Raw genomic sequence first — 46,393 nt, 5'->3', positions numbered from 1 at the left:
TATTTCAAGATCCTTTTCGCCTAATAGCTTCTTTAGTTGCTCATTCTCCTTATCTAAGGAGGAATTAGTGCTATAATCTATATTAAGAGGATTATTCGTTTTGTTAGCTTCCTTTGATTCTCTAACCCATCTTGTAACCGTGCCTGGGACAATATCATGCTTTCTTGCTACTAAAGTTGCATTACCAACTTCCTCTACTTCTTTAACAATTTGACGTTTAAATTCTTCTGGATATCTTGTATTTTTGCTTCTCATTCTGGCAACCTCCTGTTGATTATATTTTACTATAATCGTGTGTGATTGTCCAAAACGGTTAGGGGGCTAAATAGGAGATATTATACATTTTACTCCTTCCTTTCATAGTTGTATAGTATTATATTATGTTTATGTTAAGAAGATGTGATTTAATTAATTAGGGAAAAGCATGGGGATGGGGTTGTTGCTTTTATATTGATGCTTCTAGTGAAGATATGCTACAATTTAATCAATCTACAAATTAAAGCTAGTATTACTATCACGGTGGCCTGATTATTTGTGTCTGCTTAACACTTTGGAGGGATATAAATGGGAATTTCTAAAAACACATTATCCTTAGCAGGGGAATATGCAGTTGCAAGTGAGTTATGCAAAAGAGGATTGTATGCACAATGTATATCAAACACTTTTTACCCTTTGCATCTATTATTCTTAATGAATGAGAGGAGAAACTATATAAAATAGCTTCTTTTACTCAAAATCAGCAAATGATAGATAATAAAGCAACTGTATATGTATGTGAAAATTTTTCTTGCAACGAGCCTACAACAGATGTTGAAAAATTCATTAGCTTACTAAGTAAAGCCTAAACAGAGACTAGAAAATCTCTGTTTAGGCTTTTAGACTTAAGAATATTCCTTATAGTCACAGTCATTATCATCCTTTTTACAATGTGGTGGCGGTGATGGTGGCATATGCTCAGGATGATAGAAGAATACTTTTATAACATAATCTTTACAAGAATCTACTCCAAATAAAAATTGTCCACACTCATCAGTAAATGCAAAGGTTATAGGTTTTAGCTTACATTTACTTTCTTTTTCAAATAGCTTAACTACTGCATCCTTTACAGGACAGCCATCAGGAAATTTTACAACTCCGTGTATTGCTGCTCTATTTTCTTCTTCTAAGCAGATCACCATATCTCTTTCTTCATTTGGCTTTAGCTTCTATTTTCCAGACAGCTCAATTCTTTTAAGTTTCCAACCCATTAAAACACCTCCCTTCAATATACTATGTATCAATGTAGTCAACAGTTACATCTAATTCATAAATGTTATCCGTTAACGGCTTAATTGCCTCGTTTGGCTTTACATAAGATTTATTACCTTTAAAGTCTTTTAAGATAATATGGGATATATTTGCTTCTATTTCGGACTCTGCTATTGTCTTATTTGATTTTTTTGTAATAGCTTTACTTTCTATGGGATAAGATAATTGAATAGGAACTTTAATTTTATAGCTTAAAATATTTTTTTGTTCTAAATATTCTTCTACAAGGTTTAGATTTTCGTTATCGAGGAAGAAATAGTATTCGATAATGGCTTCTGCTACATTGCGAGGACAGTTTCTAAATACTTTATTAGCTCTTATAACAGGAATACTGTTTTTACTTCCATTTGATAAAACCGTATACTTGTTATCAGTATATATAAGCTCAATGTTTAGATTGTTACATAATGATTTTAGATGGCTATTCAAGGCTTCACCTCCTTACTTCTGATAATATAATATACAAAAATATGTATTTGGTGCTATTAATAGAATAAATAAGGATATATTTTTCAGATAGTAATATATAAGGAAACTTTGTTCATGGTAAATAGACTACAAATAGTGAAAAATTATCAGAAATATTGTAGAATTAGTATAGAATACTAATAAAAGCAATTTTGCATGTATTTTAAAATAAAATTTTAGGGGGATTGAAAATGATTAAAGAAATAGGAAAAGAATTTATGGAAAAAACTAAATACAAGTATTTAGATGAGTCTGATCAAAACAAGGGACTACCCCAACCTCCCTTTGAGCTAGATTATGACAAAGAAGCGGAGCTAATTGATTTGCCATCTGCTGAGAATCTAAATATTAAGAATATGGATTTAAGAACAGCCATAGAAACTCGAAGAACCTTGAGAAAATATGCTGATACTCCACTAACTATTGAAGAGCTTTCTTATTTATTGTGGTGTACTCAGGGTGTAAAGCAAATTGTATCTAGACCAGCTACCCTTAGAAATGTTCCTTCCGCAGGTGCTAGACATGTATTTGAAACTTTTCTTCTAATAAATAGAGTAGAGGGAATAAAACCAGGTCTATACAGATACATAGCACTTTCCCATAAACTTATTGCAGTCAACTTAGAGCCAGAAATAGCAGATAAAGTAACCTTTGCTTGTCGTGATCAGGTGTTTGTTAAGAATAGTGCTGTAACCTTTATATGGGCTGCAGATATTTACAGAGTAACATGGAGATATGGTGAGAGAGGATATAGATATATTCATCTAGATGCAGGACATGTATGTCAAAATCTTTATTTGACAGCAGTATCTATAGATGGTGGAGCTTGTGCCATTGGTGCATTTGATGATGACAAAATAAATGAATTGCTTGGCTTAGATGGAGAAAACCAATTTGTAGTATATGCTGCTACATTAGGAAAGAAAGGGACCCAGCTCTTATAGAGCAGGTCCCTTTCATCATATGAGTATAAAATGATATATAAATAACAACAAACCAAATATAAAAGCAACAGATAAAGCAAAAGGAATAATCTTTTTTAAAACCTTTCCTTCAGAGCCTAAGATGCCAGCAGTAGTTGTTCCTAATACTACGTTTCCTGGTGCTATAGAGGTTCCTATTCCACCACCAGCAGATTGGGCACCTAGAATTGCAGAGGTATTTAACCCTATTATCTGAGAAGTTTTCATTTGAAATATACTAAATAAAATATTAGATGACATATTACTTCCAGTTATAAATGAGCCAAGTAGACCTATAAATGGAGAAATAAGGACATAATATCTACCTAGTACGTTTGAAACACCCTGTGCTAAAACCTCAGTTTGTCCTGTTCCTGACATTATCCTAGACATAGTAATTAAAGAAATTATGGCAAATCCCGAAGGAAGTGCTTTTTTTATAGTCCTCTTTAATACATTTTGAAAAGATCCCTTCTTAATAAGACCTTTACTTAAGTAATAAAAATATCCTAATACTGCAGAAACAAAAAGGAACATACTAGCATGAGTAAATGGTTTTATAGGTGAAAACTTGGTAACCGCATTGTTTACAACACCAAAGGCTGTTGCAGTTTGTATAAAGCTTGGACCATAGCTAAATCTGCTAAGGAATTGATTAATTGGTGTAATAAGTAATACAATCAATGTTATAGATGTCATTAAATAATAAGGCATAAAAGCATCATTAACACTCATTCGATCTTCCTTAGAAGACTCTATTGATTTTTCTTTTCTTATCATTATTTTACTATCAAAGATCTGCCAATTGTCCTTGTATAATGGGCTTTTAGAAAGCAACATTATGACAATTAACGAAATAGAGCTAGGAACAAAGACAGCAAGATCAGCATTGATTTGTGAGAAAAGGATTTGGCCAACACCTTGAGTCAATGATATAAGAACAATTGCTAAGAATCCCTTCCTGATAGCCTTAAATCCACCGTAAAAATATGCAATAGTTGTACAAGAAATAATGTTTAAAATAAATAATAAACCACTTGTATATATTGCAATAGTGCTTATAGTACTTACATCAGATATTCCTGTTTGCATAATCATAGAATGCCAAGCCAGAGCTAAGGTTCCAAAAGTTCCAGCCCAACTATGACCTATTAAAGGAATAACAACTGCCCATATCGGAGATACTCCTATGCCGATAAGTAAGGGCGCTGTTACTAAAACTGGCACTCCAAATCCAGTTACACCTTGCAAAAAACTTGCAAACGCTATCCCAATTCCCATGATTCGTAACAATTCATTAGGAGCAAGTTTCTCAAAAGCTTTGTTTAAAACACTAAAAGATTTAGCCTCACTACTAACCTCGTATAGTAATATAGCTGTTAAAATTACTAATATAATACTTAATGAACTCCATAGTGCCTTCAAAATCTCAATTACAATAACTATAGTATTAGCTTTAAAAAACAGCACACTTATTACAGTAGTCAAAACAAGTGTCACAGGTGCAGCTTTTGATGCTCCCCATTGAAATTTCACCATTAATAAATAGAAGAAGTAAAATTGGTATTATAGCTAGAAACCAATAAAATAAGTTTATAGGTAAATTCATAAAAATACCACCTTTCATAGATAAACAATGGATAGTAACATAACAAAAAAATAGGATACACTATAACTAATTGTAAATTCTAAATAGATTTTAAACAACGTAAATCAATGAAAGCAACTGAATTACAACCAATACCAATGGGAATGTTAGTTGCAGCATTGATGGGTATAGCTTTAACACTACCTATTAGTAGTACTGCTATTGCAATAATGATTGGTATATCTGGAGTAGCATCTGGGGCAGCTGTTGTAGGTGGATGTGCTCATACTATAGGTTTTGGTATCCAAAGCTACAGAGAAAATGGATTCTCAGGTTTAATAGCTCAGTCATTAGGCTCCCCAATGGTTCAAATAGGAAATATAGTTAAAAATCCTTTACTAATGGTCCCGCCAACAATTACATCAATGATACTTGGACCATTTGTAACTACAATTTTTAAAATGGAAAGTATATCAGCTGCAGCTGGTACAGGAACATCTGGTTTAGTTGCACCACTTGGAGCTTTAGCAGCTATGACTCAAGCAGGTTATCCAGCAGGAGAGATTTGGTTAAAAATTATAGTATTCTGTTTCATAGCCCCTGCAATATTAACTTGGATTATCTCTGAGATTTTCAGAAAATTAGGTTGGATAAAACCTGGAGATTTAAAATTAGACATTTAATTATATATTACTTTATCTGAATAAACATAGAAATATAGGTACTATTTATTTGTTAGGAGTGATGAGATGATTTATGGATTAATTAAGAAAAATACCTATCAAGACTCAGTAAATTTAATGCTTCTTAGTAGTAAGCTTTCAAAATTAGATGGAATCAACAAAGTTTCTATAATGATGGGAACACCTGCAAACAAAGAAATATTTCAAAATACAGGAATGGATGTAGCAGAATTTGAAGATGCAACCCCTAATGATATCTGTATAGCAGTTGACACTGATAATGAAAGTCTAGTCAGTAATGTATCAAATGAGTTAGATAATTTCATAAAGGATTTATCTTCAAAGTCAAAGGATAAGAAACTAACAACATCTAGAACCTTAGATGGAGCATTGAATAATTTACCTGATGCAAATTTAGCCTTAATATCTTTACCAGGAGAATATGTTTTTAAAGAGGCTGATCGCTTGTTAGATAAAAACATAAACACCTTTATATTTAGTGATAATGTATCTATAGAAGAAGAGAAAAAATTGAAAGAAAAGGCTCATAATAAAGGATTAATAGTAATGGGACCAGATTGTGGTACTGGAATAATATCTAGTATACCTCTAGCTTTTGCCAATATAGTACAAAAAGGAAATATTGGTATAGTAGGTGCATCAGGAACTGGTATTCAAGAGGTAACATCCATAATTGGTAGAAATGGTGGAGGAATTTCACATGCAATAGGAATTGGTGGAAGAGATTTATCAGAAGAAATAGGAGGAATTTCTGCTATTGATGCCCTTAAGATGTTAAATGAAGATGACAATACTGATGTTATAGTATTCATATCTAAGCCACCAGCACCATCAGTAAAAGATAAGGTAATTGAGACTTTCAAAACCTTAGATAAAAAAGTAGTAGCATTATTTTTAGGTGAAAAGCCTGAAAATTCTGAAGATAACATAATATATGTTTGGACATTAGAAGAAGCTGGCTATCAAGCTCTAATGATTTCTAAAACTTCAGGAAACTATAGAAAAAATCTTCAAGGTATCTTAGAAAAATTAGATACTATAAAAAGTAATCAAAATCAAAGAAAAATTCACGGATACTATGGTGGAGGAACTTTAGCAGGAGAGGCATCTATATTGCTTAAGGATTACTTTAACATTAAGGACAGTAAAAATCCTGAAGGTTATATGCTTAATTATGAGGGCCATGAAATTATTGATTTTGGTGATGATAGGTATACAAAAGGAAGACCTCATCCAATGATAGATCCTAGCACAAGAATTGATATATTAAATAAACTAATCGAAAAAGAAGATGTAGCTATTGTACTATTTGATAATGTGTTAGGCTATGGCTCAAATGATGATATGGCAGGAGCGTTGGCGCCTGAAATTAAGAAGGTCATAGAATATAAAAATTCAAAAGGACAAGACATATTATTTATAGCTTCTGTATGTGGTACTGAAGAAGATAAACAAGTATACAGTTCACAAGTTACTGAATTAAAAGAAGCAGGGGTACTTGTTTTAGATACGAATGCTGAAGCTACTTATACAGCAATAGAAGCATTAAAGTACCTTCAAACAGAAGATAAAACTACAGTTTCAGAAATAAATAAAAATGGGTTGTTAAATACTGATCTTAAGGTTATAAACATAGGACTTGAAAACTTTGCAAATACTGTATTAAGTCATGGTGGACAAGTTGTTCAATATAATTGGTCACCTATTGCAGGTGGAGATAAAAAAACACAAGGTCTATTAGATCTACTAAATTCTTTATAGGAGGAATAAACAATGAAATATAATAGTTTAAACGAAGCAAACCAAGCGGTTATTGATAAAATTGTATCTGCACAGCCATATCTAGTTGATGTAGTGCCTGCAAAAAGCGTAATTAAAGAATTAAATGGGAAAGTATTACTTCACGCTGGTCCTCCAATAAAATGGGAGCAAATGACTGAGCCAATGAAAGGTTCTTGCTATGGAGCGGCTATATTTGAAGGATGGGCAACTAATGAAGAAGAAGCACATAAATTACTCTCAAATGGAGAAATTGAGTTTATTCCTTGTCATCATGTAGATGCAGTTGGTCCAATGGGTGGAATAACATCAGGTAACATGGCTGTTTTAGTTGTTGAGAATAAAGATGGTGGAAATAGAGCTTACTGTACAATGAATGAAGGTATAGGTAAAGTATTAAGATTTGGAGCATATAACGAAGAAGTTGTTAATAGACTTCATTGGATGAAAGATGTTTTAGGACCATCTTTGTCTAAAGCACTAAAACTAACTGATGGTGGTATGAACCTAAATGTAATAATAGCAAAAGCAATAACTATGGGTGATGAATTCCACCAAAGAAATATCGCAGCTTCTGCAATATTTATGAAAGATATAACTCCATATCTTGTACAAACAGATATTAGTAAAGAAGACTTGTTAGCAGTAACAAAATTCCTTGCTGATACAGATCAGTTCTTCCTAAATATTGCAATGGCTCTTTCTAAAGCAGTAATGGACTCAGCAAGAACAATACAAGAAGGAACAATTGTAACTGCCATGACTAGAAATGGTAATGAATTTGGTATAAGAGTATCAGGAATGGGAGATCAATGGTTTACTGCACCTGTTAATACTCCAGAAGGTTTATTCTTTACTGGATATTCTCAAGAAGATGCTAACCCTGATATAGGAGACAGTGCTATTACAGAGGCTCTTGGTGTTGGTGGTATGGCAATGATTGCTGCTCCTGGAGTAACTAGATTTGTAGGTGCAGGTGGATTTGATGCAGCTCAAAACATTAGTGATGAAATGAAGGAAATTTGTATGGATCACAATCCAAACTGGTCTATTCCAACATGGGATTTTAAAGGAGCTTGTCTTGGAATTGATGTGAGAAAAGTTGTTGAAACAGGGATAACACCTCTTATAAATACAGGAATTGCACATAAAAAGGCTGGCGTTGGCCAAGTTGGTGCAGGTACAGTTAGAGCTCCACTTGGATGCTTTACAAAAGCATTAGAAGCATTAGTTGAAAAGTATGCAAAATAAACTAACCCTTATTTTATAATAAAGAGATCTTTGGAGTCATTTAATGACTTCAAAGATTTCTTTAGATAGTTAATGTAAGAAAATAAAGAATAACATATTCACCATTGGTTAAATTTTATATAAGATGCCATATTAGAAATGTATAGGAATTTGAAGAGGAGTGATGATTGTGAGTAAAGTAATGATAGCATTAGGAGGAAACGCATTAGGCAACAGCCCAAAAGAACAATTAGAATTAGTAAAAGAAACGGCCAAGCCTATTGTGGATTTAATTGAAGCAGGACACATCGTTGTACTAGCCCATGGAAATGGACCACAGGTTGGAATGATTAATTCTGCTTTAGAAACTGCAGCAAGTGTAGATAATAGAATTCCTGAAATGCCTTTTCCCGAGTGTGGAGCAATGAGTCAAGGCTATATAGGATATCATCTTCAAAATGCCATAGCATTTGAATTAAAGAATAGAAATATTAACAAATCAGTTGTTTCTGTAGTAACACAGGTTATTGTAGATGAAAATGATGAGGCATTTAAGAAGCCTTCTAAGCCAATAGGTGGATTTTTTAGTAAAGAGGAAGCAGATGAGCTAGTAATCAAAAAAGGATATACAATGGTTGAAGACTCTGGAAGAGGATATAGAAGAGTAGTTCCTTCCCCTAAACCAGTAGATATAGTGGAGAAAGATGTTATCAATGACATTGTAAACAGTGGTCATATTGTAATTGCTGTAGGAGGTGGAGGAATCCCTACAGTAAGAAAAGGCAATGCTCTAATAGGTATTCCAGCAGTTATAGATAAAGACTTAGCTAGTCAAAAATTAGCGGAGCTATTAGATTGCGATACCCTATTTATACTAACTGCAGTAGAAAAAATCGCAATTAACTTTGGTAAACCAAATCAAGTAAACTTAGACAGAATTACAGTAGGAGAAGCACTAAAATATATTGACGAAGGACATTTTGCACCAGGAAGTATGCTACCAAAGGTAGAGGCTGCAATTGATTTTGTACAATCAAAAGAAGGTAGAACAGCTGTTATTTCTTCTCTTGAAAATGCAAAAAAAGCCATTTCAGGTGAAACAGGTACAACTATTTATAGATAATTGTTATAGAAATTATTCCATAGTAATATGGGGTAATTTTTTTATATTTTATTATTGACAAAAATGCTTTAATGCTTTATCATAATAAAGTACAAACAAAAATAATAAAAGCAATGAAGAGAAATAGTAAAAATACACTTTTTTTCAGAGAGTCCTCGGGTGGTGAGAGAGGATATTAAAGGTATTTTGAACACATCTCTAAGCTATGCATCGAACCCTTTAAGGCAGTAGAATGTTTTCGGAATCCCTGCACCCGTTATAGTGCTAGAGTATAACAAGGAGTTGTTGTACTCGAAGAGGTTGGTATCGTAAGGTACCAATGAACTGAGGTGGAACCACGTGAGTAAAACTCTCGTCCTCTAGTATTTTCTAGATGACGAGAGTTTTTTATTTATTAATTTGTAGCACTGCAAATTGTATAAATAATAAGTAAATAAAAAACAAAAAATAAGGAGATGAATATTATCATGAAAAAAATTCGTATGAGGCTAGTAGTATTATTTAGTTTATTAATCATTGGATTTCTTGCTATTACCGGCTGTTCCTCTAATACCTCAAATAATGAAGATAGCTTTTCAAAAATTAAAGAAAAAGGCTATATAGTAATGGGATTAGATGATACATTTGCACCTATGGGCTTTAAGGATGAAAAGGGAGAGATAGTAGGCTTTGATGTGGACTTAGCTAAAGAGGTATTTAAGAGAATAGGACTAGAGGTCAGGTTTCAACCTATAGATTGGACTATGAAAGAATCTGAGCTTAAGGCTGGTAATATTGATTTAATATGGAATGGATATTCAATAAATGATGAAAGAAAAGAAAAAGTAGCATTTTCTAAGCCTTATTTAGAAAACAAACAAATAATCGTAACACTATCTAATTCAGATATAATTACTAAAAATGATTTAAAGGATAAAAATGTTGCAGCGCAAAACGGTTCAAGTGCTGTAGATGCTATGAATAAAGAGCCTACTATAGTTAGCTCATTTAAGGGGGGTGAACCAGTAGTATTCGATACTAACAACGAAGCCCTAATGGATTTAGAGGCTGGCAGAGTAGATGCATTTGTTGGAGACGAAGTATTAGCTAGATACTACATTAAACAAAGAGGCTATGATAAATACAAGGTTATTGAGGAAAATTTTGGGAAAGAAGAATATGGAATAGGTATGAGAAAAGGAGATAAAGAATTAGTCAAGCAGGTTGATAAGGCTTTAGATGATATGAAACAAGATGGAACCTATGAAGAAATATTTAATAAATGGTTTAAGTAAATTATAGTTAAAGGAGGAGGCCGAAATGAAATATATCATTACTTTAATGTATACAATGCTTCAAGGAACAGTAGTTACTTTAGAAGTGTTTTCAATAACCTTAATATTCTCTATTGTATTAGGCATTATTGTTGCATTATGTAGGCTATCAAAGATAAAGCCTTTAAGTAGAGCAATGGAGCTATATATTTGGGTTATGAGAGGAACACCCTTGCTGTTACAGTTAATATTTATATTTTTCGGCCTTCCTTTTATAGGTATAATATTAGATAGACTTCCAGCTGCATTGATAGCTTTTATATTAAACTATGGAGCATATTTTGGAGAAATATACAGGGGTGGTATAGAATCTATAGATATAGGGCAGCATGAAGCAGCTCAAGCTCTAGGATTTACACCTATGAAAGCATTCATTTGGATAATATTCCCTCAGGCAATAAAAAGAACCTTAGCACCTGTTGCAAATGAAGTAATTACTTTAGTAAAGGATACATCATTAGTTTATGTAGTTGGATTAGGAGAGCTATTAAGAGCAGGAAAGATTGCTTCAAATAGAGATGCTTCACTAGTCCCCCTTATTGTAGTAGGTTTGTTTTACCTAGTTTTAGTAGGTATATTGACAAAAATATTTAAGACCTTTGAAAAGAGATTTTCATATTATCAATAAGGAGTAAATTAGGGAAGTATATTTCTTTAATGTAAACTGATACAATATAAATTCCGTTTACTTTATAACCAAAACCATCTATGACATTGATTTAACAAACTTTTAGGAGTAAAATTAGTATGGATCTTAAATATAGAACGGAGGAATACAGATGAAAAAATTTAAATGGACAGCTTTATTTATTGTTATCATGTCTTTAATATGGATGGTAGGATGTACTTCCAAGGGAAATCTAAATGAAGAATCACAATTGGAGAAGCCTAATACAGTGGAAAAACTAAGATTAAAGGTTGGAGTTATGCCAGCAGTTGACTCAGCACCTATTTTTGTTGCAGCAAAGAATAGTTATTTTGAGGAATTAGGTTTGGACGTGGATGTTCAAATATATATGAATGCTATGAATAGACAAAGCGCTCTTCAAAGTGGTGAGCTAGATGGAGCTATGACGGATGTTATTGCATTAGTTAATAATGTGCAAAATGGCTTTGATATAAAGGTTACTACCAGTACTGATGGGAGCTTTCCTATATTAGTAAGAAAGGATTTTGAAGAAAAAAAGGATATTAAAGTAGGGCTTATGGAAGTAAGTGTAGTTAATTACCTTGCAGATGAGTTTCTTATTGAAGAATACAGTATGGATAAAATATTTATAAACGAAATTCCTGCAAGATTAGAAATGATAAATCAAGGACAAATAGATATGGCAGTACTTCCAGAACCTGTTGCATCTCAAGGAGAGCTAATGGGTCTGGAAAAGAGAATTTACAATAGCAAAGATGAGTTTTCTCCTGAGATTATGGTATTTACAGGGGATGCTATAAAAAATAAAGAAAAAGAAATTGAATTATTTCATAAAGCTTATAACAAAGCTGTTGAAGAGATTAGGAAGGATGAAAATATAGCCAGAGATATATTAATCCAAGAGTTAAAGCTAAATCCTGAAGTAAAGGACAAGATTGCTTTACCAGAGTATAACAAAGCAAGAGTACCAAGCAAAGAGTATATTGAAAAGATAATTAGCTGGAATGAAAAAGTATTAGGTAAAAAAATAGATTTAAAATATGAAGAGCTTGTTGAAGGGAAGTTTGTAAAATAATGATTAGTATAAAGGATTTACATGTAAGCTATGGAAGCGAAATAGCTCTTCAAAATGTAAACCTTCATGTAGAAAAAAACACAACCTGTGCTATTATAGGGCCTTCTGGCTGTGGCAAGACCACTTTATTATATTCTATAGGAGCCTTGATAAAGCCAAATGAGGGTAAAGTACTAATAGATGGACAAGAACTGACTAATGTCCGTAAGAATACAGGAGTTATATTACAGGATTATGGGCTCCTTCCTTGGAAGACTGTTTGGAATAATGTAGCCTTTGCATTACTATGCAGAGGCTTTAATAAGGATGAAGCTAATGAAAAAGTAGAAGATATCCTTAGAGAGCTAGGCATATATGAATATAGAAGTAAATACCCAGGAGAACTAAGTGGAGGACAAAAGCAAAGAGTTGCTATAGGAAGAACCTTGGCACTAGAGCCAGATCTTCTGCTTATGGATGAGCCCTCATCTGCTCTTGATGCAATGACAAAGGAGCATATACAAAATATTATTCTAAATATTTACAAGAGAAAGCCTATTACACTGATTACAGTAACTCATAATATTGAGGAGGCAGCCTTTTTAGGACAAAAGATTGTTATCATGAAAAAAGCAGGAATAGTGCATATTATGGATAATCCTTACTTTGGGAAGGATAAATTAAGAGAAAACATTGATTTCTACAAGTTTTGCTTAGAGATTAGGAAGTGGATACATGAAGATATATAGAAGTTCATGGAAAAAACATTTTAAAACCATATATGCTAACCTTATTGTATTGACTATGTGGTATGTTCTGCATGCTTCCTTGAAATCAGCAGTTATACCATCACCCTTTGATACTATTGAGAACTTTATTATCATATTTCCTAAGGTTTTGCTTCCACATCTATTAGTTAGCCTGTGGAGAATTACAGTGGCTGTAATATTTTCTTTGATATTAGGCGTTATCATAGGAGTGTGGATAGGGGTAAATAAAAAGGCTGATGATTTTATTAGCCCCATTGTTTATATATTATACCCTTTGCCTAAAATAGCATTTCTTCCAATACTTATGATACTTTGGGGTTTAGGAGATATACCAAAGATTGCTTTAATTATTATTATAGTAATATTTCAAATTATTTTAGGAGCCAGAGATGGAGTAAAGGAAATACCTAAAGAGCTTATGATGTCTGTCAAATCCTTAGGACTAGCTAGAAGTCAGGTATATAGGCATTTAATACTTCCAGCCATATTACCTAAACTTTTTACAGCCCTAAGGCTTAGTATAGGTGTCAGTATAGCAGTGTTGTTTTTTGCTGAGAACTTTGCAACTTCTTATGGGATAGGGTATTTTATCATGAATAGCTGGAGCATGGTAAATTACCTTGAAATGTTTAGTGGTATTGTAGGGTTAGGACTTTTAGGCTTTATACTATTTACAGTTATAGATTTATGTGAAGATAAGCTTTGCAGATGGGTTAAGGTAGGAAAGAATACCTTGATATAAAATAAAAAGGAACTGCTGTTATTTATCACAATACTTAAATAACAACAGTTCTTTTTTTATGACGATTGGAAAAGTTTTACCTCTTTAATCAGGCTTTTTCCAAAAAGAATATCTCATAAGGGAAAGCGCAAGCAATGCAAATAAGATTAAAGAGCCATATTTACCTAATACATTGCCACCAAAGGCTAATAGCTCTCCTACAGTTACTGCTCCAGCTGGAATTATAGCTAATACAGCTAAGGTTATTCCTATAAGGCCTTCTCCTGCTATAAGCCCTGATGAATATAATATACCACCGTCAATCTTATCTTTTAAGAGGGTCTCATCCTTAGTAGTCCTTTCTAGAAGTCCTCTTAAAATTCCACCAATCATAATAGGTGTACTCAAATGAATAGGAAGATATAATCCTACTGCAAAAGGTAATATCTGAATACGCAATAGTTCAACGACTATTCCTATGCCTACTCCAATAAATACTAGCACCCAGGGCAAGTTACCGCTCATTACTCCTTCTATGACCAGCTTCATTAAAGTAGCTTGAGGTGCTGGTAACTCCGATGAACCAAAGCCCCATGCATTATTCAACAGTACCAACACAAATCCGATGACCAAGCCAGAGGATATAACTCCTATTAGCTCACCATATTGCTGTTTTCTAGGTGTAGCACCAACTATAAATCCTGTTTTCAAATCCTGAGACATATCCCCTGCCATTGCACTTATGACACATATAACTGCGCCAACAGATAATGCACCAATCATTCCGTCAGGGCCAATAAACCCAGTAGCCTTAAACACAATACTAGTAATAAGAAGGGTAGCTATAGTCATGCCTGAAACTGGATTGTTAGTACTTCCAACTAAGCCCACTAGTCTAGACGAAACTGTAGCAAAGAAAAATCCAAATACTGCGATTAATATTGCGCCTAAAGGACCCACTGGTATTATTGGAGTAAATCCTATTATGGCAACAAGAATGATGATACCTAAAAAAGCTAATTTAATAGACATATCCTCGTCAGTTCTAAGAACACCTTGATTTTCCATGCCTACCTTAAAACCACCAAGAGCACCCCTAAAGGCACTAAAAATGAGAGGAAGTGATTTGATTAAGCTAAGTATACCACCAAAAGCCACAGCGCCAGCTCCAATATACCTGATATAGCTATCCCAAATCCCCCAATAATCTAACTGACTTAAGGGTACTGTAGACGGATATATAGGTAAAGTTACAAATTGTCCTAAATGAGTCATCAAAGGGATAATAACTAACCATCCTAAAACAGCGCCTGCTAGCATATAAGCAGAGATTTGAGGACCCACTATAAACCCAACTCCTAGTAAAGCTGGAAGAGTGTCCATACCAATAGCTGCTCCCCTATACCCTCTTATTTCCCACTCTATCTCACTTGGAAAAAGCTTTATTCCATCTGCTAAGAATTTAAACAGAGAGCCTATACCAAGTCCTGCAAACACAGTTTTGGCCTTTGCACCCCCAGATTCCCCTGCAATGAGAACCTCTGCACAGGCAGTTCCTTCTGGATAAGGAAGAGTTTTATGCTCTTTAACTATTAAAGCTTTTCTAAGTGGAAGCATTAAAAACACACCTAGGGCTCCTCCAATTAAGGCTATTGCTATAATCTTTAATAAGTTTGGCTGAGCCATTCCTAGCTCTCTAGACCATATGAAAAGCGCAGGTAAAGTAAAGATTGCTCCTGCGGCAAGAGACTCTCCTGCCGAGCCTATAGTTTGAACCATGTTGTTTTCAAGTATGGAATCTCGCTTCATTATTCCTCTAATAATACCCATGGATATTACTGCTGCAGGAATTGAAGCACTTATTGTCATTCCTACTCTTAATCCTATGTAAGCATTAGCAGCACCAAATATTATAGACATTAAAATACCAATGATAGTAGATGTAGTAGTTATCTCGGGTATAGTTTTGTCAGCAGGAACATATGGTTTGAAATCTTCAAATACCCCATTGTTCACATTATTTTTTAATTCCTTACTCAAATTTGCTTACCTCCCTTTAAAAATATTTAAAGATTATTCTTTCGTATAATATGTTTCCCATTTTTAAGTAAAATTACTTCAACATAATAATTAAGTAGATAAGTAACATGGTTTTAGCTATATTTAATTTTATTAATAAATAATGATATACTTATTTTATAAAGAATTTTAAAGGAGAAAAAAGATGGATATTTATCAGATATTAAAAATGTATTTTGGATATGAAGAGTTTAAAAAAGGTCAAGAGAAATTAGTTAGAGGGATTATAGACGGTAGGGATGTTTTAGGAATAATGCCTACTGGTGGTGGCAAGTCTCTTTGTTATCAGCTACCAGCCATAGTTTTAGATGGAATAGCTATAGTGATTTCACCTCTTATATCTCTTATGAAGGATCAAGTGGACTCTTTAAATGAAATGGGGATATCAGGAACCTATATTAATAGTACCCTTGAGCAGAATAAACTTATGGAAAGGCTTAGAGAAATAAGAGAGAATAAATATAAAATAGTTTATGTTGCACCAGAACGATTAAATACAGGCTTTTTTAAAGAACTAATAAAAGGGGTAAAGGTATCCTTAGTTGCAGTTGATGAGGCTCATTGCATAAGCCAATGGGGACATGATTTCAGACCTAGCTATTTAGAAATACCTACATTCATAAATTCATTAGAAGAAAGACCTGTAGTTGCAGCATTTACAGCAACAGCTACTGAAGAAATAATTGAGGAAATCAAATATCTTATTAAATTGAATAATCCAACAGAATCCATAATAGGCTTCGATAGACCAAATCTATTTTATCAGGTTATAAAGGCGAGTAATAAGTTCTCGTATTTACTGAACTATTTAAGAGATAACTTCCAGGGCGAATCAGGAATAATATATTGCTCTACAAGAAAGACCGTAGAGTCTTTAGCAAGAAAGCTTAGGGAGGAAGGCTTTTCTGTTGTAGAATACCATGGTGGAATGGAAGGAGAGGAACGTCAAAATAATCAAGAAGATTTTATATTTAACAGAGCTAAGATAATTGTAGCAACTAATGCTTTTGGAATGGGAATAGACAAGCCAGATGTCAGATTTGTAATTCATTATAATATGCCTAAAAATATGGAGGCCTATTATCAAGAGGCAGGTAGAGCGGGAAGGGATGGAGAAAAAAGTCATTGCATATTACTCTATTCACCATCAGATGTTGTAAAACAAAAGCTCATTATACAAAATGAATATCTATCACAAGAACGTGAGGAAATATTATATAAAAATCTTCAGTATCTGGTGGATTATTGTCATACAAATGATTGCTTGCGAAAAGTTATATTAACTTATTTTGGCGAAATGGTAGAAGAACATAATTGCAACAACTGTGGCAATTGCATAGACCAGTCAGAAATGATGGACGTTACAATAGAAGCACAGAAAATATTATCCTGTATATATAGAACAAACGAAAGGTATGGATTGACTACTATAATACAAGTTTTAAGAGGCTCAAAGAACAAAAGATTGCTAGAATGGGGGCTTGATAAGGTCTCTACCTATGGGATAATGGAAACTTATAGCGATACTGCAATAAGAGAAATAACTATGACCTTAGTATCTATGGGATATATTCATATGACTGCAGATAAATTTCCCATACTAAAGCTCACCTCAAAGGCCCTAGGGGTTTTAAGAGGAGAAACAAAGGTATATCATAAAAAGCATTTAATCGAAAGAAAAGGCTCAGCTAGAGACAAAGAAGAACAAAGAAAAAAGGATGTAGGTTCAAACTATGACAATGAATTATTCCTCAAGCTAAGAGAACTAAGGCATTCTATAGCAAGGGAAAAGCAAATAGCTCCATTTATGGTCTTTCATGACTCAACCTTAAAAGCAATGGCAGAATATTTTCCACAGGATAAAGAAGGAATGCTGACAATAAACGGAGTTGGACTTAAAAAATATGAGAGCTATGGAGAAGCATTCATGAGTTTGATTAAGGATTATTGTACTGAGAAGGATATAGATATTAAAGAACTTAGAAAAGAAGAAAAGACGGAATCAAAAGTAGAGAAAACAGTAGAAGATAATAAAGAAGATAGGTACAGATTAACATATGATTGTTATTTGCAGGGATTATCATTAAAAGAAATAGCAGATAAAAGAGGTTTTACTGTAGCGACAATAATTCAGCACTTAAAAAAATGTGATGATAATGGACAATCTGTTGACTGGTTAAGATTTATAGATGACCCTTTAAAGGAAGAAAAGATATTAGATGTTATAAATAGAATAGGGCTAGAGAAACTAAAGCCTATAAAAGAAGCTCTACCAGAAGACATTAGCTATGAGGATATTAAGCTGATTATTGCTAAAAATGGATTAGAGGGATAAGAACAATAGGTATCAATTGGGGGTATCAAAATGAAAAAAGAAGCATCAGCAATTGGAATTATAGGAATACCTGACGAGCAAACCATTACAATGCTAGAAAAAAAGTTGGGGAAGCCCATAAAGAAGATCGAGAAAAAAGGAAAGATAATTTTGATGGTTGGAAAAGGCTTGTTTAAAAAGAAAATTATAATTCGTATAGAAAAATAGTTATACTAAAAACTGATTTAATTTGAGATTTTCATATTATTCCTAAGGTATAAGTAAAAAAATGAGGTGAAAATTTTATGTATCATCAAGATTGGGTTATGAGGCAAATTGAAATGATGGTAAAAATGATAGCAAAATTAATTTTCAAAAAAGACAATATACAATTTAATGTTTCTGATGAAAGCAATTCACTAGAAATCCATAGATTATATGAAAGATTGGTTGATTTGATAAACCAACTGAGACTCAATGAAGCAGAAAATATTTTGTTTGAAGAAATTAACAATAGTGATTTAATTTATATTGAAGTTGCCATGGATTTCTATGACAGGCTAAACAAACTAAGTGATGAAGAATTAGAAATAGGGAATTTTACACGTGAAGAGGTAAAATTAGGTCTTGAAGATGTATTGAAATTATACAATATAAATTTGACCATTTAAAAATTAGAGATTTAATGTGATGCTACATAGTCGTATAATTAGGCATCCTAGCGTTTTTGTCATTCTGAGTGTAGAGAAGAATCTTTGTCTAAGATCCCCTGATAGTAATGCTTACACTGTCTGTCTAAGATGACAACAGAGTCAATGGGCATTCTTTATATTGTATGAACTAGTTTTGAATGAGCAGTATTGACTTTACAATGAAAGACAATGCAAGTATTGTCCAAGTTATATCCAGCATAGTATAACCCAGGGTTATGATTGTATAGAAGGAATAAATATGGATAATTTTGAATAACATGCTGTATTTCACGATGAATATGCCATCCCTAGAGAGATGTATTATAATAGTAAAAATTTGCCAAATCACTTTAATCTAGGAGGGGTCAAACATGAGTAAGTTTAATGAGCTTGAATTTAAATCATATTTATGGAAAGGACAATTGTATGAGGCGGTGAACTATCTCGGTAAATTTCCTGATAAGAAAGATTGGCTTCAGAAGTACATTAATATTTTTGAAAAGGGACAATATTATAAAAGAACAGACAATGAGATTGTTGGGGGTATAGACAGAATCTATCAAAATTATTATAGGAATGTATTTTGGAGGAATATACCAAATGAAGAAGCAAAAAAACTGCTTTTTCAAGAATTAACAATTTTTAGCGGAACAAAACCAAACTTGCCAAATGATGATAATATTGAAGAAGAAATTGAAAAGATGGTTAAAGCAGAAGGTTATGAATGTTTATGTGGAGATACATCGGGTTTTTTTGGACCATATATTTGGGAAAGCTCTACAAAAGTAACCTATGAAGTAGAATTACCAAGTGGTATTCAGCCCTATACAATCATTATGATGGACGGATTTATCTCGCGAAGTTGGTTGGACTTTATTTCTTTTGGGGAAACAGGGACTGGTGGCTGGGTTGGCAAAGATGGTACCTTATGTTGTGTGAGGAGTTTATACGACACGGAAAGTGAAGAATTTAATATTTCATTTCTTAAGCATGAGGCACAACATGCCCATGATAAGAAAAAGTACTTAGATATAACAACTGTTGACTTGGAATATAGAGCTAAGCTAGTGGAATTAATTTATTGGCATAATGATGAAAAAATAAAGGAGATATATAGTGAGGCAGACAATACTAATCCCAATAATGGTCATTCAGTGGCAGCATATAGAATTATTAGCGAAATGTCACAAAAAATATTTGGATGCGAATATGTGAATGATGAAAATATTTGGGAGAATAAATTAGATAATGTTAAGAAATATGCTATGGAACTCTTAGAAAAAAGTAGTAGGGCCTTTGAAATTAGTAGTTAAATATAGTTAAATCATGAATAATAATCAGATTTAAAGGGGGAATGAGATTGGAAAGCAGAAAGAAAATGATTTATAATTCACTCTTACCTTACACAGCCCAGCTATTATTCATAATATTTATAGTAAGGAAAATATTGAATACAAACAACATTGAAAAGCAAAATATTTTAATCCAATGGCTAGTGGGAGCAATTGTTGTATTTAGTATAATCAACTTTTTTCTAATGTATAGACTAATCCGTTTAACAGACAAAAATAATGAGCTAGCGATTGTAAAGGCTGAATTTAAAAATACAGAGGCATTAATTGATTTGTTTAGAAAACAAGGACATGATCATATAAACCATATTCAAACTGTAAGCTCTATGCTGATGTTAGATGAACAGTCTATAGCAATTGATTATCTTCAAGGAATAGCAGAGACCTATAGATTTTCAGGTCAATTTCTTAGATTAGGCAATCCAACATTAACTGCAGTAGTAAATACTAAGAAGGAGTTAGCTAACAAAGAAGGTATAGAGTTTATTGTGAAGAAATACTGTAGAGTAAAGCTATCAAAAATAAAACCATGGGACATAGCAAGCATTATAGGCAATTTGTTGGATAATTCCATCGAATACCTTTTACTACATGAAGAATTACCACAGCAAATATATTTTCATGTTGAAAACACAGAGGATATGAAGGGATATATTTTTAAGGTTGGCAATCCTTATAAAGAAAACAATATAGATATAACTAGTTTTTTCAAACAAGGTTTTTCTACCAAGGCTAATGCAGGCAGGGGATATGGCCTATATATAGTTAAAGAGCTAGTAGAAAGCTACGGAGGAAAAATTCATATAAATACCTCCGAAAGCAACATAGAATTTATTATAGAAGTAGGTGATAACAGTGCTTAATATTCTTATCTGTGACGATGATAATTACACCGTAAGGGTATTGGAAAAAGTTATTGAAGAAACAGAGGGTGTTAAAGAAATATTCCTAGCCTCAAATGGAGAGGAAGCTGTTGAGATAGTAAAAAATAATGATATAGATATTGCTTTTATGGATATAGATATGCCAATAATGGATGGTCTTGAAGCAGCTAAAGTCATGGTGTCTATAGAGGAAGATTTAAAAATTGTATTTATCACTGCCTATAGAGATTATGCATGTGATTCATACGAAGTTAAAGCCCTAGATTACATACTTAAGCCTATTGATTTTTCGAGGGTAAAGAAAAATATCGAAAGAATAATGAAAGAAGCATCTGCTTCAAGACAGGAGAAAACCTTAATACCAAATAATCTACTTATTATTAAAGAAAAACAAGATTATCATATGATAAATATGCCCGAAATAAATTACATAGAAAAAGAACATAATTTACTAGTAATAAACACTATTGATAAGAAGTATTATACAAACCTAACCCTTTCAGAAATTGAAAAAAAATTGACAAGTAATTTCTTAAGAACTCATAAATCTTATATAGTAAATCTGAAAAATATTCAAAGAATCGAACCCTATGGAGACTCTTCTTTTATTATATATTTTAAAAATACAGATGAATTAAGCAATGCACTTATAACAAAAGAAAAGATGAAATTATTACAACTATAGCCCTGTTTATTTAGGGCTATTTTTCATAATACCTTAATTCAAGTATGAACTCCCCTTTTAGAAGTGTGAAAAATATTAACTAATTTTTGTAAGGATGTTAAACTTACCATAAGAGGTGAAAAGCTATGAAAGAATTAATAAAAGTAAACAATTTAACGAAAAAATTTGGGGATAAGGTGGCTTTAAAAGATATTAGCTTTGAAGTACAGCCAGGAGAAATACTAGGTATAGTGGGACACAATGGAGCCGGTAAAACTACCTTGGTAAATTGTATGGTGGATATATATAAGGGGGATCAAGGTAGCATAGAATATCTATTTGATAAAAAAAGCATGTATGATCATATAGGTGTTCAAATGCAGCATAGCTACTTTGAAGATAATGCTAAGGTAATAGATATATGTAAGCTATATAAGGATTTAACGAATAGCGATGTGGATTTAAAAGCTTTATTAAAAGACTTTGGCCTAGAAAATGAAGAAAAAACAGACGTTAACAAACTATCAGGAGGTAACAGACAAAGACTAGCCATACTTCTCACATTAATACATCAACCAGATGTAATCTTTTTAGATGAGCTAACTACTGGATTAGACCCTTTAGCAAGACGAAGAGTATGGGAAAAGATAAAAGAAATAAATAAAGAAAAAGAGGTAACAGTAGTTTTAACTAGCCATTTTTTAGAGGAAATAGAGTACCTAGCAGATAGGATAATTATTTTAAACCAAGGAGAAATCAAATATTTAGGTACTGTAACTAATGCAATAGACACTTATTCTGATGGACAAAAGGTAATTGAGTTTCAACTTAAAGATAATAGGGCCTCCTTCAAGCTATTAAAATATAATACTGTAGAATTGACGGATGACAGGTATCAGATAAAGACAAAGGAAGAGGAGAAGGTGTTGATTGACTTATTATCAAATGTAGGTATAAAAAATCTTGTACTGAAATCACCTACATTGGAGGATGTATTTCTAAAAATAGCAGGGTATAGCTTAGATAAGGAGGGAAAAGTTTGTTATGAAGAAGCTTAAAGCATTGAGCCTTTATCAACTAAAGTTACAAATGAGAGATTTACAAACTATGTTCTTTCTAATAGGATTACCAGTGGCTTTTTATTTAGTGTCTGCCTATATGTTAAAAGGTATGACCAACTACTTTGGGGCCTTTCCACCACAGGATTTTATAATACCTAGCTATATACCTATTACAATAGCTAATAGCGGAGTTATGATATTTGGATTGAAATTAACTTTATATAGAGAGAAGAATTATTTTATTAGATATAAGCTATTAGGATTTCAGCCATTACAAATTGCAGTATCTATATCCATAACCACTGTCATTTGTCAGTTTATTGGGATTCTATCTTTGTTACTAGTTGCAGTCATTACAAATAATATTACCATACCATTTAATAATATTATTAATGTTATATTAGCAATTTTTATTATTACATTGTTTCAATTTTCTCTAGGCTATTTTTTATCTTCAATATTAAAAAAATCTGCTGCTTATCAGACCATTGGTTTACTTGTATTTTATTTTGAAATGGTTTTTGGCGGATTAACATTGCCACCAGAGTTATTTGGCAGGACAATGACTAGTATTTTAGAAATAATAAACCCAATGATACATGGACTTTATATGCTACGAGGGGTTTGGCTAGAAGGAAAAAGCATTTTAGATTTTCCATTAGCATTTGCAATAATGGGTGGTTTAACTATAGTGCTAACAATAGCTGCATCGGCCCTTGAAAAATTAAATTATAGTAAAAGAGCTTATTAATTAGAATGTTAATAAAGATTATTGATAGAAGCAATAATTAATAATTTAGGAACACTGCCAGAAAGGACAATAAAATAACAACATAATGTAGGGGGATGTATAATGCAGATTATTGAAGTTAACAAGGATAATGTTAGGATTCTGTTTGATTATTGGAATGAGATTGGGAAAAACATACCGTATTTTTACAACACAACATACCAATCATTTGTAAGCTCCTTATTTGATGATACCTTTGAAGGTATGACCATTTTCCAAAATAATAAAGTCTTTATTTCTAAAGAAGATGATCAGGTTAAAGGATTTATACAATATGGCATACCTACATTTCATTTTACTGTGGCAGGAAAGATAGCTAAAGATATTAATATAGGCGTTATAAGAAATTTATATTATGAGGGAACAAGAGCTGATATTGGAAAGGCTCTATTGGGTTTATCCTTGGACTTTTTTGAAAGGAATAATATTAAAGAAATATATGCATTTTATCATGCAATGGGTATGAGCTGTAACGGGAATCATGGGAAATTACATGAAAAATTTAATTATATAGGTAAGCTACTATATGAAGAAGGATTTGAAATTGAGCATGAAAATATTTATTATATTTGCGATATGGCGGAAAAGAAATTAGAATATCCAAACAATAGCTATATTAAGGTATCCGAATTAGATGATAATAGACAAAAGCTTATACTGTATGACAGGGATAATAATGCATTAGGAAGTGCAGAAATAAAATATATTGATAATCTTACAGAATCAGCTGAGAAAGATATTATCTATTTAGTATGGATTGGTATCGATAAGAAGGTCAAAGGAAAGGGAATGGGAACAGAATTTCTAAATCATATAATCCAATATTGTTTGGCAAAAGGGTATAGATATTTGCATGCGGACACAGCACTGAATAATAAGACGGCTCAAAAGTTCTATATAAGAAACGGATTTATAGATAATGGCATAACAAGAAGCTACTTAACAAGAAGAAGTATTTAGAGTAGTCTTTGGAGTAAGGAAAGGAGGCTAAACTATGATAACATCTTTTAATGAAATATCAGGCTCTAATAATTGGAGTATATTAAAGCAGATTAATAAGGGATGGTCAAATGATAAAAAATATTATATAAAAACCGTAGATAAAAAAGAACTATTACTTAGAGTATCAAAAATATCTGAATACGAAAATAAAAAGAAAGAATTCGAAAGCTTAAAACATCTTACTAACATGGATATATTAATGTCTTGGCCAATTGATTTTGGAACTTGTAATGAAGGTCAACTGGTTTATTCCTTACTTACCTGGATTAACGGAGAAGATGCAGAAATTATTCTTCCTAAGCTTAGTAATGAAGAGCAGTATTCTCTAGGTATTAAGGCCGGACAGTATCTTATGCAAATACATAAAATCCCTGCTCCTGAAAAGTTATCTAGCTGGGAAGAAAGATTTAATCGTAAAATAGATATAAAAATAGCTAACTATAAAGCTTGCAGTATTCATCTTCACGGTGCTGATAGAATGATTAAATATATTGAAGACAATCGGATTCTTCTACAAAACCGGCCCCAATCCTTTCAGCACGGAGATTATCATGTCGGGAATATGATCATTACACCAGAAGGTGAATTAGCCATAATTGATTTTAATAGAATGGATTATGGAGACCCGTGGGAAGAATTTAACCGGATTGTATTTTGTGCTAATATTAGTCCTGCATTTGCAACGGGATATATTAACGGATATTTCCATAATGAAGTACCAGATTCTTTTTTTAGATTAATGGCATTATATATTGGAACTAATCAGCTCTCAGCTATTCCTTGGGCTATTCCCTTTGGAGAAGCAGAAATAAATACAATGCTTAAGCAGGCGCAGAATGTACTAAAATGGTACGATGATTTTAAAACATATATTCCAAACTGGTATATCACAAATCATAAAAGTATTTTATAGTTAAACATCACTACTAGGGGGTATAATTAATCATAATAATAAACACATAAGAAAGAGGATACCAGTTGAACATATATAAATTATTATTCATTACATTAGGAATTATATCCATGGGAGTTGGAATGATAGGGGTTGTACTGCCTATACTTCCAACTACTCCATTTTTAATATTAGCCTCCGTATTTTTTGTAAAGGGCTCGGATAGCTTTGATATATGGTTTAGAGGCACTAAGATATATAAGAATTATGCAGAGGATTTTATCAATGATAGATCAATGACATTGAAGAGAAAGATAACATTAATGATGATCTCAGATTTTATGTTAATGTTTCCCTTGGTGATGATTGACAATATCTATGCTAGATTATTTATAATAACTGTAGTAATTTTCAAGTATTACTATTTTATTTTTAGAATAAAAACTAAAAAAGAATAAAACAAGGAGAGGTATTAAACCTCTCCAATATTTTTATCTTCAATTCACACTGTTAAACACCAATCTACTGTAACCGCAAAAAATATCCAGAAATACTGGCAATCTAATAGCTTTATAAAATTTTTAAAACAACCTTTCTCTAATTATCTCCTCAACTTCATCATCGTTTGGAAAACGACTTAGCTCTTTTTTAGAGAAAATTAATTCATCATTGATTTTAATTTCAAAGACCCCTCCAGAGGATGGAATAATGCTAACCATCTCTAAAGAATTCCTATGTTCATTTAAAATACCTTCTGCTAGAGCAACTGCTCTACCTAGATAGCCTCAAGAAGTACAATATTCAATGCTTATTAATTTTTTCATATAACCACTCCTCGTTTTTTCGTTAATATATATTTACCCAAATTAGTATTAAATATATAACAATATTTGTTTTTTTAGGAGACATCGTTGTAAGCTTATCATTAATAGTACAAAAGGGAATTGACTCTAAAAGAAAAATGCTATATGATGAATTTAACAAAATAAAAATAATGCACTATTTTATATTTAACAAGGAGGTGCAAAATGAAACTAGGTGAAATTACAGATATAAAAATAGGATTAGTACTATCTAGAAAAAAAGCATCCATAAAATATGAAGTCGAAAGCAGATACAAACTAATAACCTTAAAAAATATTGAAGAGAATGGAGCTTTTAATGAAGAACAATTTGAAACCTTTGAAAGTAATGATGAATTAGATAATGGTTATTTTACCGAAGAAGGTGATATCCTTATACGATTAAGTCATCCCCATACTAGTGTTTACATAGATAAAAGCAAATCAGGTCTTTTAGTACCATCATATTTTGCCATTATAAAACTCACAACACAGAAATTTATTCCAGAGTATATCACATGGTATCTTAACACCGATAAAGTAAAAAAAGAACTTATGAAATCACAGACTGGAACGGCTATATCTACTACCAATAAAAGCATTCTTGCATCATTAGATATAGATGAAGTTCCAATAGAAAAACAAAAGAAGATATGGGAAATTAGAGAGCTACACCTAAGAGAAATACAGCTATTATATAAACTGATAGAAGAAAAGGAAAAGTACTATAAGACAATAACAGACAAATTACTAAAAATGGATTAAAGGAGGAGCTATTATGGATAATAAAACCACACAGTCACAAATTAATCAAACATTATGGGAAGCTTCAGATACATTTAGGGGGAAAATAGATTCAAGTATATATAAGGATTATGTACTTGTAATGCTTTTTATTAAATATTTAAGCGATACCTATAAGGAACATCTAAGAAAATATATTGAAAAGTATGAAGGAAATGAAGAAAGAATTAAAAGAGCAATGTCAAGAGAAAGATTTATATTAGATGAAAAATCTACCTTTGACTATCTATACAGCAAAAGAAATGACCCTGAGGTTGGAGAAGAAATCAACAAGGCATTAGAAAGATTAGAAACTGAAAACGCAGGTAAATTAAGAGGTGTATTTAGAAATATAGACTTTAATAGCGAGGCAGTATTAGGTCACACTAAAGACAGAAATGCTATGCTTAGAATATTATTAGAAGACTTTGCGAAACTTGATTTAAGTCCTTCAAAAGTAGGAGAAAATGATATTATTGGAGATGCTTATCAATTCATGATTGAAAGATTTGCATCAGATGCAGGGAAAAAGGGTGGAGAATTTTTCACGCCTTCTATGGTTTCGGAACTCCTTGCAAGAATTGTCAAGCCAGGGGAAAATGATAGAATATATGACCCTACCTGTGGATCCGGGTCCTTACTAATAAAAGTAGTAAATCAAGTACCTAGTAGAAAAGTAGCAGTATATGGACAGGAGAGAAATGGACAAACTCATTCACTCTGTATGATGAATATGTTTTTGCATGGTATTGATGATGCTAAAATTGCTTGGGGAGACACTTTAGCAAATCCTCTACACTTAGAAGATGGAAGACTGATGAAGTTCCAAGTAGTCGTAGCCAATCCACCTTTTTCCCTAGATAAATGGGCCATGGGTTTTGCAGGAGACAATGATAATAAATTTAAAATGGAGGCAAATCTGGATCCTTATGGTAGATTCGATTGGGGAGTACCGCCTGCATCGAGAGGAGATTTTGCATTTGTTCAGCACATGCTTTATTCTTTAGCTGAGGAAGGAAGAATGGCTGTTATACTTCCACATGGAGTATTATTCAGAGGAGCCAGTGAAGAAAGAATCAGGAAGCAAATAATAGAGATGAATCTACTAGATGCAGTAATAGGCTTACCAGAATCATTATTTTATGGCACTGGAATTCCAGCTTGCATAATGGTGTTTAAGAAAAATAGAGCTAGAAAAGATATTCTATTTATAGATGCTTCGGGGGAAGGCAACTATGAAAAGGATAAAAATCAAAACAAATTGAGAGAACAGGATATAGAGAAAATAGTAAAAACATATGAAAACTATGAAACTATAGATAAATATTCCTATGTAGCTAGCAAAGAAGAAGTAAAAGAAAACGATTATAATCTTAATATTCCAAGATATGTAGATACTTTTGAAGAGGAAGAGCCAGTGAATATGGAAGAAGTAGCTAAAAATATTACGGACATAAAATCAGAGCTTACAAAAGTGGAAGAGCAGATGAAAAGGTATTTAAAAGAACTGGGGCTTTAGCAAAATTAAAAGGGGGATACCAATGTCAAATATTAAAACTTATTCACAAAAAATATTTGAAAACATAAAGCATTTGACTGAAGATGGTGTTGAATTTTGGTATGGGAGAGAATTGCAAAAGACTTTAGAGTATAAGGAATGGCGAAATTTCTTATTGGTTATCGATAAAGCTAAGATGGCATGTAAGAATAGTGAGTATATAGTCGAGGACCATTTTGTTGACGTCAACAATATGGTCGAACTTGGCTCAGGAGCCCAAAGGGAAATTGAGGATATTATGCTTTCAAGATATGCATGCTATTTAATAGTACAAAATGCAGATTCAAGAAAAGAAGTAATAGCACTTGGTCAAACTTATTTTGCAGTTAAAACAAGGGAAAGAGAAATAGAAGAGGATTTTAAGCAATTAACAGAAGAAGAAAAGCGTTTAGCAATTAGAAATGAATTAAAAAATCATAACAAATCCTTAGCAGAAGCAGCACAAATGGCAGGAATAGAAACATCAAAAGATTATGCAATTTTTCAAAATAAAGGATATCAAGGACTCTACGGTGGACTAGGAGCAAAGGAAATTCACCAAAAGAAAAAACTTAAAAGGAGTCAACAAATTTTAGATCATATGGGTAGCACAGAACTTGCTGCTAATTTATTCAGGGCAACACAAACAGATGAAAAGCTAAGGCGAGAAAACATTAAGGGTAAAAATAATGCAAATAATACACATTTTGAAGTAGGAGCAAAGGTTAGACAAACTATAAAAGAACTAGGAGGAACTATGCCCGAGGATTTACCCACACCTGAAAAAAGTGTAAAACAAATTGAAAAGGAAAAGATGAAAAAGGAACTGGAAACGGAATAGAAAATTGTCATACTTAGGTGGGCAGTATAAGCCTTACTCACGAAGGATTTCGAGCCAGAAAAACTAAAATAGGTGGTGAAAATTTGAACACTGAAATAAAAGTGAGAATAGAAATGATAAATAAAGGAGAAGTACCAGAAGGGTATAAAAAGACAAAGATAGGTATTATACCTGAGGAGTGGCAAGTGAAGAGATTAATTGATGTAAAGGATTCACAGGATAGATATGCATTCACTGGGGGACCATTTGGCTCAGATTTAAAAACAGAACATTATACAGATGATGGTGTGAGGATATTGCAGCTTCAAAATATAGGTGATGGAATATTTCTAGACAATTATAAAATTTACACATCAAATAAAAAGGCTGATGAACTACACAGCTGCAATATATATCCCGAAGAAATCTTGATAGCCAAAATGGCTGAACCGTTAGCTAGGGCATGTATTGTGCCAAGTGGGCAAAGAAGATACTTGATGGCTTCTGATGGAATTAGACTGAAAGTTGATTCTAATAATTATAGTACAAAATATGTAATGGAATACATAAATTCCAGTCATTTTCGTAAAGAGGCAATAAAAAGGGGAACTGGAACAACTAGACTTAGAATAGGATTAGGTGAATTAAGTGAAATTAAGCTTGCCTTACCAGATAAATCAGAACAGCAAGAAATCGCCCAAATCCTATCAGCTTGGGATAAGGCAATAGAGCTTAAAGAAAAATTAATAGAAGAAAAGAAAGAACAGAAAAAAGGATTAATGCAGAAGCTTTTAACTGGAGAAGTAAGATTGCCTGGGTTTGATGAGGAATGGGAGGAAGCGAGGCTAGGGGAAGTAATAGAACTACAAGGAGGATATGCCTTTGAAAGTAGTTCATATAAAGAAGATGGAGTTCCTATAATAAGAATATCTAACATAGAAAAGATTGTTAATTTAAATAAAGATGTAGTATATTACGATCCTATTGAAATCGACGATAAGTTTTTAGTAAAAAGAGGCGACTTGCTAATAGCTATGTCTGGAGCAACTACTGGCAAAACTGGAGTATATAGGAACTATAATATAGCATATTTGAACCAGCGTGTAGGTAAGTTTATAGCGATAAGAGAAGAATTGTATTATCAATATCTTTATCATATAGTAGAAAACAAAGAATTTCAAAATCAATTAAATAAAAGACTAGTTGCTGGAGCGCAACCCAACATCAGTTCAGCTGATGTAGAAAGTTTGATTTTCAAGATGCCATCTCTCAAGGAACAAAAAGCCATTGCCCAAATCCTTTCTACAGCCGACAAAGAAATAGACCTATTGATCCAAGAGTTAGACCTACTAAAACTTCAAAAGAAAGGTCTAATGCAATTACTACTTACAGGTGTGGTTAGAGTGAAGTGTTAAAGGGGGAAAATCATGACTAGAGCAGAATTATATAATGAAGAAAATATAAGTCAAAAACCTGCTATAGAAGTGTTGAAAAATCTAGGCTATAAATATATAACTTCAGAAGAAGTAGAAGACTCCAGGGGGAATCTATATAATGTACTTCTCAAGGATATATTAAAAGAAAAGCTAATAGAGCTTAATGAATATGAATACAAGAATCAAATCTATAAGTTCAGCGAAAAAAATATTGAACAAGCTATTAAGGACCTAGATGAACCTTTAATAGATGGCTTAGTTCGCACAAACGAAAAAATATATGACTACTTAATGCTTGGAAGAAGCTATGAAGAAAGCCTAGCTGACGGTTCAAGAAAATCTTTTTCTATGAAATATATTGATTGGGAAAATATACACGACAATGTATTTCATGTAGTAGAAGAATTCACAGTAGAAAAAGAAGATGGGGAAGGAAATATAAGACCGGACATTGTTCTTTTTGTTAATGGAATCCCTTTCGCTGTTATTGAATGTAAAAGAGCATCTATTAATATAGAACAGGGTATAAGTCAAATGCTAAGAAATCAAGGGAAGGATTTTATACCTCAATTATTTAAATATAGTCAAATATTAATAGCTACAAATAAAAATGAAACAGAATACGGAACCTGTTATACACCAAGGAAATTCTGGTCAATATGGAAAGAGGAAAACGAAGAATGGCTACAAGAAAAAATTAGCAAAATTGTTTTTGGTAGACTTCCAACAAATCAAGATAAAAATATAATATCATTATTCCACCCAGCAAGATTATTAGAACTTACTAAATACTTTGTATTATTTGATAAAAATATAAAGAAAATAGCTAGATATCAACAATTTTTTGCAGTTAAAGAAATAATAAAGGCAATAGATGAGGAAGCTCCAAATGGAAATAGAAAATCTGGAGTTATATGGCATACTCAGGGAAGCGGCAAATCATTGACCATGGTTATGTTAGCAAAATATATTTTAACTGAGCTTAATGAATGTGATCCAAGAGTAATCATTGTTACTGATAGAGTAAATTTAGATAAGCAAATTCATCAGACCTTTAATCACACAAGACTTAAAGCTAGTCGTGCAACTACTGGAAAGCACCTTGTAAATTTAATTAACGATAATAGCTCTGATATAATAACTACTTTAATTCATAAATTTGATACTGCATCAAGTAGACAAAAACCAATATTTTCAAAAGATATTTTTGTACTAGTAGACGAATCCCACCGTACGAATTATGGAGAGCTTCATATTAAGATGAAGCAAGTATTTCCTAACGCTTGTTATTTAGGGTTTACAGGTACCCCCTTAATGAAGGATGAACGAAAAAATACTATGATTAAATTTGGTGAGCTCATTCATACCTATACCATAGCAGATGGGGTTAAAGACAAAACCATAGTACCTCTCTTATATGAGGGGAAAATGGTAGACCAAACAGTTAACAGAAAAGCTATAGATAATAGATTAGAGATAATAACAAGAAACCTGAATCACAAGCAAAAAGAAGAAGTTATGAAAAAATGGAGTCAATTTGAAAAGATTGCATCTTCTGATCAACGTATCAAAATGATAGCCTTTGATATTAATGAACATTTTATGAGAAATTATAAGACTCAAGGTTCCCAGTTCAAGGCTATGTTAGCCACAAATAGTAAGATTGAATCCATAAGATATTTAGAAGCTTTTGAAGACCTTGGAGATTTAGATTCAGCTGTTGTAATATCTCCTCCTGACCAAAGAGAGGGGCATGATGCAGTAGACGAAGAGTCTAAGAATAGGGTAAAAAGATTCTGGGATAGGATGATGGAAAGGTATGGGAGTGAAGAAAATTATGAAGAGAGCATAAAGGATGATTTTGTAAATGGTGATGACTTAGATCTTCTTATAGTAGTAGATAAGTTGTTGACAGGATTTGATGCTCCTAGAGCTACTGTCATGTATGTAGATAAACCTATGAAGGAACACACGCTTTTACAAGCCATAGCAAGGGTCAATAGGCTTTATGAAGGAAAAGATTATGGTCTCATTATTGATTATAGGGGACTTTTAGATAAATTAGATGAAGCTATGGAAATGTATTCGGGAGCAGGACTTGAAAATTTTGACCCTAAGGATTTAAAAGGAGCTTTATATGATGTAATTAGTATTATAGGATCACTAAGGCAGTATTATACTGAGCTAGTAAATATATTTATACCAGTAAAAAATAAAAAAGACATAGAAGAGTATGAAATACTATTAGGGAATGAGGAGTTAAGAGAGAACTTCTATGGCGTCCTTAGTAACTTTGGTAGAAATTTAAGCATAGCATTAGAATCTGAAAGGGTTTATAATTCTTTAAGTCAAGAAGAAATAAATAAGTATAAGAAAGACTTTAAGTTTTATCAAGAGTTAAGAAAAAGTGTTAAACTAAGATATTCAGATACAATAGACCACAAAGAGTATGAAGCTAAAATGCAAAAGCTAATGGATAATTATATTGCAGCAGAAGAAGTTATTAGGATTACCAATCCTGTTGATATTCTTGATGAAAAGGGATTTGAAAAGGAACTTGAAAGATTAGGCTCACCTAGGGCAAAGGCCGATGCTATAAGGACTAGGATGGCAAGAAGTATAAACATGAAATGGGATGAAAATCCTGCGTATTATAAGAAGTTTTCCGAAATGATTGAAGAAGTATTACAAGCATATAAGGACAAAAGAATTAGTGAAAGTGACTTTTTTAATAGATTGAATGACATTAAGAAGGATTTTCAAAGAGGTTACTCTGGTATGGATTATCCTGATAATATTAAAAACAAGCCTAATGCCAAAGCTTTTTATGGTGTTGCTTTGGAAGTAATAAAGGAGACTAATGAGGTTTATAATGCAGGAAGCTCTAAAGGCACTATTGATGAAGAATTAATAGCTGAACTTTCTATCTATATGGAAGGTATTATAGCTAGATATAGCAAAGTAGATTGGCATGACAATACAGATGTTCATAAAAAAATAGAACAAGAGATTGATGACTTGCTATTTGATTTTTCTAAAGATAATAATATAGAATTAGATTTTGAACAAATTGACATGATAATAGAAAGAATAAAAGCTGTAGCATTAAAACGATATTGATGGGTGATCAGATGATGAAACATACAGTGAACTATGGAGGAAATGAAATAACGTTTGAATTAGAAAGAAAAAATGTAAAAAATATTAATTTAAATATTAGGCCAGATATGAGTATTGCAGTTTCCGCAAATCATAATGTGCCTTTAGATTTTATTAAGGATTTTGTTAAAGATAAAGGCTCATGGATATTAAAAAATATTGTTTATTTTAAAGAATCTCAACGGGAGATAAAAAGGGAAAGAGAATATATAAACGGTGAATCGTTCAAGTATCTTGGTAGACAATATAGGCTAAAGGTAGAAAAATCAGAGATAGAAGAAGTTAAATATTTTAGAGGGTTTATTTATATTTATGTAAGAGATACAGATGATTTCAAGAAGAAAGAAAGACTATTTAACAATTGGACACATGAAAAAGCCTATATTAATTTTAATGAATCCTTAAATAAAATGTATGCGATAGTCGAAAAGTATGGTATTCCTGAACCAAAGATTCACATCAGAGAAATGAAAGCCAGATGGGGGTCTTGTCACAGAGAAAGTGGGATTATACTTTTAAACTTAGAATTAATTAAGGCTCCGAAATATTGTATAGATTATGTAGTTCTTCATGAGCTTATTCACTTCAAATATAAAAATCATGATGAAAAATTCTATACCTTTTTAACTTCATTAATGCCAGATTGGGAGAAGAGGAAGAAGATTTTAGATGAAGAAGTAATTAGATATTTATAGGTCAAAAATTATATTAAGATTCATAAAAATAAACTAGTCTAGCAAAACATAGACTAGTTTATTTGTTTTATAAATAAGAGAAAAATTCTTTTTCAAATTATTTATATAAATTATGAATAGAGTATCTATATATTTCCTAATTAAATATTGACAGCATATAAAAATAGGAGTAATATTAAACTATAGACCATGCGGTCTAGACCGGCAAGTCTAAAACGACGTAATGTTAAGTTTTGAAAAGAGTAACAGTAAAAAATTAAAAGGGGTGAAAGGGTTGTTTAAAGTAGAGGATTTAACCTTTAGGTATCCTAAAAACAAGGAAAATACTATTAAAGGAATATCTTTTGAGATAAGGGATGGAGAAATATTTGGGCTTCTAGGACCTAGTGGAGTTGGTAAGAGTACAACTCAAAAGATACTAATTAAGCTTTTAGACAAGTACAAAGGCGAAGTAACCTACAAAAGTAAAGATTTAAAATCCTATGGTAAGGATTTTTATGAAGAAATAGGTGTAGGCTTTGAAATGCCAGTGCATTTTTCAAAATTAACAGCAGAAGAAAACCTAAGCTTTTTTAAAAAGCTATATAAATCTAATGCAGATACAGATCAGCTTTTAAAAAGAGTAGGACTTTATGAAGATAAAGACAAAAAAATTGGTGAGTACTCAAAGGGAATGAAGGCTAGATTAAATTTTGTAAGGGCACTACTAAATAATCCTAAAATTCTTTTCTTAGATGAGCCTACTAATGGGCTTGACCCTAAAAATGCTAGAATCGTCAAAGATATGATAAAAGAGTTCCAAGAAAATGGTGGTACAGTTTTACTTACTACTCACTTAATGAATGATGCAGATGAATTATGTAATAGAATAGCATTTATGGCAGATGGTAAAATTGCAGAAACAGACACTCCAAAAAATTTAAAACTGAAGTATGGAGAGAGAAAGGTAGATGTAGAATATAGAGAGGAAGGTATTGTAAACAAACAATCCTTTGATATGGAGAAATTAGGATCAAACGAAGCTTTCCTAAACCTTATAAAGGAAAAGGAAATAGTTACAATACACAGTAAGGAAACTACTTTAGATGATATATTCATTAAAGTGACTGGGGTGAAGTTTCATGAATAACTTTGCAGTGCTTGTTATAGGTGAGATTCAAAGAATGAAGAAATACAATATTCTGGGGGCTAGCTTGTTTGTAGCCATACTCTGGGTTGGCATGCTGTATTTTATAGACCCACCAAGTATTGGCTCTATGTTCCCCTTGTTGCTCTTTATAGATGCTACTTCAATGCCTATGCTTTTAATAGGAGCTACAATGTTTTTTGAAAAACAGGAGGGGGTTACTAAAACACTTCTCGTATCTCCTATTACTAAGGGAGAATATATCCTTTCTAAGACCTTTGCCAATATATTATCTAGCATTATATCTCTAATAATTATGTATGCTTACGTTAAAATATTTAAAGAAATAGATATTAACTTCTTAGGACTTTTAGGAGCAATAGTGTTGATTTCATTTTTTCATTCCCTAATAGGCTTCATACTTACCTACTATTCAAAAGACTTTAATTCCTTATTAATGGGTATGATGAAATATGCCTTTGTGGTGATGATACCGGTACTATTAGAAGAGATAGGAATTATTAAGATTGACATACTCAGCAAGATATTATATATAATGCCAACAAAAGCATCTATGATACTGCTGAATGCTTCATCTAGCGGGATAGAATCCTGGGAGATATATTTTTCCCTAGGATACATGATAGTAGCTTCAGCTCTTTTATACCTTGTAGTTTCTAAGAAATTTAATGAATTTGCTATAAAAGAAAGCGGGGTTTAATATGTATAGTAGCTTTTTATCTAGTGAAATAAAAAAGTGGAAACGAGATCCTATGATGAATTTTATGGCCCTATACCCTATACTTTTTGGGATAATTGGAAGATATGTTTTACCGTCTATTGCAGATTCCAGTGGCTTTAGTATAGAGCGATTTTCAGATCTAATATTAGTCATCCTCACATTGATGACTCCATATATATATGGAGCCCTAATAGCGTTTTCTATACTGGACGATAGAGATGATAACATATTAACTTCCATAAGGGTAACACCTCTTAGCGTACATCAATTTTTATCATTTAGGCTTATAGTATCATTTGTTCTTTCTTTTGTTGCTTGTATATATATTATGTGGTTTTCTAATGTAGGAGATTTATCCTTTAGCAGTATGGTTGCTATTTCATTTTTAGTTTCATTATCTGCACCTGCTACAGGATTGTTTATTAATGCTGTGTCTGGAAATAAAATAGAGGGCTTTGCTGTTATGAAGGGAGCAGGAATAATACTTGTATTTCCTATTGTAGCATTATTTTTTATAGATAAAAAAGAGCTATTCTTCTCTTTTGCACCAGGATTCTGGCCTGCAAAAGCTATAAGCAGTTTAATTCGTGGTGAAGGGATATTGTTATTATCATACTATTGGTACTACTTTATTGGATTAGCTTATGTTATTATATTAAATATTGCAGCATATAAAATATTTTTAGAGAAAACTAAAATATAAATCTTTATAGTATACACAACAGATTAATTGGAGTGACAAGAATGGATGAAAAAAAAGAAAAAGTTTTTGAAAAAAAGGAAGAACTAATAGAAGCAGCTGTAAATGAATTTGGGGAACGAGGATATGAGAATGCATCCCTAAATAATATTTTAAAAGAAGCAGGCATAAGCAAAGGAACCTTTTATTATCATTTTAAAAATAAAGAAGATTTGTATTTCTATTTAATAAGCATGTTTATTGAAGAAAAGAAGAGTTTTTTTACTAATAATATAAAGCCTGAGGATTTTAACAAAAGCATATTTGATTTACTTAAAATTATGACAGAAGCAGGTTTAAAATTTGCTAGTCAAAGCCCAAATATTAGCAGATTTTCTGAAACTTTTATGAAGGAGCGAGATAGCGAAATAAATAGAAAGATGCTGGAGAGATTTTCCTTTAAAAATAATAATTACTTTGAGTCTTTAATAGAAAATGCTTATTCAAAAGGAGAGTTACGAAAAGATATTCCTAAAAGTTTTGTCAAGCATATAATAACTTATTTGTTTACTCATTTGCAGGATATTGTTCGTATTGAAAATATAGAGGATTATGAACCAGCTGCGTATTATCTAATTGAATTTATGAAAAATGGACTTGGAGAAAAGTAATCCAAGTCTATTTTTGTACAATTTATACAATTGTTTATATACAACAATAATAGATGTGTTTATTAACAATTACAGCCAAATAATTGTGTATAAGTAACAATAAAAATAAGTGTTCAAAAGAATTATCCACAACATTTTGTAGGAATCATGAAATATCCAAATTATTTTGGTAATAACTTTATAAAAGTTTTATAAAGGTAAATATACTTTTTTGCAGAAATTACTTATAAACTTATCAGACATGCTGACAATATATATGTTTAGCTCTATTATACCTATCATAAGCCAATCCAGTATAAATGCTACTTATTAATAAACCCTTGTATATATAATTTCATATGGTTAAAGCCATATGAAGCAAGTAACTGCTTTATCCAGAACTTAGACAATTCTTTATTTAACAAAAATAGAATAAGAGAATTGTCTAGTTTAGGGTAAAATATTGCCTAATAAATAACAATCAAAATAAAGAGAAGAGACGGAAGGGAAGTGATTGAGAACAAACACATAAATCTTCCTACCTAAGAAAAAAATTTTACAAGGACAATGAAAACGTTTTCAAAGGTTTTTATTTTCCCTGCTTTGTTATCAGGGGGCACATTATTTTGGGAGGGGTAATATGATAAAAGCATTTGGTTCAAAGGGAAAGGAAGTAAGTAGATCAAAATATGAAGTAGATGGTATTCCACCACTAAGTGAAGCCATACCGCTGGGGCTACAGCATATATTCGCTATGTTTGCAAGCAATATTGCTGTTCCAATGATAGTAGCAGGAATAGCAGGAATACAAGGGGCAGATTTAACAATTATGGTACAATGTGCTATGTTTATTGCAGGTATAGCTACTCTTAATCAATGCTATCCTATAGGAAGAGTAGGAGGGAAGCTTCCTGTAGTAATGGGTACAAGCTTTGGCTTTCTTCCAACTAATATTGCCATTGCTAAGGGCTATGGTATATCTGGTCTACTAGGAGCTACTTTTGTAGGAGGATTATTTGGCACAGTATTAGGTTTCTTTTTAAAGCCATTGAGAAGATTCTTCCCATCATTAGTAACTGGTACTGTAGTACTTACTATTGGTTTGTCTTTACTTCCAACAGGTATTACATCTATGGCTGGTGGTAATGGTTCTCCAACCTTTGGTTCTCCAAAAAACTGGATAGTTGGATTAATTGTATTATTTGTAGTTTTAGGATTAAATCAATTTACTAAAGGATTTACAAAAACATCATCTATATTACTCGGAATTATTGTTGGATATATAATAGCTATACCATTAGGTATGGTTAATCTTGCACCAGTAAAAGCAGCTAGTTGGTTTTCCTTACCCAAACCTTTCCATTTTCCAATGGAATTCAAATGGGGAGCTATTGCACCTATGATGGTAATGTTTATAGTGACTACTGTCGAAACTGTAGGCGACGTATCTGCCATAACTATGGGAGGAGCAGGTAGAGAAGCAACAGATAAAGAATTGTCAGGCTCAATTATTAATAATGGATTAAGTAGTAGTTTTGCAGCAATATTTAATGGACTTCCAACCACTTCTTTTAGCCAAAATGTTGGAATGATAGCATTTACAAAGATAATGAGTAGATTCGTAGTGGCAGTAGGAGCTATATTCCTAATTGTTGCAGGTCTTATTCCTAAGCTTGGAGCATTAGTATCTACTATACCACCAAGCGTTATTGGAGGGGCTTCTCTTGTAATATTCTCTCAAATAACTTTAACAGGTATAAATATGCTAACTTCAACTCCGTTAACAGATAGAGATAAAGTAATCATAGGATTGTCCCTTGCCTTTGGAATAGGTTTAACTCAAGTACCAGCAGCAATGGAGCATTTTCCTGAGTTTGTCAAGCTAATATTTGGTGGCTCTGGTATAGTAATAGCTTGTCTAGTAGCTATGATATTAAATATTGCAATTCCTCAACAGGAAGAAGCTATAGAAAATGTCAAAGAAGGTATAGCAAAGGAAGCATAGTATTAACACTCAAATGCAGGGAATGAATATATTTCTGATATATTCATTCCCGTATCAATTTTCAAAAAAGTTTTTGAGCCTTAGAATTTATAGGACAGGGATTATATGTTATATTTATAATATAAACAGGAAATTTAATTTCAAAATAAATTTATTACGAAGGTAAAAAAGGATTTAATTTAAATGATATGAGGTGCATAAAATGAATAGAATCAACATACCAAAGGTTCAGAAACAAACTGCAGTTCAGCAAGCACTAGATTATTTAAGAAATTATATTTTAACTACTAAGAATTATGAGATAACTAAACTACCTTCAGAAGCTCAACTAGCTAGTAAAATGGGCATAAGCAGATTAACTGTAAGAGAGGCATTAATAGTACTAGAAAATGAAGGCCTAATCACTAGAAGCCAAGGAAGTAGCACTATGATTACCACCTTCGCTAGAAAGCTGTCTGAAGGCATAGATTATGCTGGAGAGCTTGGAAGATTTATTGATGAAAGTGGTTATGAATCCACAGTAGATATTATTTCATATGCATGGGAAAGCTGTAATGAAGAAGATGCTGAAAAGCTAGATATAGAGCTAGGAGATCAAGTACTGATGGTTAAGAAGAAATTTTTAGCCAATGGCAAGCCTGCTGCCTACTGTATAAATAGGGTGCCAAAGATATTCTTAGATAATAATAAGATTAAGGAAGAGGATTTAGGTAAATCTATGTTTGACTTTGTAGAAGAGGCTTGTAACTGTCAGTTTAGTCATGATTTTATGGAAATAATACCTAGTCTTGTCACTAAAGAAATAAAAGATATCTTAGGCCTAGAAGAAAATACTCCTATTTTACGAGTAGATGTAATTAAATATACGGTTGAAGGATGTCCTGTAATGTATAACACAGAATACTATGTGGACAACCTCATAAGATTTACAGCTTGTAGGACTATGCCCTATATTAAATAATATTAACTGTGGATAAACTTTAAGTTAAGGGAGTGAATATGTTGATAACATTTGGAGAATATATAAGGCCTAAAAGTATAGAAGAAGCATATGAGATTTTTATGCAAAAGAAAAGTGCTACCTTAATAGGTGGAGGGTGTTACCTTAGGATGGGAAACAAAAGGCTAGGCTTAGCCGTTGATTTATGCGATGCAGGCCTTGACTATATGGAGGAAAATGAGGGCAGTATCGAAATAGGTGCAATGACTACCTTTAGAAAGCTAGAAACTAGTCAATTATTATCAAAGTATTTTGGAAATGTAATTTCAGAATCTGTAAAGCATATAATCGGTATACAATTGAGAAATATAGTAACTATTGGAGCTACTGTTTTTTCAAAGTATGGGTTTTCAGACCCAATAACTACACTTTTAGCTCTTAATGCTGAAATCCTACTCTATAATGGTGGAAAAATGTCTTTAGAGGATTACCTTAAAGAAGAAAATAGAAGAAAGGATATTTTAGAAAAAATAATTCTAAATAAAAATGTTGAAAAGGCAGCTTTTCAATCTATGAGAAATTCTCAAGTAGATTATGCCATACTTAATGCAGCTGTATCAAGGATAGATGGCAAATATAGAATAGTTGTAGGAGCAAGACCTAGGGTTTCAGCTTTGGCCTATAAGGCAATGGAGTATATAAATAGTACGGAGATTACTGAGGAAAGTGCATATAGAACTGGAGAGATTGCATCTGAAGAATTAGTTTTTGGCAGCAACACCAGAGGCTCTAAGGAATATAGAAAGGAAATCTGCAAGGTGCTAGTAAAAAGGGCAATTATGGAGGTGTCAAAATGTTAATAAAGATTAATATTAATGGTATAAACAAAAGTTTTGACATAGAACCTCATGAGTACCTACTAGACCTCCTTAGAAATAATGGATATTTAAGTGTAAAAAGGGGCTGTGATACTGGTACTTGCGGAGTATGTACAGTTCTTATAGATGGAGAGCCTACCTTATCCTGTGCTACATTAGCAGTAAAGGCAGATGGGAAGGAAATAACTACTATTGAAGGAGTAGGAGAACAGGCTAAGGAGGTAGGAAACTGCTTAGTTGATGAAGGAGTAGATCAATGTGGTTATTGTAGTCCAGGGCTAGTCCTTACAGTAATAGCTATGAAAAAAGAGCTTGAAAATCCAACGGAAGAATCCATAAAGCACTATTTATCTGGAAATCTATGTAGATGTACAGGATATGTGGGACAGCTTAGGGCAATAAAAAAATATATGGGGGTGGAATAATGAAGCCTAATAGAATATCTATTGGAAAATCTATTCCAAAGGTAGATGGGGTTCAATTAGTAACAGGAAAGCCCGCCTATACAGATGACCTAGCTCCAAGGGATGCGTTGATAATAAAAATATTGAGAAGTCCCTATGCCTTTGCTAGAATTAAAGGCATAAATAAAGAAAAGGCTGAAAAAATTCCAGGTGTAGAATGTATATTAACACATGAGGATGTGCCTAAAATATTATTTACTAGAGCAGGACAATCTTATCCGGAACCATCTACTTATGATAAATATATATTAGATGAGTATGTTAGATATATTGGTGATGAAGTTGCTATAATAGCTGCAGTAAGCGAGGATATAGCTTTAAGAGCAATGAAGCTTATAAAGGTTGAATATGAAGTATTTGAACCTGTCCTAGACATTGAAAATGTAGAGAATCACCCTTCCAAGATTCATTTCAAAGACAGATGTCATTCAAATATTAACATAGGCTTTGACCCAGAAAAAAATATAGCTGCAATATACAACTTTGGATATGGTGATATTGAAAAAACATTAGAAGAATGCTCTGTTGTAGTTAGGGAGAGTTATCGTTCCCAGGCTCAAGCCCATGCTATGATGGAAACCTATAGAGCATATTCATATATAGATCAATATGGCAAATTAGTAATAGTGTCTTCTACTCAGATACCCTTTCATGTAAGGAGAATGATAGCAAACTCACTTAATGTGCCTATAAGCAAGGTTAGAATAATTAAACCACGTATAGGTGGAGGATTTGGAGGGAAGCAAACGGCTCAAGTAGAATTTTATACAGCTCTAGTTACGCTCAAAACAGGTAAATCCTCAAAAATAGTGTACACAAGGAAGGAAACCTTTGAATCTACCACTTCAAGGCATGGCATGAAAATAGATGTAACTATTGGCGCAGATTTAGATGGCAAAATTAAAGCTGTGGATATGCATGCTATTTCTGATACTGGAGCATATGGAGAACATGCTTATACAGTCCTTGGTGCAGCAGGATATAAATCATTACCATTATATAACAAGGTGGAGGCTGCAAGATTTACAGGCAAGGCAGTGTATACAAATCGTACTCCTGGAGGAGCATTAAGAGGCTACGGTGTAACTCAAGGGACCTTTGCACTTGAATCAGCAATGAACGAATTAGCCCACAGACTTAACATGGACCCTGCTAAGCTAAGAGAAATGAATATGCTTAAAAAAGGTGAGACCTCTAAAATATTTAATATGACAACAATAGGAGCAGGTAGTGAGCCTATAATGATGGATAGCTGTGAGCTGGAATACTGTGTGAAGAGGGGCAAGGAGCTAATAGGCTGGAATGAAAAATACCCTAGAAGAGAGATATCACCTACTAAAATACGTGGGATAGGTATGGCCATAGCTATGCAAGGTTCAGGAATACCCGGCATAGACACTGCAACTGCCACCATAAAGATTGATGATAATGGCTACTTTACACTTCTTTTAGGCGCTACAGATATAGGAACGGGTAGTGATACTATCCTTAGACAAATAGCTGCAGAAGCTCTTGGAGTAGACAATGATACTATTAGTGTATTTTCATCAGATACAGATTTAACACCTTTTGATGTAGGAGCATATGCTTCAGGTACAACTTATTTCTCGGGAAATGCAGTGAAAAAAGCAGCACTTGAAATGAAGGAATTAATAAAGCAAGAAGGAGCTTCACATTTGAAGATAGATGTAGAAGATGTAATATTTGACGGAAAGGAAATTAGAAATAAAACAGGAGATAAGAAGATTAGCTTAGCTGATTTAAGCAATAGGCTAATATATAAAAATCCTACTAAACAATTAACTACTACAGCATCATTTGGTACTAGTGATGTGGCGCCGCCTTTCATATCTGCCTTTGCAGAAGTTGAAGTGGATACTGAAACTGGAAAGGTAGAGCTAATCAACTATGCTACTGTAGTAGATAGTGGAACTATCATAAATCCTAAGCTAGCAAGGGTGCAGGCAGAGGGTGGAGCTGTTCAAGGTATTGGAATGGCGTTGTTTGAAGAAGTAAGAGAAGATAGTCGAGGTAGACTGATAACTAATAATCTTATGGAATATAAAATACCATCTAGAATAGATATTAACAATATAATTGTAGATTTTGCAGATGGCTATGATGCTACGGGACCTTTTGGAGCTAAGTCTATTGGCGAGGTAGTAACTAATCCAGCACCACCCGCTATTCAGGATGCAGTTTTCAATGCAGTTGGAGTTAGAATAAGAAGTCTGCCTATAACACCTGAAAAAGTAAAGATGGCATTAATAGAAAATAATAAAGGCTAAAAGCACAAGTGCTTTTAGCTTTTATTATGAATCCTTATGAACACCCTTATATCTAGTTAACCTAACTGCATTTACGATAACTAATAACACACTTATTTCATGAATTAACATTCCTAAAGCCATAAATACATTTCTTGTGAGCACTCCTATTAGAAGTGCAAAGACTACAAATACTGCAAAATATATGTTTTGCTTTAGGTTTCTTACTGTTGCACGACTAAGACCAAATGCGTATGAAAGCTTACTTAAGCTATCCGACATCAAGACTAAATCTGCTGTTTCCATGGCTACATCCGTACCAGAACCACCCATGGCTACACCTAAGTGAGCTAATGCCAGAGCTGGTGCATCATTGATACCATCTCCTACCATGGCAACAGTATTGTTTTTCATCAACTCTTTTATTTTACTTACCTTTTCTTCTGGTAACAATTCTGCATAATATTCATCAATGCCTAATTCTTTAGACACTGCATTAGCAACTCTCCTGTTGTCACCAGTTAACATAACTACCTTTTTTACGCCTGCTTTTCTAAGATTTAGTATTTCATTACGTGCGTCATCTCTTATTTTATCTGCAATTGATATTACTCCTAATGTTTTTTCTTTTTTAGCAAGGATTACTGCTGTTTGGCCATTATTTTCTTCTTGGATTAAATATTCTTCTATTTCATTTGAAATGAAGATTTCATTGTCTGATAATAATTTACGTGTGCCTATATAGATTTCTTCATTATCTACTACTGCTTTAACACCACCGCCAGGAAATACTTCAAAGTCAGTAGCAGCTTCTATTGGACTAGATATTCTAGTCTGTGCTTCCTCTATTATAGCTCTAGCCAAATGATGCTCTGAGGTCATTTCCACTTTAGCAGCTAAAAAGAGCAAATCTTCCTCAGACATACCGTAGCTTTTAATATTAGTAACCTTTGGGCTTCCTATAGTAAGAGTACCTGTTTTATCAAAGGCAACAATATCTATTTTCCCTGCCTTTTCTAAATATTCTCCACCCTTAATCAAGATGCCCTTTTTAGCACCATTTCCTATTCCTGCAACTATAGAAACGGGAGCAGATATTACCATGGCACCTGGACAAGATATTACTAATAGAGTGAGAGTAAGCTCTAAATCCCTAGTGATTAGATAAACTATTACTGAAAGCAGCATGATTCCTGGAGTATAATATTTTGCAAATTTCTCAATGAACTTTTGAGTTGGAGCCTTTGATTCTTGAGCTTCTTCAACCATTTCTAAAATTCGAGCAAAGGTAGTATCGTCTCCTACTCTTTCTGCTTCTAGCTCTAAATGACCTGTTTCTATAACTGTTCCACTAAAGACATGGTCACCTTTTTCCTTAGTAACAGGAACAGATTCACCAGTAATAGAGGCTTGATTTACCGAAGCATTTCCTGATAAGACCAATCCATCTACTGGAATCTTTTCGCCAGGACGAACTAACACTGTTTCACCCTTTAGAACATCATCTGGTGAAACTTTTATCTCCTTGCCATCACGAATGACAGAGGCAGTATTTGGTGCTAAGTCTAATAAGGCTTTTAATGAAGAGCGAGTCTTTTCTAAGGTTCTTGCTTCTAAATAAGCACCAAATATAAAAAGAAAAGTAACTGCTGCTGCTTCCCAATACTCACCAATATATATGGCTCCTGTCACAGCTACGGTTACTAATGCTTCAATTCCTAAGATTTTATATCTTAAAGCTCCGATGGCATTTTTAGCTATAGGGTAACCTGCTACTATTGATGATATAATCATAAGTCCGTTAAATATGCTTATGTCAAAATTAAGATACTTTAATATATGGGCTATAATAATAAGACTACCTGAAATTATTACTATCTGCCCTCTTTTTTTCATCATACTATCTACCTCCATAAGAGGGGCTAGATAGCCCCTGGATTATTTTGTACTTAAAACGTCAAAGCCTAAGTT

43 protein-coding genes, 2 pseudogenes and 1 other annotated feature (1 of these 46 running past the window's edge) are annotated in these 46,393 nt (G+C 32.7%); of the genes and pseudogenes, 37 read left to right on the top strand and 8 right to left on the bottom strand.

The window, feature by feature from the left end:
• Positions 1-255 (bottom strand): transposase (locus tag BLV37_RS03975; RefSeq protein ID WP_091727595.1); only part of this gene is annotated, 255 nt, incomplete at its 3' end.
• 309 nt (positions 256-564) lie between these two features.
• On the opposite strand from BLV37_RS03975, the gene BLV37_RS14965 reads away from it, so the two are divergent.
• Complete coding sequence (locus BLV37_RS14965) at positions 565-720, top strand: hypothetical protein (protein WP_176967861.1); 156 nt, start codon at positions 565-567, stop codon at positions 718-720.
• Positions 721-881: 161 nt separating this feature from the next.
• On the opposite strand, the gene BLV37_RS03970 is transcribed toward BLV37_RS14965, so the two are convergent.
• Together BLV37_RS03970 and BLV37_RS03965 are read right to left on the bottom strand one after the other, a co-directional pair.
• Entirely contained in the window at positions 882-1,178 is a 297-nt protein-coding gene (locus tag BLV37_RS03970) for a hypothetical protein (protein ID WP_091727592.1), read from the bottom strand.
• A 91-nt stretch (positions 1,179-1,269) separates the two neighbouring features.
• On the bottom strand, positions 1,270-1,737 hold the full coding sequence (locus tag BLV37_RS03965; protein WP_091727589.1) for a hypothetical protein: 468 nt from the start codon (positions 1,735-1,737) through the stop codon (positions 1,270-1,272).
• A gap of 230 nt (positions 1,738-1,967) precedes the next feature.
• Here BLV37_RS03965 and BLV37_RS03960 point away from each other — a divergent pair, with 230 nt between their 5' ends.
• A complete protein-coding gene (locus BLV37_RS03960; RefSeq protein ID WP_091727586.1) occupies positions 1,968-2,720 on the top strand; it encodes a SagB/ThcOx family dehydrogenase in 753 nt (250 codons plus the stop codon).
• 15 nt (positions 2,721-2,735) lie between these two features.
• Here BLV37_RS03960 and BLV37_RS03955 read toward each other — a convergent pair.
• Positions 2,736-4,280 (bottom strand): annotated as a pseudogene (locus BLV37_RS03955) (L-lactate permease); the annotation flags it as partial.
• 174 nt (positions 4,281-4,454) lie between these two features.
• Here BLV37_RS03955 and BLV37_RS03950 point away from each other — a divergent pair.
• The 9 genes from BLV37_RS03950 to BLV37_RS03910 all read left to right on the top strand — a co-directional run bounded on the left by BLV37_RS03950 (position 4,455) and on the right by BLV37_RS03910 (position 13,690).
• Positions 4,455-5,009, top strand: coding sequence for a PTS sugar transporter subunit IIC (locus BLV37_RS03950; protein WP_091727581.1), 555 nt, complete (start codon positions 4,455-4,457; stop codon positions 5,007-5,009).
• A 66-nt stretch (positions 5,010-5,075) separates the two neighbouring features.
• On the top strand, positions 5,076-6,791 hold the full coding sequence (fdrA, locus tag BLV37_RS15275; RefSeq protein WP_091727578.1) for an acyl-CoA synthetase FdrA: 1,716 nt from the start codon (positions 5,076-5,078) through the stop codon (positions 6,789-6,791).
• 12 nt (positions 6,792-6,803) lie between these two features.
• Entirely contained in the window at positions 6,804-8,060 is a 1,257-nt protein-coding gene (locus tag BLV37_RS15270; protein ID WP_091727575.1) for a YlbE family protein, read from the top strand.
• Positions 8,061-8,223: 163 nt separating this feature from the next.
• Positions 8,224-9,162, top strand: coding sequence for a carbamate kinase (gene arcC / locus BLV37_RS03935; protein ID WP_342026589.1), 939 nt, complete (start codon positions 8,224-8,226; stop codon positions 9,160-9,162).
• 104 nt (positions 9,163-9,266) lie between these two features.
• Positions 9,267-9,525, top strand: a binding site (T-box leader).
• Between the two features lie 104 nt (positions 9,526-9,629).
• Positions 9,630-10,436 (top strand): amino acid ABC transporter substrate-binding protein, encoded by an 807-nt coding sequence (locus BLV37_RS03930; RefSeq protein ID WP_091727570.1) that lies wholly within the window; start codon positions 9,630-9,632, stop codon positions 10,434-10,436.
• 25 nt (positions 10,437-10,461) lie between these two features.
• Complete coding sequence (locus tag BLV37_RS03925; protein WP_091727567.1) at positions 10,462-11,103, top strand: amino acid ABC transporter permease; 642 nt, start codon at positions 10,462-10,464, stop codon at positions 11,101-11,103.
• Positions 11,104-11,254: 151 nt separating this feature from the next.
• On the top strand, positions 11,255-12,199 hold the full coding sequence (locus BLV37_RS03920) for an ABC transporter substrate-binding protein (protein WP_091727564.1): 945 nt from the start codon (positions 11,255-11,257) through the stop codon (positions 12,197-12,199).
• Entirely contained in the window at positions 12,199-12,927 is a 729-nt protein-coding gene (locus BLV37_RS03915) for an ABC transporter ATP-binding protein (RefSeq protein WP_091727562.1), read from the top strand. Before BLV37_RS03920 ends, BLV37_RS03915 begins: the two co-directional genes overlap by 1 nt.
• A complete protein-coding gene (locus BLV37_RS03910; protein ID WP_091727559.1) occupies positions 12,914-13,690 on the top strand; it encodes an ABC transporter permease in 777 nt (258 codons plus the stop codon). Before BLV37_RS03915 ends, BLV37_RS03910 begins: the two co-directional genes overlap by 14 nt.
• Positions 13,691-13,774: 84 nt before the next feature.
• On the opposite strand, the gene BLV37_RS03905 is transcribed toward BLV37_RS03910, so the two are convergent.
• Positions 13,775-15,709, bottom strand: coding sequence for an OPT family oligopeptide transporter (locus BLV37_RS03905; protein ID WP_091727558.1), 1,935 nt, complete (start codon positions 15,707-15,709; stop codon positions 13,775-13,777).
• 184 nt (positions 15,710-15,893) lie between these two features.
• On the opposite strand from BLV37_RS03905, the gene recQ reads away from it, so the two are divergent.
• The 11 genes from recQ to BLV37_RS03855 all read left to right on the top strand — a co-directional run bounded on the left by recQ (position 15,894) and on the right by BLV37_RS03855 (position 25,857).
• Entirely contained in the window at positions 15,894-18,083 is a 2,190-nt protein-coding gene (gene recQ / locus BLV37_RS03900) for a DNA helicase RecQ (protein WP_091727555.1), read from the top strand.
• A gap of 30 nt (positions 18,084-18,113) precedes the next feature.
• Positions 18,114-18,290: a hypothetical protein gene (locus tag BLV37_RS14960; protein ID WP_176967860.1), complete on the top strand. Its 177-nt coding sequence runs from the start codon at positions 18,114-18,116 to the stop codon at positions 18,288-18,290.
• A 77-nt stretch (positions 18,291-18,367) separates the two neighbouring features.
• Entirely contained in the window at positions 18,368-18,733 is a 366-nt protein-coding gene (locus BLV37_RS03895) for a DUF6483 family protein (protein WP_091727553.1), read from the top strand.
• A 392-nt stretch (positions 18,734-19,125) separates the two neighbouring features.
• Positions 19,126-20,067 (top strand): hypothetical protein, encoded by a 942-nt coding sequence (locus tag BLV37_RS03890; RefSeq protein WP_091727551.1) that lies wholly within the window; start codon positions 19,126-19,128, stop codon positions 20,065-20,067.
• Between the two features lie 47 nt (positions 20,068-20,114).
• Entirely contained in the window at positions 20,115-20,969 is an 855-nt protein-coding gene (locus BLV37_RS03885) for a sensor histidine kinase (protein WP_176967858.1), read from the top strand.
• Positions 20,962-21,675, top strand: a complete 714-nt coding sequence (locus BLV37_RS03880) for a LytR/AlgR family response regulator transcription factor (RefSeq protein WP_176967857.1) — start codon at positions 20,962-20,964, stop codon at positions 21,673-21,675. Before BLV37_RS03885 ends, BLV37_RS03880 begins: the two co-directional genes overlap by 8 nt.
• A gap of 125 nt (positions 21,676-21,800) precedes the next feature.
• Positions 21,801-22,712: an ABC transporter ATP-binding protein gene (locus BLV37_RS03875; protein ID WP_091727543.1), complete on the top strand. Its 912-nt coding sequence runs from the start codon at positions 21,801-21,803 to the stop codon at positions 22,710-22,712.
• Positions 22,699-23,466, top strand: a complete 768-nt coding sequence (locus tag BLV37_RS03870) for an ABC transporter permease (RefSeq protein WP_091727540.1) — start codon at positions 22,699-22,701, stop codon at positions 23,464-23,466. The genes BLV37_RS03875 and BLV37_RS03870 overlap by 14 nt, the downstream gene beginning before the upstream one ends.
• 102 nt (positions 23,467-23,568) lie before the next feature.
• Positions 23,569-24,465 (top strand): GNAT family N-acetyltransferase, encoded by an 897-nt coding sequence (locus BLV37_RS03865; RefSeq protein WP_091727537.1) that lies wholly within the window; start codon positions 23,569-23,571, stop codon positions 24,463-24,465.
• Positions 24,466-24,499: 34 nt separating this feature from the next.
• Positions 24,500-25,420, top strand: coding sequence for an aminoglycoside phosphotransferase family protein (locus BLV37_RS03860; RefSeq protein WP_091727535.1), 921 nt, complete (start codon positions 24,500-24,502; stop codon positions 25,418-25,420).
• Between the two features lie 65 nt (positions 25,421-25,485).
• Complete coding sequence (locus BLV37_RS03855; RefSeq protein ID WP_091727532.1) at positions 25,486-25,857, top strand: YbaN family protein; 372 nt, start codon at positions 25,486-25,488, stop codon at positions 25,855-25,857.
• A 123-nt stretch (positions 25,858-25,980) separates the two neighbouring features.
• On the opposite strand, the pseudogene BLV37_RS03850 reads toward BLV37_RS03855, so the two are convergent.
• Positions 25,981-26,172, bottom strand: a pseudogene (locus BLV37_RS03850) (Rdx family protein); the annotation flags it as partial.
• Between the two features lie 255 nt (positions 26,173-26,427).
• Between BLV37_RS03850 and BLV37_RS03845 the strand changes: the two are divergent.
• From BLV37_RS03845 to BLV37_RS03775, 15 genes are all read left to right on the top strand, one after another.
• On the top strand, positions 26,428-27,006 hold the full coding sequence (locus BLV37_RS03845) for a restriction endonuclease subunit S (RefSeq protein ID WP_091727527.1): 579 nt from the start codon (positions 26,428-26,430) through the stop codon (positions 27,004-27,006).
• A 13-nt stretch (positions 27,007-27,019) separates the two neighbouring features.
• A complete protein-coding gene (locus BLV37_RS03840) occupies positions 27,020-28,543 on the top strand; it encodes a type I restriction-modification system subunit M (protein WP_091727525.1) in 1,524 nt (507 codons plus the stop codon).
• 22 nt (positions 28,544-28,565) lie between these two features.
• Positions 28,566-29,402, top strand: a complete 837-nt coding sequence (gene dinD / locus BLV37_RS03835) for a DNA damage-inducible protein D (RefSeq protein ID WP_091727522.1) — start codon at positions 28,566-28,568, stop codon at positions 29,400-29,402.
• A gap of 83 nt (positions 29,403-29,485) precedes the next feature.
• A complete protein-coding gene (locus tag BLV37_RS03830; protein ID WP_091727519.1) occupies positions 29,486-30,796 on the top strand; it encodes a restriction endonuclease subunit S in 1,311 nt (436 codons plus the stop codon).
• A 12-nt stretch (positions 30,797-30,808) separates the two neighbouring features.
• Positions 30,809-33,937, top strand: a complete 3,129-nt coding sequence (locus tag BLV37_RS03825) for a type I restriction endonuclease subunit R (protein WP_091727517.1) — start codon at positions 30,809-30,811, stop codon at positions 33,935-33,937.
• A gap of 14 nt (positions 33,938-33,951) precedes the next feature.
• The gene (locus tag BLV37_RS03820) at positions 33,952-34,671 is read left to right on the top strand and encodes a M48 family metallopeptidase (protein ID WP_244270461.1); all 720 of its coding nucleotides are present in this window, start codon (positions 33,952-33,954) and stop codon (positions 34,669-34,671) included.
• 274 nt (positions 34,672-34,945) lie between these two features.
• Positions 34,946-35,800, top strand: coding sequence for an ABC transporter ATP-binding protein (locus BLV37_RS03815; protein ID WP_091727511.1), 855 nt, complete (start codon positions 34,946-34,948; stop codon positions 35,798-35,800).
• Positions 35,793-36,518: a fluoroquinolone export ABC transporter permease subunit gene (locus tag BLV37_RS03810; RefSeq protein ID WP_091727509.1), complete on the top strand. Its 726-nt coding sequence runs from the start codon at positions 35,793-35,795 to the stop codon at positions 36,516-36,518. The genes BLV37_RS03815 and BLV37_RS03810 overlap by 8 nt, the downstream gene beginning before the upstream one ends.
• A gap of 1 nt (position 36,519) precedes the next feature.
• Complete coding sequence (locus tag BLV37_RS03805) at positions 36,520-37,242, top strand: ABC transporter permease (RefSeq protein ID WP_091727506.1); 723 nt, start codon at positions 36,520-36,522, stop codon at positions 37,240-37,242.
• 41 nt (positions 37,243-37,283) lie between these two features.
• Positions 37,284-37,889: a TetR/AcrR family transcriptional regulator gene (locus BLV37_RS03800; protein WP_091727504.1), complete on the top strand. Its 606-nt coding sequence runs from the start codon at positions 37,284-37,286 to the stop codon at positions 37,887-37,889.
• Between the two features lie 619 nt (positions 37,890-38,508).
• A complete protein-coding gene (locus BLV37_RS03795; RefSeq protein ID WP_091727501.1) occupies positions 38,509-39,873 on the top strand; it encodes a uracil-xanthine permease family protein in 1,365 nt (454 codons plus the stop codon).
• Positions 39,874-40,075: 202 nt separating this feature from the next.
• Complete coding sequence (locus tag BLV37_RS03790; protein WP_091727499.1) at positions 40,076-40,834, top strand: GntR family transcriptional regulator; 759 nt, start codon at positions 40,076-40,078, stop codon at positions 40,832-40,834.
• Positions 40,835-40,872: 38 nt separating this feature from the next.
• Entirely contained in the window at positions 40,873-41,673 is an 801-nt protein-coding gene (locus tag BLV37_RS03785) for an FAD binding domain-containing protein (RefSeq protein ID WP_244270460.1), read from the top strand.
• Positions 41,667-42,116, top strand: coding sequence for a (2Fe-2S)-binding protein (locus BLV37_RS03780; RefSeq protein ID WP_091727491.1), 450 nt, complete (start codon positions 41,667-41,669; stop codon positions 42,114-42,116). Before BLV37_RS03785 ends, BLV37_RS03780 begins: the two co-directional genes overlap by 7 nt.
• Positions 42,116-44,443 (top strand): xanthine dehydrogenase family protein molybdopterin-binding subunit, encoded by a 2,328-nt coding sequence (locus BLV37_RS03775; RefSeq protein WP_091727489.1) that lies wholly within the window; start codon positions 42,116-42,118, stop codon positions 44,441-44,443. Before BLV37_RS03780 ends, BLV37_RS03775 begins: the two co-directional genes overlap by 1 nt.
• 24 nt (positions 44,444-44,467) lie before the next feature.
• On the opposite strand, the gene BLV37_RS03770 is transcribed toward BLV37_RS03775, so the two are convergent.
• Together BLV37_RS03770 and BLV37_RS03765 are read right to left on the bottom strand one after the other, a co-directional pair.
• The gene (locus BLV37_RS03770) at positions 44,468-46,321 is read right to left on the bottom strand and encodes a heavy metal translocating P-type ATPase (RefSeq protein ID WP_091727486.1); all 1,854 of its coding nucleotides are present in this window, start codon (positions 46,319-46,321) and stop codon (positions 44,468-44,470) included.
• Between the two features lie 39 nt (positions 46,322-46,360).
• Positions 46,361-46,393: the 3' end of a heavy-metal-associated domain-containing protein gene (locus BLV37_RS03765; RefSeq protein WP_091727484.1), read on the bottom strand. It continues 183 nt past the right edge of the window; the window shows 33 of its 216 coding nt (coding positions 184-216); its start codon lies off the right edge, out of view; it ends in the stop codon at positions 46,361-46,363.

It is taken from the genome of Proteiniborus ethanoligenes (genome assembly GCF_900107485.1).
GTDB classification, from domain to species: domain Bacteria; phylum Bacillota; class Clostridia; order Tissierellales; family Proteiniboraceae; genus Proteiniborus; species Proteiniborus ethanoligenes.
The sequence above is the reverse complement of the archived record's forward strand: the minus strand, read 5'-3'. Positions and strand labels throughout refer to the sequence as shown.

Coding starts and splice junctions, on each gene's coding strand:
- BLV37_RS14965 (WP_176967861.1), top strand. CDS start 565: ATGGGAATTTCTAAAAACACATTATCCTTAGCAGGGGAATATGCAGTT.
- BLV37_RS03970 (WP_091727592.1), bottom strand. CDS start 1,178: ATGGTGATCTGCTTAGAAGAAGAAAATAGAGCAGCAATACACGGAGTT.
- BLV37_RS03960 (WP_091727586.1), top strand. CDS start 1,968: ATGATTAAAGAAATAGGAAAAGAATTTATGGAAAAAACTAAATACAAG.
- BLV37_RS03950 (WP_091727581.1), top strand. CDS start 4,455: ATGAAAGCAACTGAATTACAACCAATACCAATGGGAATGTTAGTTGCA.
- fdrA (WP_091727578.1), top strand. CDS start 5,076: ATGATTTATGGATTAATTAAGAAAAATACCTATCAAGACTCAGTAAAT.
- BLV37_RS15270 (WP_091727575.1), top strand. CDS start 6,804: ATGAAATATAATAGTTTAAACGAAGCAAACCAAGCGGTTATTGATAAA.
- arcC (WP_342026589.1), top strand. CDS start 8,224: ATGATTGTGAGTAAAGTAATGATAGCATTAGGAGGAAACGCATTAGGC.
- BLV37_RS03930 (WP_091727570.1), top strand. CDS start 9,630: ATGAAAAAAATTCGTATGAGGCTAGTAGTATTATTTAGTTTATTAATC.
- BLV37_RS03925 (WP_091727567.1), top strand. CDS start 10,462: ATGAAATATATCATTACTTTAATGTATACAATGCTTCAAGGAACAGTA.
- BLV37_RS03920 (WP_091727564.1), top strand. CDS start 11,255: ATGAAAAAATTTAAATGGACAGCTTTATTTATTGTTATCATGTCTTTA.
- BLV37_RS03915 (WP_091727562.1), top strand. CDS start 12,199: ATGATTAGTATAAAGGATTTACATGTAAGCTATGGAAGCGAAATAGCT.
- BLV37_RS03910 (WP_091727559.1), top strand. CDS start 12,914: ATGAAGATATATAGAAGTTCATGGAAAAAACATTTTAAAACCATATAT.
- recQ (WP_091727555.1), top strand. CDS start 15,894: ATGGATATTTATCAGATATTAAAAATGTATTTTGGATATGAAGAGTTT.
- BLV37_RS14960 (WP_176967860.1), top strand. CDS start 18,114: ATGAAAAAAGAAGCATCAGCAATTGGAATTATAGGAATACCTGACGAG.
- BLV37_RS03895 (WP_091727553.1), top strand. CDS start 18,368: ATGTATCATCAAGATTGGGTTATGAGGCAAATTGAAATGATGGTAAAA.
- BLV37_RS03890 (WP_091727551.1), top strand. CDS start 19,126: ATGAGTAAGTTTAATGAGCTTGAATTTAAATCATATTTATGGAAAGGA.
- BLV37_RS03875 (WP_091727543.1), top strand. CDS start 21,801: ATGAAAGAATTAATAAAAGTAAACAATTTAACGAAAAAATTTGGGGAT.
- BLV37_RS03870 (WP_091727540.1), top strand. CDS start 22,699: ATGAAGAAGCTTAAAGCATTGAGCCTTTATCAACTAAAGTTACAAATG.
- BLV37_RS03865 (WP_091727537.1), top strand. CDS start 23,569: ATGCAGATTATTGAAGTTAACAAGGATAATGTTAGGATTCTGTTTGAT.
- BLV37_RS03860 (WP_091727535.1), top strand. CDS start 24,500: ATGATAACATCTTTTAATGAAATATCAGGCTCTAATAATTGGAGTATA.
- BLV37_RS03845 (WP_091727527.1), top strand. CDS start 26,428: ATGAAACTAGGTGAAATTACAGATATAAAAATAGGATTAGTACTATCT.
- BLV37_RS03840 (WP_091727525.1), top strand. CDS start 27,020: ATGGATAATAAAACCACACAGTCACAAATTAATCAAACATTATGGGAA.
- dinD (WP_091727522.1), top strand. CDS start 28,566: ATGTCAAATATTAAAACTTATTCACAAAAAATATTTGAAAACATAAAG.
- BLV37_RS03825 (WP_091727517.1), top strand. CDS start 30,809: ATGACTAGAGCAGAATTATATAATGAAGAAAATATAAGTCAAAAACCT.
- BLV37_RS03820 (WP_244270461.1), top strand. CDS start 33,952: ATGAAACATACAGTGAACTATGGAGGAAATGAAATAACGTTTGAATTA.
- BLV37_RS03810 (WP_091727509.1), top strand. CDS start 35,793: ATGAATAACTTTGCAGTGCTTGTTATAGGTGAGATTCAAAGAATGAAG.
- BLV37_RS03805 (WP_091727506.1), top strand. CDS start 36,520: ATGTATAGTAGCTTTTTATCTAGTGAAATAAAAAAGTGGAAACGAGAT.
- BLV37_RS03800 (WP_091727504.1), top strand. CDS start 37,284: ATGGATGAAAAAAAAGAAAAAGTTTTTGAAAAAAAGGAAGAACTAATA.
- BLV37_RS03795 (WP_091727501.1), top strand. CDS start 38,509: ATGATAAAAGCATTTGGTTCAAAGGGAAAGGAAGTAAGTAGATCAAAA.
- BLV37_RS03790 (WP_091727499.1), top strand. CDS start 40,076: ATGAATAGAATCAACATACCAAAGGTTCAGAAACAAACTGCAGTTCAG.
- BLV37_RS03785 (WP_244270460.1), top strand. CDS start 40,873: ATGTTGATAACATTTGGAGAATATATAAGGCCTAAAAGTATAGAAGAA.
- BLV37_RS03780 (WP_091727491.1), top strand. CDS start 41,667: ATGTTAATAAAGATTAATATTAATGGTATAAACAAAAGTTTTGACATA.
- BLV37_RS03775 (WP_091727489.1), top strand. CDS start 42,116: ATGAAGCCTAATAGAATATCTATTGGAAAATCTATTCCAAAGGTAGAT.
- BLV37_RS03770 (WP_091727486.1), bottom strand. CDS start 46,321: ATGATGAAAAAAAGAGGGCAGATAGTAATAATTTCAGGTAGTCTTATT.